At 60.0% G+C, this 57671-nt stretch carries 42 protein-coding genes and 4 pseudogenes (1 of these 46 only partly in view); 19 read left to right on the top strand and 27 right to left on the bottom strand.

Translation table 11 applies throughout. The features are described 5' to 3' along the window. Positions 1 to 1384, bottom strand: partial view of a glycoside hydrolase family 3 N-terminal domain-containing protein gene (locus AC1DJB_RS12560; RefSeq protein ID WP_476910355.1) — the 5' portion only. The gene continues 1028 nt to the left of window position 1, outside the view; only the first 1384 of its 2412 coding nucleotides appear in the window; its start codon is at positions 1382 to 1384; the stop codon falls past the left edge of the window. Between the two features lie 599 nt (positions 1385 to 1983). On the opposite strand from AC1DJB_RS12560, the gene AC1DJB_RS12555 reads away from it, so the two are divergent. Continuing rightward, positions 1984 to 3036 carry a LacI family DNA-binding transcriptional regulator gene (locus AC1DJB_RS12555; RefSeq protein WP_476910354.1) on the top strand — a complete coding sequence of 351 codons (1053 nt, stop codon included), beginning with the start codon at positions 1984 to 1986 and terminating at the stop codon, positions 3034 to 3036. Between the two features lie 185 nt (positions 3037 to 3221). Here the strand turns inward: AC1DJB_RS12555 and AC1DJB_RS12550 are convergent, their stop codons facing one another. Next, positions 3222 to 4079 carry a LacI family DNA-binding transcriptional regulator gene (locus AC1DJB_RS12550; RefSeq protein WP_476910391.1) on the bottom strand — a complete coding sequence of 286 codons (858 nt, stop codon included), beginning with the start codon at positions 4077 to 4079 and terminating at the stop codon, positions 3222 to 3224. A 60-nt stretch (positions 4080 to 4139) separates the two neighbouring features. Then, positions 4140 to 4307: pseudogene (locus AC1DJB_RS12545) on the bottom strand (LacI family DNA-binding transcriptional regulator); the annotation flags it as partial. Between the two features lie 370 nt (positions 4308 to 4677). On the opposite strand from AC1DJB_RS12545, the gene AC1DJB_RS12540 reads away from it, so the two are divergent. From AC1DJB_RS12540 to AC1DJB_RS12515, 6 genes are all read left to right on the top strand, one after another. Beyond that, complete coding sequence (locus tag AC1DJB_RS12540) at positions 4678 to 5544, top strand: carbohydrate ABC transporter permease (RefSeq protein ID WP_476910353.1); 867 nt, start codon at positions 4678 to 4680, stop codon at positions 5542 to 5544. After that, a complete protein-coding gene (locus AC1DJB_RS12535; RefSeq protein ID WP_476910352.1) occupies positions 5541 to 6365 on the top strand; it encodes a carbohydrate ABC transporter permease in 825 nt (274 codons plus the stop codon). Before AC1DJB_RS12540 ends, AC1DJB_RS12535 begins: the two co-directional genes overlap by 4 nt. 76 nt (positions 6366 to 6441) lie before the next feature. Then, a complete protein-coding gene (locus AC1DJB_RS12530; RefSeq protein WP_476910351.1) occupies positions 6442 to 7707 on the top strand; it encodes an ABC transporter substrate-binding protein in 1266 nt (421 codons plus the stop codon). An 82-nt stretch (positions 7708 to 7789) separates the two neighbouring features. Beyond that, the gene (locus tag AC1DJB_RS12525) at positions 7790 to 10471 is read left to right on the top strand and encodes an alpha-L-rhamnosidase (RefSeq protein ID WP_476910350.1); all 2682 of its coding nucleotides are present in this window, start codon (positions 7790 to 7792) and stop codon (positions 10469 to 10471) included. A gap of 307 nt (positions 10472 to 10778) precedes the next feature. After that, positions 10779 to 12800 carry a beta-galactosidase gene (locus tag AC1DJB_RS12520; RefSeq protein WP_476910349.1) on the top strand — a complete coding sequence of 674 codons (2022 nt, stop codon included), beginning with the start codon at positions 10779 to 10781 and terminating at the stop codon, positions 12798 to 12800. Positions 12801 to 12961: 161 nt separating this feature from the next. After that, positions 12962 to 14242 carry an MFS transporter gene (locus tag AC1DJB_RS12515; protein WP_476910348.1) on the top strand — a complete coding sequence of 427 codons (1281 nt, stop codon included), beginning with the start codon at positions 12962 to 12964 and terminating at the stop codon, positions 14240 to 14242. Between the two features lie 410 nt (positions 14243 to 14652). Here the strand turns inward: AC1DJB_RS12515 and AC1DJB_RS12510 are convergent, their stop codons facing one another. Beyond that, positions 14653 to 14889, bottom strand: a complete 237-nt coding sequence (locus AC1DJB_RS12510; RefSeq protein ID WP_476910390.1) for a hypothetical protein — start codon at positions 14887 to 14889, stop codon at positions 14653 to 14655. A gap of 563 nt (positions 14890 to 15452) precedes the next feature. Here AC1DJB_RS12510 and AC1DJB_RS12505 point away from each other — a divergent pair. Next, the gene (locus tag AC1DJB_RS12505) at positions 15453 to 15749 is read left to right on the top strand and encodes a hypothetical protein (protein WP_476910347.1); all 297 of its coding nucleotides are present in this window, start codon (positions 15453 to 15455) and stop codon (positions 15747 to 15749) included. Here AC1DJB_RS12505 and AC1DJB_RS12500 read toward each other — a convergent pair. Continuing rightward, positions 15737 to 16780 carry an SDR family NAD(P)-dependent oxidoreductase gene (locus AC1DJB_RS12500; protein WP_476910346.1) on the bottom strand — a complete coding sequence of 348 codons (1044 nt, stop codon included), beginning with the start codon at positions 16778 to 16780 and terminating at the stop codon, positions 15737 to 15739. The genes AC1DJB_RS12505 and AC1DJB_RS12500 overlap by 13 nt on opposite strands. 230 nt (positions 16781 to 17010) lie before the next feature. Further along, on the bottom strand, positions 17011 to 19395 hold the full coding sequence (locus AC1DJB_RS12495) for a glycoside hydrolase family 3 protein (protein ID WP_476910345.1): 2385 nt from the start codon (positions 19393 to 19395) through the stop codon (positions 17011 to 17013). Between the two features lie 216 nt (positions 19396 to 19611). On the opposite strand from AC1DJB_RS12495, the gene AC1DJB_RS12490 reads away from it, so the two are divergent. From AC1DJB_RS12490 to AC1DJB_RS12460, 7 genes and pseudogenes are all read left to right on the top strand, one after another. Next, a complete protein-coding gene (locus AC1DJB_RS12490; protein ID WP_476910344.1) occupies positions 19612 to 20847 on the top strand; it encodes a family 1 glycosylhydrolase in 1236 nt (411 codons plus the stop codon). Then, positions 20844 to 21881 (top strand): Gfo/Idh/MocA family protein, encoded by a 1038-nt coding sequence (locus AC1DJB_RS12485; protein WP_476910343.1) that lies wholly within the window; start codon positions 20844 to 20846, stop codon positions 21879 to 21881. Before AC1DJB_RS12490 ends, AC1DJB_RS12485 begins: the two co-directional genes overlap by 4 nt. Then, positions 21878 to 24922: a glycoside hydrolase family 2 TIM barrel-domain containing protein gene (locus AC1DJB_RS12480; RefSeq protein WP_476910342.1), complete on the top strand. Its 3045-nt coding sequence runs from the start codon at positions 21878 to 21880 to the stop codon at positions 24920 to 24922. The genes AC1DJB_RS12485 and AC1DJB_RS12480 overlap by 4 nt, the downstream gene beginning before the upstream one ends. Before the next feature lie 24 nt (positions 24923 to 24946). Continuing rightward, positions 24947 to 26740 (top strand): beta-glucuronidase, encoded by a 1794-nt coding sequence (gene uidA / locus AC1DJB_RS12475; protein WP_476910341.1) that lies wholly within the window; start codon positions 24947 to 24949, stop codon positions 26738 to 26740. A 171-nt stretch (positions 26741 to 26911) separates the two neighbouring features. Further along, a complete protein-coding gene (locus tag AC1DJB_RS12470; protein WP_476910340.1) occupies positions 26912 to 27106 on the top strand; it encodes a hypothetical protein in 195 nt (64 codons plus the stop codon). Further along, positions 27087 to 27155, top strand: a pseudogene (locus AC1DJB_RS12465) (hypothetical protein); the annotation flags it as partial. The gene AC1DJB_RS12470 and the pseudogene AC1DJB_RS12465, both read left to right, overlap by 20 nt. Before the next feature lie 50 nt (positions 27156 to 27205). Then, positions 27206 to 28003, top strand: a complete 798-nt coding sequence (locus tag AC1DJB_RS12460) for an MFS transporter (protein ID WP_476910339.1) — start codon at positions 27206 to 27208, stop codon at positions 28001 to 28003. A gap of 153 nt (positions 28004 to 28156) precedes the next feature. Here the strand turns inward: AC1DJB_RS12460 and AC1DJB_RS12455 are convergent, their stop codons facing one another. Continuing rightward, positions 28157 to 29149, bottom strand: coding sequence for a LacI family DNA-binding transcriptional regulator (locus tag AC1DJB_RS12455; protein WP_476910338.1), 993 nt, complete (start codon positions 29147 to 29149; stop codon positions 28157 to 28159). Positions 29150 to 29620: 471 nt separating this feature from the next. Here AC1DJB_RS12455 and AC1DJB_RS12450 point away from each other — a divergent pair, with 471 nt between their 5' ends. Beyond that, a complete protein-coding gene (locus AC1DJB_RS12450; protein WP_476910337.1) occupies positions 29621 to 30247 on the top strand; it encodes a TetR/AcrR family transcriptional regulator in 627 nt (208 codons plus the stop codon). A gap of 39 nt (positions 30248 to 30286) precedes the next feature. Here AC1DJB_RS12450 and AC1DJB_RS12445 read toward each other — a convergent pair whose 3' ends face one another. From AC1DJB_RS12445 to AC1DJB_RS12365, 17 genes are all read right to left on the bottom strand, one after another. Beyond that, a complete protein-coding gene (locus AC1DJB_RS12445; RefSeq protein ID WP_476910336.1) occupies positions 30287 to 31153 on the bottom strand; it encodes an ATP-binding cassette domain-containing protein in 867 nt (288 codons plus the stop codon). Between the two features lie 3 nt (positions 31154 to 31156). Further along, a complete protein-coding gene (locus tag AC1DJB_RS12440; protein WP_476910335.1) occupies positions 31157 to 32929 on the bottom strand; it encodes a dipeptide/oligopeptide/nickel ABC transporter permease/ATP-binding protein in 1773 nt (590 codons plus the stop codon). 2 nt (positions 32930 to 32931) lie between these two features. Further along, on the bottom strand, positions 32932 to 33873 hold the full coding sequence (locus AC1DJB_RS12435) for an ABC transporter permease (protein WP_476910334.1): 942 nt from the start codon (positions 33871 to 33873) through the stop codon (positions 32932 to 32934). A gap of 69 nt (positions 33874 to 33942) precedes the next feature. After that, positions 33943 to 35514: an ABC transporter substrate-binding protein gene (locus AC1DJB_RS12430; protein WP_476910333.1), complete on the bottom strand. Its 1572-nt coding sequence runs from the start codon at positions 35512 to 35514 to the stop codon at positions 33943 to 33945. Positions 35515 to 36675: 1161 nt separating this feature from the next. Beyond that, positions 36676 to 36876 carry a ferredoxin gene (locus AC1DJB_RS12425; RefSeq protein WP_476910332.1) on the bottom strand — a complete coding sequence of 67 codons (201 nt, stop codon included), beginning with the start codon at positions 36874 to 36876 and terminating at the stop codon, positions 36676 to 36678. A 47-nt stretch (positions 36877 to 36923) separates the two neighbouring features. Beyond that, positions 36924 to 38132, bottom strand: coding sequence for a cytochrome P450 (locus tag AC1DJB_RS12420; protein ID WP_476910331.1), 1209 nt, complete (start codon positions 38130 to 38132; stop codon positions 36924 to 36926). Between the two features lie 127 nt (positions 38133 to 38259). Beyond that, a complete protein-coding gene (locus tag AC1DJB_RS12415; RefSeq protein WP_476910330.1) occupies positions 38260 to 39444 on the bottom strand; it encodes an NAD(P)/FAD-dependent oxidoreductase in 1185 nt (394 codons plus the stop codon). Then, positions 39441 to 40106 (bottom strand): TetR/AcrR family transcriptional regulator, encoded by a 666-nt coding sequence (locus tag AC1DJB_RS12410; RefSeq protein WP_476910329.1) that lies wholly within the window; start codon positions 40104 to 40106, stop codon positions 39441 to 39443. The genes AC1DJB_RS12415 and AC1DJB_RS12410 overlap by 4 nt, the downstream gene beginning before the upstream one ends. Before the next feature lie 698 nt (positions 40107 to 40804). Next, complete coding sequence (locus AC1DJB_RS12405; RefSeq protein WP_476910328.1) at positions 40805 to 41149, bottom strand: DUF202 domain-containing protein; 345 nt, start codon at positions 41147 to 41149, stop codon at positions 40805 to 40807. Between the two features lie 4 nt (positions 41150 to 41153). Beyond that, positions 41154 to 41558, bottom strand: a complete 405-nt coding sequence (locus AC1DJB_RS12400) for a YidH family protein (RefSeq protein WP_476910327.1) — start codon at positions 41556 to 41558, stop codon at positions 41154 to 41156. Next, positions 41558 to 42541 (bottom strand): formylglycine-generating enzyme family protein, encoded by a 984-nt coding sequence (locus AC1DJB_RS12395; RefSeq protein WP_476910326.1) that lies wholly within the window; start codon positions 42539 to 42541, stop codon positions 41558 to 41560. The genes AC1DJB_RS12400 and AC1DJB_RS12395 overlap by 1 nt, the downstream gene beginning before the upstream one ends. A 13-nt stretch (positions 42542 to 42554) precedes the next feature. Next, positions 42555 to 42758 (bottom strand): hypothetical protein, encoded by a 204-nt coding sequence (locus AC1DJB_RS12390; RefSeq protein WP_476910325.1) that lies wholly within the window; start codon positions 42756 to 42758, stop codon positions 42555 to 42557. An 18-nt stretch (positions 42759 to 42776) separates the two neighbouring features. Beyond that, entirely contained in the window at positions 42777 to 44243 is a 1467-nt protein-coding gene (locus AC1DJB_RS12385) for an arylsulfatase (protein WP_476910324.1), read from the bottom strand. A gap of 50 nt (positions 44244 to 44293) precedes the next feature. Then, the gene (locus AC1DJB_RS12380; protein WP_476910323.1) at positions 44294 to 46729 is read right to left on the bottom strand and encodes a glycoside hydrolase family 2 TIM barrel-domain containing protein; all 2436 of its coding nucleotides are present in this window, start codon (positions 46727 to 46729) and stop codon (positions 44294 to 44296) included. Positions 46730 to 46780: 51 nt separating this feature from the next. Then, positions 46781 to 47695, bottom strand: a complete 915-nt coding sequence (locus AC1DJB_RS12375; protein ID WP_476910322.1) for a carbohydrate ABC transporter permease — start codon at positions 47693 to 47695, stop codon at positions 46781 to 46783. Continuing rightward, positions 47692 to 48651, bottom strand: coding sequence for a carbohydrate ABC transporter permease (locus tag AC1DJB_RS12370; RefSeq protein WP_476910321.1), 960 nt, complete (start codon positions 48649 to 48651; stop codon positions 47692 to 47694). Before AC1DJB_RS12370 ends, AC1DJB_RS12375 begins: the two co-directional genes overlap by 4 nt. A gap of 79 nt (positions 48652 to 48730) precedes the next feature. After that, positions 48731 to 49924, bottom strand: coding sequence for an ABC transporter substrate-binding protein (locus AC1DJB_RS12365; protein ID WP_476910320.1), 1194 nt, complete (start codon positions 49922 to 49924; stop codon positions 48731 to 48733). Between the two features lie 1157 nt (positions 49925 to 51081). On the opposite strand from AC1DJB_RS12365, the gene AC1DJB_RS12360 reads away from it, so the two are divergent. Beyond that, the gene (locus AC1DJB_RS12360; protein WP_476910319.1) at positions 51082 to 52257 is read left to right on the top strand and encodes a pyridoxal phosphate-dependent aminotransferase; all 1176 of its coding nucleotides are present in this window, start codon (positions 51082 to 51084) and stop codon (positions 52255 to 52257) included. Between the two features lie 180 nt (positions 52258 to 52437). Beyond that, positions 52438 to 52566 (top strand): annotated as a pseudogene (locus tag AC1DJB_RS12355) (TetR family transcriptional regulator); the annotation flags it as partial. Positions 52567 to 52795: 229 nt separating this feature from the next. Here AC1DJB_RS12355 and AC1DJB_RS12350 read toward each other — a convergent pair. Further along, positions 52796 to 54027: pseudogene (locus tag AC1DJB_RS12350) on the bottom strand (IS110 family RNA-guided transposase). Positions 54028 to 54111: 84 nt separating this feature from the next. Here AC1DJB_RS12350 and AC1DJB_RS12345 point away from each other — a divergent pair. Continuing rightward, on the top strand, positions 54112 to 55158 hold the full coding sequence (locus tag AC1DJB_RS12345; RefSeq protein ID WP_476910318.1) for a transposase: 1047 nt from the start codon (positions 54112 to 54114) through the stop codon (positions 55156 to 55158). Here AC1DJB_RS12345 and AC1DJB_RS12340 read toward each other — a convergent pair. Further along, on the bottom strand, positions 55155 to 55490 hold the full coding sequence (locus AC1DJB_RS12340; protein WP_476910317.1) for a hypothetical protein: 336 nt from the start codon (positions 55488 to 55490) through the stop codon (positions 55155 to 55157). The genes AC1DJB_RS12345 and AC1DJB_RS12340 overlap by 4 nt on opposite strands. A gap of 559 nt (positions 55491 to 56049) precedes the next feature. Continuing rightward, positions 56050 to 56583, bottom strand: coding sequence for a TetR/AcrR family transcriptional regulator (locus AC1DJB_RS12335; protein WP_476910316.1), 534 nt, complete (start codon positions 56581 to 56583; stop codon positions 56050 to 56052). Positions 56584 to 57671 lie beyond the last annotated feature (1088 nt).

Here is a 57671-nt window from a genome sequence, read left to right as displayed (position 1 = left end):
CCTCAATCGTGGTGCCAGGAACGGTGTTCGTGACGGTCTGAAGAGCGTCGCTGCGGGTGGCGAGACCTGCCATCGAGGAGTTTGCTGCAAGTTTTCCCTCTGCCATGGAGTAGTGCGTGTAGCCGCCGAAAAAGTACCTCGCGGTCGCTGCATGGCAGCCGATGATAGCGACTTTGCGCAGGTTCCTCTGCAACGGGAGGATGCCGTCGTTGTGCAGCAGGACCAGCGATTCCCGGGCCGACGAAGCAGCCACCGTCCGGTCGCTGGAGAGCCGGAACGAAGTGTCCCGATCAGCAGGGTCCGGAGCGAACGGATGCTCGAACAGCCCCATGCGAAACTTGGTGGTCAGCATCTGGTGTACCGCCCGGTCAAGGAGCGCAACATCGGCACGGCCCTCAGCGAACCAATTGCGAAGTTCAGGGCCAAAACCCTGCGGCACGTGAAGCTCTACATCCATTCCCGCGCCCAAGGCGGCGATGCCGGCGTGCGCTGGGGAGGGTGCGACGCGCTGAACGGTGTTGAGGTTCCCCACGGCCCCATAGTCGGAGACGATGAGGCCTTTGAAGCCCATTTGTTCCCGCAGCAACCCAGTGAGCAGCCGCACGGAGGCCGAGACAGGCTCACCCGCCACGGAGTTGTAGGAAGGCATCACTCCTAGCAACCCGGCGAGGGTGATGGCGGCCTGGAACGGTTTACCGTACGTCTCAACCAGCAGACGGTCAGGGACGTTGCAATGGGCTCCGTGGATACCGCCTTCGGTATGGTGCGATCCAATGAAGTGCTTGGCAACTGCCTCTGTGCGCCGGCCGAATTTGTCTTCAGTCTGGAGCCCACGTGTGTAGGCGACGCCGAGGGCAGCGGCAAGAGTGGGGTCTTCACCGTACGTTTCACCCTGCCGCCCCATCCGCGGATCCCGGGACACGTCAAGGACCGGAGCCAGCGTGTGGGTGATGCCAACCGCCCGTTCCTGCCGACCCACGACGTGACCTACCTCGCGCTCGAGGTCTACGTCCCAGCTAGCCGCGCGTCCTAGGCCGGAGGGGAAGCTCGTTGCTCCGGGAAGGTATGCTCCGCAGAGCCCCTCCATGTGGAAAATCGCGGGGATTGCATGCCCAGAACCTTCCATGGCTTCCATTTGCACTCCGTGCTGGAAGGCGGTGACCTCATCCAGTGTGAGGGCGGACCGTGCTTCGAGGCACGAGACCTCCCCGATCCCGTTCGGAAAACGCTCCCTGAAGTCGGAAGTCTGCGTGATGTCGGTAGGGAAGTAGCAGGAAACCTGGGCCATCTTCTCATCGAGGCTCAGCTCTCTGATAAGGAGGCTGGCCCGTTCCTCAGAAGCCAGTCGCTCGTCCATCCATGGGTTCATCGTGCGGGCGCTCATGGGTAATCCCCGTTCTACGAGTCGTTGACCCGGCCGAGGTAGCTGCTCGTACCGGACAGCGGGAAAGACCGCCGCGCCGGACGACAGGGCGCCGGACTTCGAAAAACGTCGCACCATAGTGGCGTGCAACGTTCTACGCCACCTTAGCCTGTATGGTGCCGTGGCGGCAAGAGGCGTCCGCTGGGGACCGGCGGGCGAAAGGCGCGGTTCCTTTCGGGGGAGCAGCTCTCGGGCTGATCGCAAAAGTATTGGCCCCATATCGTGCTACCCGTAACCTCACTGAAACGTTCCATGGAGAACGTTCTTAGCGCCGACGTAGACGGGTAGCACCTTTAGATTCGGAGGACAGGCGAACTTCGAAAAGCCTGGCACCTACCTGGTCGCATTTCGCCTGTCCTCCGAACGTAAGGTGACTCCACCGCCCGGTTCGAACTTGCACAAGACCTGGACAGGGTAAAGGAGTCGTCACACCCGCTGGCTGAACCGCACGGAATTTACCGCAATCACGAGGGCCGCCGCGAACCGGTGGCCCTCTTGATTCCGCGAGACCGACAGGCGTTATGCAGGCGTATCCTTGGACCGGAATGAAAAGGGGAAGGATGAGCGGGAGGAGTAAGGGCGCGGACGGACGCCGTATTACCATCGTCGATGTCGCCAGGCACGCAGGAGTTTCCACTGCGTCCGCCTCCAAAGTGCTTCGCAACGCATATGGCGCCAGCGAGTCGATGCGGGCCAGAGTACAAGCCTCCATCGACGAGCTGGGCTACCGGCCGTACGGTCCTGCCCGCGGTATGCGCGGGCGAACATTCACCATAGGTGTTGTCCTCTCCGACCTGGATAACCCATTTTTCAGTCTTATTATCGAGGGCCTTTCACGCGCGGTCCGTTCTCGCTCCTACGAACTCTTCGTATCGCCTTGCGGCTACAAAGGTTCCCCGCAACAGTTGGGTATTGAGGCGTTGATTGACCACCAAGTGGACGGTCTCGTGCTCGTTGCACCGCTGGTAACCGCCGCCCAGCTCGAAGTCATTGCGGCTCGGATCCCGCTCTTGGTTGTGGGTAATCACAGCTGCAGCCAGGCCTTTGACAGCGTTGCCGCAGACGACGAGCGCGGGGCACAACTTGCTGTGGACCATCTCGTGATGCTGAAACACCGGCGGATCGCCTACGTCATGCATCCAGGGGGTCGGGACGACGAGACGAGGCCCGAGTCGCACCGTTTGACCGGCTTCAAGCGCGCAATGCTAAGGCATGGGCTGGGCGGCAGCTCGATGGTCCTGCACGCTCCGTGGAACCTGGAAGGCGGCCGGGAGACGGCCCGTCAAATTGATGGCCTGGTGTCCCCGCCGACGGCGGTCTTTGCCGGAGCAGACATTGTTGCGCTGGGAATGATCAATGAATTGTGGGACCGCGGCTTATCTGTCCCCGAAACTTATTCACTGGTTGGCTACGACAACTCCCGGTCAGCTTCCCTAGGTCCCGTCTCGCTGACCTCGGTTGATCAATCTGGTGTGGAGATGGGCGAAAGAGCCGGGCAACTGCTGATCGAGCGTATTGAAGGTAGATTCCGGGCGTGCCATGACATGTTCGCCCCTCGATTGGTGGAACGAAACTCCACGGCTGCGCCAGCTCAATTTGGCAGTATAGGCTGACACCCACGAGGGGCCCTCAAATGAGCATAAAGGGTTGGGTTCCGAGTGTTTTTCGCTGCTCATGACGGTTCCCTCAAGGGTCTAGACTCCGCCTTTGACCCTGCTGGAGGCAGCACTGAACCGCTCCTCAAGAAGGGCATCCAACCTGCAGGGGGAAACAGGAGCCGGCGCTTCCCCGGTGGGCCCTACTGCTGATGAAGTGAATGGCTTCTGCGGCCGCTGTTTTGGTCCTCACTGGCCACCGGTCCACTCGTGTGCCGCGTAACCAGATGAGGTGCCAGCACATAATGCGCCGGTTGAGTACGCCCTTCGATGCGCTCCAAAAGAAGCCGGGCACTGTTCGCCCCGGTAAGCTGACCCGACTGGTCGACCGTTGTCAGTGCAACTCTCCCGATCGCTGAGACGTAAATGTTGTCGTACCCCACGACCGTGAGGTCCTCGGGAACTCTAAGCCCATGTTCTTCAGCAGCACGCAATACACCGAGAGCGGCTATGTCTGCTCCAGCGAAGATTGCTGTGGGGCGGTCCATGGCCGAAAACGCCTGCAGGGCCGCCTCATAACCGCCCGCCTCAGAGTATGAGGTGTCAATAACGTCCGGTGTCAGCCCGTGCCGCAACATCGCCTGTTCGTAGCCGTAACGTCGAGCTGTATGCGAAAGCACGAAAGGTTCCAGGCCGCCCGAAGGCATGCTTGTGTGCACAATGCGTTTGTGACCTAGTTCGACAAGGTGATCGACCATCAGTCGGGCGCCTTGGTACTCATCGTCGACGACGGTATCAAATGCGGTGGCCGTGCCATGGCGGGCCACGACCACGGTCGGAATCTTGGCGCCCAATTCCTCCAGCCATTCTGCTTCCATCCACGGCGCCACTACGATCAACCCGTCCACTTGTCGATCCATCAGCGCCTCGATACTGCGCTTCTGGCGTTCGGGAGGGATGCCACCGACTATAACGACCTCTTGATAGGGCGTCGTCTGCAGCGCCTCTGTAATCCCCAGAACAACTTCCGGCTGGAACGGGGATTCCATCTGAACGATCATCACGCCTATCGTGTATGACTTTCCACGCATAGCACGGGCTCCGGCATGCGGACGGTATCCGAGCTTCTCGATGGCCGCGGTTACACGTTCGCGCATCTGGGGGCTTACCCCTGATGCGCCCCTGATTACTTTGGAGACAGCGGAGAAGGACACACCTGCTTCGCTGGCAACATCCTGAAGTGTGGCCCTGCGCGGTTTGTCGCTGGTGATGGTATGTCTGGGTGTCACCGCCGAGCCCTTCTCATTAGTTCTTCACTAAGAGGCAAGTGTACCCACAGCGGGCAACGTTGCACCAGAAAGTCGGTCCGCACAAGAAGGCGTGTCGCTGAACTTTTCGTTGGCGGTTAGGGTCGCGTGCTGGCCGTGGGCGAGATACGCGCATGCCGGGAGGAACTTTAAGTGGGGGAGGCTTGTGCTGTGAGCCGTTTCACGTATATCGTTGCACGCAGCAACCCGCCGTATAACGTTGCACTTATCCGTTCGCAGCGAATTAATTGGTCAAAGGAGTCCGATGTCCCTTCCCAGTACATCGACCGGCATCGCCTCCGAGCCGGTGCCGACGAGAGAAGAACCCCGCCCTCGAAGGCGAAGAAGCGCCATGTCCGTTGGTGGCAGTCTGTGGTGGCTTGTCCTGCCCGGCGCGCTTGTGTTCGCATACGTCGTTCTCCTGCCTACTGTGCAGGGCGGCTACTATGCGTTCACCAATTGGAACCTTTTGACACGCAACCCGAAGTTTATAGGCTGGGACAATTTCGTCGACAACTTCCGCGGTGACGCCGGGCCGGCCGCTCTTCGCACACTGTTCATTGCGCTCGTGGTTGTTGTCGCCCAGAACGCGCTGGGCCTTCTGCTCGCTCTATTGTTGAATGGCCGAATTATCGGCCGGGGTGTGCTCCGTACGATTATTTTTGCGCCGATGGTCATATCGGCACTCGTGGTCGGGTACCTGTTTAAGTACATTTTTGGAGCCCCCGATCAGGGCGCGGTCAACACGGCGCTGAAAGCATTCGGCTTTCCGCAGGTCGATTTTCTCGGCAACCCGACATGGGCCCTGTGGATTATCGTCATAGCTATCATCTGGCAGTTTACCGGCTCTTCCATGGTCATCTACCTGGCCGGACTTCAGGGCGTTCCCGCCGAGCTCGAGGAAGCAGCATCCCTCGACGGTGCGGGCTACTGGCAACGATTTTGGTACGTCGTCCGGCCACTACTGGCTCCCGCCATCACTATTAACCTCATGCTGGGTCTCATCGGAGGGCTGAAGATTTTCGATCAGATTTTTGCTATTACCGGTGGCGGCCCGGGAGGCCAGACCGAGACCATCACCACCCAGCTCTACGTTCTGTTTTCCAAATTCGGCTACTACGGCCGTGCTGCCGCGCTCGCTCTTGTCCTGGCCGTCGCCATCGGAATCCTCTCTTACATCCAGTTCCGCGTTCTGCGCCGTCAGGAGCTTAACTCATGAAATCCCCACTGGCTCTCCGGGTGGGTGGGAATGTTCTTGCCTATGGGGCAACCATCGTTTTCCTGATCCCGGTGTACATCCTTTTCAACCTGGCGATACGGCCTATCGGGGACCTCACCCCGGCTATCGTCCCCAGCGCAAACCCCACATTCGACCATTTCATCACGGCCTGGACAGCATCAAGGCTTCCAGGATCGATCATCACCAGCGTGGTTGTAACCGCCCTTAGCTGCCTTGTGGTGCTCGTCTTGGCGACGATGGCTGCTTACCCGTTGGCAAGGTCGACAGCGCGGCTGTCGACTGCGACTTTTTACCTGTTTATGATCGGTCTTTTGCTTCCTTTCCAGCTGGCACTATTGCCCCTTTACTTCCAAATGCGCGATCTGCATCTTTTGGGGACCGTATGGTCGCTGGTTATCGTTTATACCGGGGTGCAGATGCCCTTCTCAGTCTTCCTGATTACGACTTTCCTCCGCGCGAGCATTCCCCTTGATTTTGAGGAAGCGGCCCGCATCGATGGTTGCAGTAATCTTCAGGCGTTTTGGCATGTTGTGGTGCCTCTCCTACGGCCGGCGCTGGGTACGTGCGTCATTCTCAATGGCGTAGGAATCTGGAACGACTTTTTCACGCCCCTCATCTACCTCTCCGGCAGCAAGCAGATAACTGTACCCATGGCCTTGTACCAGTTCGTAGGACAGTACGTGAGCAATTGGCCCGTCATCTTCGCGTCGCTGATCATTTCCATAACGCCAATCCTTGCGCTGTACCTGATTTTCCAGCGCTACGTGATCCAGGGCTTTGCGGGCGGCCTGAAGGGCTGATCCTGCCGCACACAAGTGTCCGTCCTCGGACGGCAAATGCACTACATCCCCAACTACAGAGATAGGACCAAGATCGATGAAGATCAAGCATCGAGCCGTTGCGATAGGCGCCGTCGGCGCCATGGCTCTCGGGCTTGCCGCGTGCAGCGGCGGCGGAGAAAGCGCCCCTTCAGGGAGCGCGGGTGAAATCACCGGCACAGTCACGGGTATTTTCGACTCACAGTACAAGGGTGCCCTGGACCCGATCATTGCAGACTTCGAGAAAAAGTACCCAGGCGTCCAGGTTCAGATTGACTACCAAGGCGGTGACCTGGGCCAAGTTGTCCTCACCCAGCTGCAGGCCGGAACCGCACCTGACGTCTTGCTCGCTTTCCCTGGCGGGAAGCCCAACGATATTTCCTCCAACGTGGTGCCGCTTGCGAAATCCGGACTGATCGCGCCCTTCGAGGCCGACTGGAGCAGCAAGATTCCTGACATCTGGAAGTCGGATGTCTCGTACGAGGACAAGCTGTATGCCTTCCCCGGAGCGTTGCAGCCGCTCTCGGCCATTTACAACCAGACTGCGCTTGACAAGCACGGTCTGAAGGCACCCACAACGCTCGATGAGGTCTACAAGCTGTGCACCGATGCAAAGGCCAAGGGGGTCTATGCGTACGCTCAAGGTCTCGGTGACACCGCTGGCCCTCAGATGCTTTCCTTCGGTCAAGCCGCGTCCCTGGTCTACGGTGCAGACCCGAAGTGGGATGAAGGCCTCGCGAGCGGTAAGTCGACCTACCCCGGGTCTGGTTGGCAAACCCAGCTCGAAATTTACAAGAAGATGTCCGACCAAGGCTGCTTTGGCGAGGGCGCCTTGGGCCGCACCCGCCAGCAGGGGGCTGATGCTGTTGCACAGGGACAGGCTCTCGGCATTGTCGACGTAGGCGCCGTCCTCACCGGCATTCAGGCCGCAGCGCCCAACGATAAATTTGTTGTTGCACCGATCCCAGCGACCAACGAAAGCGCTTCGGTTACGGCATTGCCGGGTTACGTCCTGGCCTTGAATGCCCAGGCGAAGAATCCTTCTGCAGCCGCGGCCTTCCTAAAGTTCGCCGGTAGCCCGGAAGAGGCAACAAAGTACGCAAAGGGGTTCAATTCGGTGCCCGTCGTACCCAACGACGGCTTCACACCCTCGCCACAGCTATCCGAGTTCAACAAACTGGTGCAGTCAGGAAAGACCGCCCGCATAGCGACCCTGCAGCCCGAAGTTCAAACCACCCTTAACACTGGAATCCAATCGATGCTGCTCGGCAAAGAAACACCCGAGAGCATCGCGCAAAAGCTGCAAAACGCCTACAAGAAGTAGCCCGAATCGCTCCGGGGCGTCGTCACACGACGCCCCGGAGTTGCGCTGCTATCTGCTTTATCAACCGTTCCCTAGGAGTACCATGCCACCCATCGTCACTGCTGCACCAGGACGGCCTAAATTTGACCATCGTATGTTGGCTTTGGGTGTCCCCTCACCCTCCCCTCGCGTTAGTTGGGCTGCAGCGCCACACGCAATCGGATATGAAGTGGAGTCGACAGCAGCAGAGGGCGACGTTTGGACGGTACGGGTAGCTAAAGAGTCCTATCTCGGTACCGACTGGGTAGGACCGGCACTCCAATCCAGAACCAGGCGTACTCTCCGGGTCCGAGCAATTCTGGAATCTGGATACTCCGCTTGGTCAAAGCCAGCCGAAGTGGAAGCCGCACTGCTCGAAGCGAAAGATTGGACTGCATCCTTCGTCGAGGCACCCAGAACTCAAGCTGGGCGACCAGTCTTTCGGCACCGCTTTCAAAGTCCTGGTCATCTTGATAGTGCACGGCTGTACATCTCCTTCCACGGAATCGGCGTCACGCGGATCAATGGTGAAAGGGTGGGAGAAGACGTCCTCGCGCCAGGGTGGCAGCATTATCCCTCGCGATTGGCTGTGTGTGTCTACGACGTCGCCGAGCACCTGAGCCAGGGGGAGAACCTGATAGAAGTTGAACTTGGCGATGGCTGGTGGTCCGGCCACCTCGGGTTCAACGGTTTGCAGGGCATTTACGGTGACAAGCTTGGACTGATTGCTCAGCTCGAGATCAGAAGAGGGACTCAGTTGGAGACCGTGCTGGCCACTGACAAGGAATGGGTGTGGACGCCAGGGCCGACTCTCGCTGCGGACTTGTACAACGGCGAAACGTTCGATGCGCGGCAGGTCCTGCGACGCGACTCTGACAACAGCGATGAAGGGCGCTGGTTTCCCGTCAAAGTGGTTTCCGGCAAGGACGCCCACATGCCGCTCCGGTCCATTGATGCCCCCGCCGTCCGCAAGGTCGAAGAATTGTCACCGCGGCAGATCTTCCTGTCACCAAATGGCAGATTGCTCGTCGACTTTGGCCAGAACCTGGTCGGCTGGGTACGTCTGACGGCCGAAGGCCCCGCAGGTACGGAGATCATCATTCGACATGCGGAGGTCCTGGAGCACGGGGAGCTCGGCGCCAGGCCCCTCCGCGCAGCGGAAGCAACTGACCGGTGGTTGCTCGCCGGAAACGGCAGGGAAACCTGGGAACCATCCTTCACCTATCATGGCTTCCGCTATGCGGAGATCAGCGGCCTACCGTCCGGCCGCCTGCAGCCCGAAGACATCCGCGCTATTGTCGTTAGCTCTGATCTTGAGCGTGCGGGCTGGTTTGACTGTGACCATGGGGGGCTGAAGCGGTTGCATGAGAACGTCGTTTGGAGCATGCGGGGAAATTTCGTGTCAATTCCCACCGATTGTCCCCAACGGGACGAGCGGCTCGGCTGGACGGGCGACATAGCTGTCTTTGCCCCCACGGCCTCCTATCTATTTGACAGCACCGCGTTCCTCAGTTCCTGGTATGAGGACCTCGTGGCCGAGCAGCAGGAGGATGGGCTCATCCCGTACTTTGTACCTTCGCTGCCCTTCCCGCGAGAACTCGCGGACAACCCGGTCTTCAACCACACTCATACAGCGGTCTGGGGTGATGCGGCCACGCTCGTGCCCTTCGCCCTGTATAACGCAACGGGTGATGTCCATATCCTTCGCCGAGCATTTCCCACAATGAAACGGTGGGTGGACGGCGTCGCCGCCCTGGCCGGTCCTGCCAAAGTCTGGGATCAAGGATTCCAGTACGGGGATTGGCTCGATCCGACCGCCCCCCCGGAGGAGCCCGCCCATGGCGCGACAGACCCGGCGCTTGTGGCGACGGCGTACTTCGCGCACTCGGCCAGGCTCGCCGCACGCGCTGCCGAACTGATCGGCTCAGAAGAGGAACGTGAGCGGCTCCAAGCGCTGCACGAGGAGATTCTCGCAGCGTTCAGGCAGCGGTTCGTGACAGGATCCGGTCGCTTGACCAGCGACTCACAGACTGCGTACGCAATTGCAATCCAGCTGGATCTCTTGGATGGGAAACCTTTCCGCGACGCCGCGGCCGCCCGACTGGTCGAGCTCGTCCGAGAAGGCGGACACAAAATCGGCACCGGGTTCGTCGGAACCCCGCTCATTCTCGATGCACTCACTTCGGCCGGTGCGCTGGAAGACGCTTACAAGCTGCTGATGCAGACTGAGCTCCCATCATGGCTGTACGCCGTCGAGATGGGGGCGACCACTATCTGGGAACGGTGGGACAGTATGCTCCCTGATGGTTCCATAAACCCTGGCGGGATGACGTCTTTCAACCACTATGCCTTGGGAGCTGTGGCCTCCTGGCTGCACTCGACGGTGGGCGGTCTGTCGGCGCTGACCCCCGGATGGACACGACTCCGTGTGGCGCCCCGGCCACATCCTGCTATCTCACAGGCCTCCACAGCGCACATCACGCCAGCGGGCCGCGCAGCGGTGTCGTGGAACGTTGAAGCAGGCGTCATGACACTGAAGGTCACGGTTCCGCCCGGTACATGTGCTGACATTGACCTCGAAGGGTACCCCCTTCAAGAGCTTCCAGCCGGTGACCATGTCATTCAGAGGCCATGGCCAGCGACGCAGGCTAAGGACACCACGGGACGTCCGCCCCGAGAGATACCCCTAAGCCCTTCGGCGTCCCGAAAAGGGAACGGCGCCGTTGCCCTTCTCAGGCAGATTTAGCTCTCGGCATCTTTCCGGAGCCTGACTGACTCCCCTCTGGACGGGAACTCTGGCGCTCCAAGTCTCCATCGTCGTCACTTCCACTGGCGCGACTGCCTGGTACGCCGAGCCGCACCTTCGAGGTAGCCGGAAGTTGCGCCCCTTGGCAGCTCAACATGACCTCTTCACCACCGCAACAGGCATCGATCAAAGGCGCGACGCCGGCTGAGCCCTGTAAGGGCTCCCTCGAGTACCCGGGCCCCAAGTCTCCTCAGAGAGAAGTCCGGTTCCGAGCAGGCCCGGAATCCCTAGTAAAAGGACACCTTCTATGTATTACGGCGGAGACTACAACCCTGAACAGTGGCCGGAGGAAGCCTGGAAAGAAGACGTTCGACTCATGGGCGAAGCTGGAGTGACGATTGTCAGTCTGGGTATTTTCGCATGGTCGCGGATTCAAGCGGACGAAGGGGTCTTTGACTGGGAATGGCTTGATCGCATTATTGATTTGCTCCACGAGAACGGCATCCAGGTCAACATGGGAACTGCCACAGCGTCGCCGCCGCCCTGGGCGACCACCAAGTACCCTGAGATGCTGCCTCAGGACGCGGACGGTTCCACATTCGGCCCCGGGAGCCGTCAGCATTATGCTCCCACTTCCCCGGTGTACCGGCGACTGGCAGCGGATCTGGTGCGCGAGTTGGCCTCCCGATATGCCCATCACCCAGCCGTGGTGATGTGGCACGTCAACAATGAATATGCCTGCCACTTGCACTACGACTACTCCGGTAACGCCCGAGATGCTTTCCGGATCTGGTTGAAGCGCAAATACGGCACAATCCATGCCTTGAATGAGGCCTGGGGGACAGCCTTCTGGTCACAGATCTACACCTCGTTCGATCAGGTCCTTCCACCGCGGAAAGCGCCCTACAGTCTCAACCCGGGTGGAGCGCTCGACTTCAAAAGGTTCACGTCCGACGCGGTGCTTGAGCTGTACGTCATGGAACGGGACATCATCCGCGCCGCCGGGGCAGCCCAGCCCATTTCCACCAACTTCATGGGAGCTTTTTATCCCCTGGACTATTGGCGATGGGCAGAGGAAATCGACATCATCACCAACGACAATTACCCCGATCCTAACGATCCGCAATCATTTCGATTCTCTGCGTTCACCCTGGACCTCATGCGCTCACTCAAACCCGGTGTGCCGTGGCTGATAATGGAGCAGTCGACGGGGGCGCTCAACTGGCGCTCGTCCAACGCGCCTAAAGCTCCAGGTCAGATGGAAGCACTCTCCGCCCAAGCGATCGGCCACGGTGCTGACGGAGTCCTCCTTTTTCAATGGCGGCAGTCGCGGCGCGGCAGTGAGAAGTTTCATTCCGCCATGCTGCCTCAGGCGGGGACACAGACGCGGACCTGGCGCGAGGTGACGAGGTTGGGCGGGACCTTAAAGAACTTTCCTCAGGTGGCTCCGGAAAGCCACGCCAAGGTCGCCGTCGTCTTCGACTGGGAGAACTGGTGGGCTCTGACGCATTCTGACCATCCCGTTGAGTTGGATTATTGCCGCTTAGTGCAGCGGTGGTATGCAGCGCTGCAGGCGCAGCACGTATCGATAGACATTGTGAAGCCGACAGGTGATCTATCAGCCTATTCTCTTGTCATTGCCCCGCAGCTCTACCTGCTCACCGACGCCGGAGCCGATAATCTTTCGTCCTTCGTCCGGCGTGGCGGGCACTTGCTCGTCTCAGCATTCACCGATGTTGTGGACCAGGACGATGCTTTTAGGGAAGGGGGCTATCAAGTCGGCCTGCGGGAAGTGCTTGGAGTGACAGTGGAGGACTTTGGGGCGCTTATCGGCCCTTCCAGCGAAAATGGGCCGTGGTCAGTTGGAGACTCCGCCGCAGGAGGTTCAGGTACCGGCCCTGGACAATCGCATGCCTCGGTAAACGGGCCATTCGGTAGTATCCGTGGAGAGTACTTCTGTGAAGAGGTACGCGTCCTTGGCGCGGACGTCCTCGGCACATTTACAGATGGCCGTCTCAAAGGAGCCCCAGCCCTGACCCAGCAGACACACGGGACCGGGCGGGGAATATATCTGGCAACCATCCCGGATGATGCCGGGATCCGGCGGATAATTGCGTGGTCCTTGGCGGAAGCCGGAGTGCAACCAGAATTGAACGGATTATCTCCCTGGGTCGAGGTGGCGAGACGAGGTGACGTGCTCACCGTGATAAACCATGGAGTCGATCCCGAGATCGTCCCTATAAGTGGGCTTGATGTTATTTCCGGAGAGTCCGTAGACGGTGTCGAGCTTGGACCATATGACTGGCGCATGGTCCGCGTCACGAAATAACTCCCTTCGGCCCTTTTTGGCATTGAACGCCCGGGCTCAATCCGTTGAAAATCCGTGGATGTGAATCCACCGTTCACCAACCGGCCACACATCAGATCGTGGCCGCTGATCCGCATATCGTCGCGGCAGGAATCTCGATCCGACTGTTGTGAGGAATCAGAATGACATTTTATAAGAAAGTGGACCAGGGCAAAGGCTACTCAAAAGAGGACAGCACAGGGGAGCGGGTTCCGTTGGTGGGTTTGCTTCTGCTTTCCACGGCAATCTTCATCTCGATGTCAACAGAGTTTTTGCCGGGAGGTCTTATACCGCAAATTGCTGAAACCTTCGAGCGCTCCCCGGGCGATGCCGGCAACTTGATCACGGTTTTCGCGTTGACGGTCATACTGACCGCTGCGCCCTTAGCCGCGGTCACCCGCCGGATCCCCCGTAAAGCGATGGTCCTAGGTGCATTTGCCGCCATTGGGGCTGCGAACGCAGCGACAGCCCTCTCGACGACATTCGAGATGCTACTTGCGGCGCGAATACTCGGCGCAGTGGCCCACGGGGCCTTCTGGTCGGTCGTCGCGGCATACCCCGCCTCTCTTGTCCGTCCGTCACAGTTAGGGAAGGCTACTGCTGTGACGGCGGCAGGCGGTTCTGTCGCAGGGGTTCTGGGAATCCCTTTGGGAAATGCGCTCGGGCAAATGTTTGGGTGGCGAATGTCATTCGCCGCGTTGGCCGGCCTTACCGTACTGGTCTTCCTACTGACGGTCAAATACCTTCCGCCCATCACAAACTTCGTCCCAAGGCCAGAGACAGATGACCTAGACAAGGGGACCCAAGACGCCACCTTGCCTGCCGTCCTGATGATCTGCTTTTTGATTCTTTTCGTTGTCGCCGCGCAGAACTCCTTTGGCACCTATGGCGTCGTATGGTTGCTTGACGTGGTTAGAGTAGGCCCGGAGGCCATTCCCATCGTTCTCTTGGCGGGGGGAATCGCAGGTGCCGTTGGAGTCGCGCTAACCGGCACCTTGTACAATCGTGCTCCGATTCGACTTTTCGTCGGCGCGTTGGCCTGCATGGTTGTCATTCTGTCCGCTCTCCCTACGGCTGCCGATTCCGGTTACCAAGCTGTCGTTTGGATTCTCTTCATCCTCATGGGCGCCGTGTTTGGGGGAATCCCAATAATGCTCCAAACGCGAATGATGTGGACGGCTTCCCCCCGTGCTCGGAGTCTTGCTGCCTCGCTTCAGACCACCGCGTTCAACGTCGGCATAGGGGGCGGAGCCTTTATGGGAGGTGTAGTCCTGGAACGAACAAGTGTGGAGGCGTTGCCGTTTTTTGCAGCCATAGTCATGTTTTTGGCACTCTTAACGGCTGTTTCCTGGGAGCTTATACGCCAGCGGAACCCCAAGGAGACGGCAGTTCGCCAATCAGACAAGGCGCGAGCCAGCAAGTAGTTCCTAACTGTGCTTTGCATCACCGTGCAGCGCCCGGGCGCGAAACCCACGGACCTTGAGGAACTAAACGCCGCAGCGAGCCAACGCCCCCGCTCAGTACGTAGGTGCCTGAAGAACATCAATCAAGAAGGGCCCTTCAGGACGGTGATCTAGTTGCTTTGATTCGGCTGGTCCTGCCACTATTTTTCGGCGCTAGAGGCGAGCTTCTCGCCACTATTAGGAGTCCTACTCGAACGCCGATAACGGATGCCAGTAATGGCGACTGACACCAAGGGGATACTTGGTCGCTCCTCGACGTCAGCCCGAGCATTGCAAAGGCGTCGCGGATGGCGTCGCTCTCGTGATGGATTTCCTCAGACCTGACTTCCCGGAGCTTCGGGCTAACGGGTGGGTCACCGGGCCGTTCCGTTTCACTTCACGAGCCAGGCTTCTTTCCGATCAACGCTTTGGGGAAAAGCGGAGCGCGCGCCTGTGGGTTGGTAGCCGATTCGCGAGTACCACTGGAGAAGGGGTTCGTGATGCTCCATCACATCGATTTCCCTGCGCGACACCCCGAAGTGAGACCGGGCGAGGGACTCGGCGTACTCCATTGTCTGCCGGCCAGGCCCGCCGCTCTGCTTGTTTTGTTCGACCGCGAACAAGCCCAGGTAGGCTGTGTACGCGCTGCAACGAGTGACCGATCAGCACGAATTCAAAAGGCCATCTCGTCGACCGACGATCAGCACACATGCCGCAGAGGCAATGAGCTTCTGCACCTCTAACGCGTCGGTCCGATCTCCTGGTTGGAAAGATCGCTCACCGGCCCAACCTGAAGCATCCGGAGCAGTCGGGTATGCCCGATTAACCATACTCACCACCCCTGGCACATCCGCCAAAGTCGCTTAGGAAAAAGTAAGCACCTAACTAGCTTCCCAGATCGTGCCGCCGTCGTCCGCGTTCCCCGAGTTCCGTCTGCTCCGAGAGGCACCGTCGCGACGAACCACACGGGCTGCTCCTCGATCCACGCTTTCAACCTGTCGTCAATCAACCCAATGTCCGGTGATGGCATCGACCAGGCCGGCGGCGGTGCCGGACCACGAGTCCCGTGGCGTGGGTCCTCCTTCAGCCAGAGCATATTACCGCTCTGCGCAGGTGTGCATCAGGAGTTGCCTGACCATGTCCTCGCGCTCTGCCCGGACCTCTGCGGGTAGCTCAGGCCGACTCGCGGCGCATGCTGTTAGTCAGTCTGGACTTGCTGGTTGCCGGCTCGGTCGTTGGTGCACTGAGTTCCGCTCTGTTCCCGATGATCGTTGCCCGGGCGCTCCAAGGGCTGGCAAGCGCAGCCGCCCTGATGAGCGCCTCACTTGGCGTCGGAGGTGCCTTGGGACTGCCGGTCGCGGCCGTAGTCGCAGAGAAGGCGGACTGGCATGTTTTGTTCTGGGTATCCACCGCCCTTGGTGCCGCGGCTCTGGTTCTGGTCGTGAAGCTGGTGCGCCTCATCGGAGTAGTCAGGGCCTACTGGGAGTGAGTTCGATTAGGGCAATGGTGGGCCGCCAAGGCCGAGTAGGTCCGATTGTGTGGTCGGTTTCCTCGCTGAACGATTGGACGATAACCTGTCGCTGCGTCGTTCCAAAACTCGCTTCGCTCGCCAACGGGCCTGTAGTCGACGAGAAGTTCTTGGTGTAAGCACTTCCGGAGCTCTTCGACGGTCCAAGGTTCGCCATCTTTGGCGATAGCTGCGGTGTGGTGGGGATCTGCGTAAAGGGCGACGTCACCGCCTCCAGTCACGGAGAACACCGAGCCACTGATGTGGGCGGCCTCATCAGAGGCAAGGTATGCCAGAAAGGTCATGTTCTCGGCCGGGCCGTGGGCCTCTTCAGAGCGGCGTGTTCGATCCTCGTCGACCTTGAGCTGGATGCCCTGCTGCTGAAGCAAGGTCCGGAAGGTGGCGCTGAAACTGACGTGGCCGGGCGATGCAGCCTGCGGGCAGTATGCGTTGATCGTGATGCCGTGCCCGGCGACCTCCTTCGCAGTTGATTTAGTGAGCGCGACCACGGCTGCGTAGGCGCTGACCATCGGAATACCAGTCCACGCGTCCGATGATGCGTTCAGGATAAGCCCATACCGTTGCTTGACCATAAGTGGTAAGGCATGGCTCATGCAGTTGTATGTTCCCGTCAGCTTCGCTTCAACCTGGAAGTGCCAGTCGTCGGGGATGAGGGACAAAAAGGGGCCGAAGCCCATTCCGGCTGCGTTGTTGACGAGGATATCGAGCCGGCCAAACTCCTCGGCGGCGACTTCGATGAGGCCGCCGGTCGCTTCGTGGTCGGTGACGTCGGCGTAGTAGTGGACAGCTTCTCCTCCCTCAGCCAAGATTTGTGCCGCGACGCTCTCAGCGTCCCCGGCAGTCGCTTCGAAGCGCTCCGCCTCCTCTTGGGTCAACTCCGGCGGTGTGCCACCCAGCGCGCTAGAACGGAAGGGTGCAGCCACCGCTCCGGTGGGTCGCCTGGGGCCGAGGTCATTGGTGATGACGCGGGCTCCGCACCGGGCGAGCTGCAATGCGATTCCACGCCGACGCCCTGCCCGGAGTCGTGACGATAGCGACCTTGCCGTCGAGGAGCTTAGACATGTGATGTATTCCTTAAAATAACTTTGGGTTTGAGCGCCAACGTCTGTGGCGATGGGGCCTTGCCGGGGTGGTGATGCCGTGCAAGAGAGCCCACGGTTTGAACTGCTTGGTAAATGGCGGCATCCGCGAATGGGTTTTAAGTCAAGGTTCGCAGTTGCACCTATGTTCCGGCAGGCATCACGTGATGGACTCGGACCTCCGGGAGATAGCTCCTTGTGGCTGCGATATCCACGGGGGGACCTGTGACGGTGAAGGACCCATGCGTCCGGAGATCGTTGGAGGCTGAACCTATCCACACTGAGACCTCGCCCGGCTCTGCGATGAACCGTCCGTCTATTCCGGTATGCCCTAACTGCGAGCCCTGGACAACGAAACTTACTTCTGCGGCTTCCGCCTTCCCAAGTTCCACCCGGGCGAAACCGGCCAACTGCTGGGCGGGGCGGGTGATGCCTCTACCCGGAAGGCCGACATAAAGCTGCGCGATTTCTGTACTGCGGATTGCCCCTGTGTTGCGAAGGGGAACCATTATGGTGACCTCGTCGTTTGCACCGATCGCGGCGGGTTCAATGCGGAGTTCACCGTATTCGAAGCTTGCGTAACTCAGCCCGTGCCCGAATGCGTACTGAGGGGTGCTTGGCATGTCCGCATAGGCCTTTGCCATGTCGATGCTTTCGCGCCGGTAGCCGCTGCCCCTTTTCTGCGCCTGGTACACCGGCACTTGGCCGGAATGCCGGGGGATGGAGAAGGGAAGTTTGCCGGAGGGAGCCGAATGCCCGAAGAGCACGCTGGCCAGTGCCGGTGCGCCTTCCGGCCCGGGGTAGTATGCGGTGATCAGGGCCGGGAGGATTTCGTCCACGCCGGAGAGGCCGTACGGGCGGCCCATGTAGAGGACGGCGGCTGTTGGTTTTCCTAAGGCGCTGACCGCTTGGACGAGCTCAACCTGACGGGAGGGCAGGTCGATGTTCGCGGAATCGGTTCCTTCACCTTCTGTCGTAGTTCCCGAAAAAGCGCCGGCCTTGCCGCCGATGGCGAGGATGACGATATCGGCCGACGCGGCGGCAGCGACGGCTGACTCAATATCATGAGGTTCCGTGTCGAGGAGACCTGTGCCAGGAACGGATACGACGTCTGCGTCCGGCATGAGTTGACGTATTGCCTCGGCCAGGCTTTGGCATCCATATTGTTCCCGGACAGCTTGCTCAAGGTCGAGGTTCTCCAGTGCGCTGATGCGCTCCGCGGCGGCTTTTTTCATGTCCTCCGGCATGCCATCCATCGCGTTTTCCATTCCCACCATCCGCGACCGGCCGCTCATCATGCCCTTGATCATTTCCAGGGTGGTGGGATAGGTGTAGTTGGCGAAGTTGACCATGACGGAGTCCGCGTGCGGTCCTACGACGGCGATACGGTGGACATCCCGGCGGAAGGGCAGCACGCCGGCCTCATTCTTGAGCAAGGTCACTGATTGAAGGGCCAACTCCTTGGAAAGCTCCCTTCCCTCCTGCGCCAGATCCTTCAGCCGGACTGGATCCTCGCTCACGTAAGGGTTCTCGAACAGACCCAGCTCGAACTTGTGGGTCAGGACCCGGAGGACGGCCCGGTCGACCACCGCTTCGGCAACGATGCCCTTGTTGACGGCGTCGGCCAGGGCCGGCCCGAATCCATAGGCGCTGGGCAGTTCGACGTCGAGCCCGGCCGACACAGCCATGGCTCCCGCTTCCTGGGCGGTACCGGCCACGCGCTGACGCTCGACGAGGTACTGGATCGTCCGGTAGTCGGACACTACTGTCCCTTGAAAGCCCATTTTGTCCCTCAACAGGTCAGAAAGGACAGCCGAGGACGTCGCTACCGGTTCGCCGTCGATCTCTGAATAGCTGTTCATGACGCTGCGCAGTCCGGCAAGGCGGATTGCAGCTTCGAAGGGGGTTGCGTAAACGTCATAAAGCTCACGGCTTCCAAGCTGGGTAGCGGCAAGGTTCTGCCCCGCTTCGGTCATCGAGTAACCGAGAAAGTGCTTCGCCGTGGCCAACACACCTTCGCGCAGATCATCTCCCTGCAGTCCCTGGACGAAAGCGACGCCCATGGCCGAGACGAGAAGGACTTCCTCCCCATACGTTTCATGAACACGGCCCCAGCGGGCGTCGCGAGCCACGTCGAGTACCGGCGCCAGCCCTTGGCGGATACCTATCGAGAGCATCTGCCGCCGTGTCAGGTCGGCCATCTCGCGCACTCCGGCGGGGTTCCATGTTGCCGCCAGGCCGATCGCCGTGGGGAACGAGGTGTATCCCTCGGCCAAAAGCCCGTTCAGAGCCTCGTTGTGGAGAATTGCTGGAATTCCCAGTCGGGTCGACTCAAGGAGATATTTTTGAATGTCGTTGTTGAGCCGTGCAAGGCGCACCGGGTCACTAACTGCGATTCCGACTCCGGCGATATGCCCGATTCCTTGAGCCAGGTGCCGGTCCAGCTGGGATTGGGTCACACCGTCGGCTCCAAGAAGCGGCTGCGGAAGGATTCCGACGAGTTGGCTGGTCTTCTCTGCCAGAGTCATGTGCGCGAGTAAATCCAGCGCGCGTTCTTCGATGGGCAGAGAGGGGTTGCGGTAAAGCATCGGTCACCTTCCGTTCGCACCCGGATGTTCCCGGCACGGTCGTCCTTGACAACTCACTGACGCGAATTTAGTTACGCGTTTCGAATTTGCATGTTAGCATCTTTCATGGCAATCGGTTTCCGCTGGAACCGAAATATTGAGAGATCGGTGCGTACGATGACGAACCTTCCGAAAGGCTTCCTCTGGGGAGCATCAACAGCCCCTCATCAGATCGAGGGGAACAATGTCAACAGTGACTTCTGGGCCCGGGAGCAGAACAGGGCAGGGATGGAACGCAGTGGCGATGCCATCGACAGCTACCATCGCTATGCGGAAGATATGCAACTGCTTGCCGACGCGGGTCTCAACGCCTATCGGTTTGGCATTGAATGGGCGCGTGTCGAGCCCTCTCCGGGCCACATTTCCAAGGCCGAACTGGCGCATTACCGCCGCATGATTGATACCGCGCTCGGCTTGGGACTGAAGCCGGTCATCACGCTCCACCACTTCACGAGCCCGCGTTGGTTTGCCGAAGAAGGTGGATGGATGGGGGACCGCGCCGTCGAGCGGTTCACCGCTTATGTCGATGCTGTGATCGGCATCCTGGACGGCGTCGAGTGGATCTGCACCATGAACGAACCGAACATGCTTGCACTCATGACCACCATGGGTCGGATGGCCGAGCAGCAGAAGGACAAAAAGTGGCTCAGCCCCACTGTTGAGGGTGAAGCGAGGCCTGTCTTGCCTAACCCCGATATCGACATCAGCCGGCGGCTGGTGGAGGCGCATCACGCTGTCCGCGGGTTTTTGCGGGAGCGGACGGGGGCTGCCGTTGGCTGGACGGTAGCAAACCAGGCGCTCGTGGCCTTGCCGGGCGGGGAAGAAAAGCTTCGCGAGGTGCAGTACGTCAGGGAGAACATCTTCCTGGAAGCGGCACGCGGGGATGACTTCATCGGTGTCCAGTCGTACTCAAGCCAGAACGTAACCGGTGAGGGAATCGTGCCTCACCCCGTTCACCCGGACAACACCATCGTCGGCAACGCCTACCGCCCCGACGCCATTGGCATCGCCGTCCGCCACGCCTGGAACGTCACCCAGGGCGTACCGGTGCTCATCACGGAAAACGGCATCGCCACAGCCGATGACGATCGGCGGATCGCCTACACAACCAGCGCCTTGGAGCACCTCTTCGAGACCATGGCCGAAGGCATCGATGTCCGCGGCTACCTGCACTGGAGCGCGCTCGATAACTATGAGTGGGGCCACTGGGAACCTACATTCGGACTGATAGCAGTAGACCGGGAAACCTTCGAACGCCACCCCAAACCCAGCCTTGCCTGGCTGGGAAACGTCGCCAGGACCGGCTCCCTGTCTCTGACCGAAGAAGCCACTGCAGAAGTCGCAGTCTCATGAAATCCCTTCAAGCGACCGAACCGCAGCAAGCCACTCTCCAGTGGGGAATCGTCGGGACAGGACCAATTTCGGACAGCGTGGTGGCTGACCTTTCCACCTGTAGCGGCGCGGTCATCAGGGGCGTGCACAGCAGGAACGCAGGAAAGGCCTCCGCTTTCGCTGAAAAAGTCGGAGGAGCCTTCTCCACGGACAACTACGAGGAGCTGCTGGCGGACGGCGGAATTGACGTCGTCTACATCGCGACGCCCTTCGCCTCGCATTATCCGCTGACCCGCCAGGCCCTTCTCGCCGGCAAACACGTCCTCGTAGAGAAACCAATGGCAATGACGGCCGCTGAAGTCGCTGAGCTGTTCCAGCTGGCGGGCCAACGGAACCTCTTCCTCATGGAGGGCATGTGGATGAAGTTCAACCCTGCATTTGTCCGCTTGAAGGAAGAGATCGCCGCCGGCCGGATCGGTGAGCCCCGGAGCGTGCGGGCAATGTTCGGGATGCCGTTTCCGCAGGACGACGGCAGCCGGTGGGACGTGAAACGCAGCGGAAGCACCCTGCTGGACCAGGGCATCTACCCGGTCACGTTGGCGCATTCCATCTTCGGCGAACCGGAATCAATTTACGCGGCAGGTACCGTGCGCAGCGACGGCCTGGATCTCGCAGAGCACTTCACTCTCGAGTACAGTGACGGCCGCTTTGCGCACGGCGCCGCCTCCACTCAGGAGTTCGCCGATACCTCGGGCTCGGTCAGCGGAACCAAGGGCTGGATTGTCCTCCCGGGCCCCTTCTGGGCCAGCACGAACCTACGGATACATGCCGACGCATGGCAAACCATCGTTCACAACCCTGAGCCTGTAGATCTGTTGCGTGAGGGCAACGGATACGTACCGATGCTACGCGCCGTCAGCGAAGCCATCACGGCAGGACTCACAGAGCATCCTGTGCATACGGCGGCCGACACGCTCGCCGTCTTCCGCACACTGGACTGGATCCGCTCCGCCGTCGAAACCGGCGAAGTCATTCGAACCAAGGACAAGAAATGACCGGAGCTGGCTTTACGGTTACTCCCGCCGATATCACAGGCCTCCACCCGATCGGCCGCCTGCCCATGACCTCTCTGCGCCGCCCAGCCGACGTAGACCTGAACGGTGTCTGGGACTTTCAGTTGCTGGAACGGCCCGACACCCCGCTCAGCGATGACTGGAGGACAACGACAGTGCCGGGGCTGTGGACGATGTCGGATCCAACAGATCCACCGCACTACACCAACGTGCCGATGCCCTTCGATGAGATTCCGCCAACGCTTCCCAAGCGCAATCCCACGGGGGTGTACAGGCGGATAGCCGATCTTTCACCGACGCCGGGCCGCCGGATCATCCTCCACGTTGGTGCAGCGGAATCACTATTGCGTGTAATGGTGAACGGCGTGCCGGTGGGACTGAGCAACGACTCCCACCTCGCCGCTGAATTCGACGTCACCGATGTCATCACTCAAGGCCCTAACGAGATCGTTCTCGTCGTCACCAAATATTCGGCCGAAAGCTACCTTGAGGACCAGGACCAGTGGTGGCACGGCGGCATCACCCGACCGGTTTTTATCTATACCGTGCCCGAGGTTCATATTGAGGACGTGGTGGTCGTTGCCGACTACGATGCCCACGCCCGTACGGGATCCTTGAACGTCGAAGTGGTTTCCGCTGGTCTCGCCCACCTCACTACGGTCGACTGTCATACCGAAGTGACCGCTCTTGGAACGACGGAAACGCAGCCCATCGGTCCACGGCGGGCAGCGCAGACGCTTCCCAAACCCTCCGATGAACGCGGCAGCAAGCCGGCCACCCGCTTCCCCGCCGATTTCATGGACCTGCTAAGCATCAGGGCCGCGGGAGCAGCGGTACCTGAACGCTTCGCTGCCATTGCCGGGGCCTTTGCCCAGACGGTCACCCATGAAACGTCTGCCGGCAAGGCCAGGTTTGAACGGGCCGGGCTGGACGTTACTCCCTGGACGGCCGAAACTCCGCACTTGGAAGACCTGACCGTCAGGCTCCGCGACGCCGACGGAGAAATTCTCGATGAGGTAGTCCTGCGCATAGGATTCCGCAGGGTTGAAATCCGGGGGAGTGACCTGCTGGTCAACGGCCAGCGAATCCTCGTACAAGGCGTCAACCGGCACGACTTCGATCCTCTCACCGGACGGGTGATAACCAGGGGATCTTTGCTGGAAGAGCTTTCCTTGATGAAACGCAACAACATCAACGCAGTTCGCACATCGCACTACCCCAACGATCCCGTCTTCCTGGACCTCTGCGACGAAATGGGTCTCTATGTCGTAAACGAGGCCAACATCGAGGGGCACGCGTTCGCAGGGATACTCGCAGACGATCCCTTGTATCTGCCAAGCTTCATGCGCAGGCTCTCCCGGATGGTTCTCCGGGACAGGAATCATCCCAGCATCATCATGTGGTCCCTGGGAAACGAAACCGGCTACGGAGCAGCCCATGACGCGATGGCGGCGTGGACCCGCAACGTCGACCCCACCAGACCAGTGCATTATGAAGGGGCCATATCGAACGACTGGCACGGCGGACACGCTGCTACCGATGTTGTCTGCCCCATGTACGCCTCCTTCGCCTCGCTCGAGGCCTACGCTCAGGATGAACGCGCCGACCGGCCACTGATCCTTTGCGAGTACGCCTATTCTCTAGGAAATTCGACGGGGGGCCTCTCCGAGTACTGGCGCCTCTTCGAGTCCCTTCCCGGGCTCCAGGGCGGTTTCATCTGGGAATGGCGGGATCATGCGCTTGACCCCGACGGGGACGGACGCTATCGGTACGGCGGAGACTTCGGTGACGAACCCAACAGCGGGACGAGTCTGAACAACGGAATTGTCTTCCCGGACCTCAGGCCCAAACCGGCCCTGTTCGAGGCGCGTGGCATCTTCGCTCCGGTCCGGATCATCACGGACGCGGCCCGGGCCCGCGAAGGACAGATCGACATCCGTAACCGCCAGTCCTTCGCCGACCTCAGCGGCCTGAAGGCGCTGATCCAGGTCGAAACTGCCACCGGCGCCGTCGGCGCAACCGAGGTCGCCCTGCCGGCCCTGGGCCCGGGCGCCACAGGTTCGCTGGAACTACCAGAGCAGATACGGGCCGCCACAAGGGAACCGGGAGCGCTGGCCGTAACGCTGACCCTGCACACCCGTCAGGAAACGCTCTGGGCCCCGGCAGACACCGAAATCGCGGCACTCCAGGTCATCCTTGATGCCATCCCGGAGCAACTGCCGGCAGGTTCGGGCGACGTCCCCGCACTGGTCCTTGCCGGGGACGGCTCCATTGTCCACCCTCTGCTGCGGCGCGCGCCCGAGCTGTCACTGTGGCGGGCGCTCACCGAAAACGACGCCTGCTTCGCACTGGACAGCCGGTTCGTCCGGACAGGATTCTTTCACCTCAACCTGGTCAACTCCGACATCGAGCACTCCGGGCACACTGCCGTGGTCACGAGCACCTACAACACGGCGTTCGGAGATGGGAAGGTGACACACCGCCGCAACATCACCTCGGTGGGACCCGGTGATTGGGTCATCGAAGAGCAGGTTGTTCTGCCCGAGGGCACCCACGATGGTCTACGGGTCGGTATCGAGTTCGAACTGGTCGACGGCTTTGAAGACGCCAATTGGGTGGGGCTCGGCCCGTGGGAGAACTACCCGGACCGCCGGCAGGCGGCCCTTCTGGGCACGTGGGAGAGCAGCATCGAATCCCTCGCCGTTCCCTATACCGTCCCGCAAACCAACGGCACCCGCGGCGGCGTAACAAAAATGCGGCTGGGCGGTCCCGCCGGCACCGTGACGACCGAGCACGCCACCCCGCTGCACATGACCATCTCCCGCTACTCAACCCACGAGCTGGAAGCCGCCACGCACTGGTGGCAGCTTCCGGAGTCCTCCAAGACCGTAGTCAACCTCGACATCGCCCACAGAGGCGTCGGGACCGTCGTGCTAGGCCCGGACACCTTGCCACAACACCGGCTCGACGGCCAGGACTACTCCTGGCAATGGCGACTCACCCTCAACAGCCGGCCCCTCTAATCAGCAATACCAAAGGACTCAGACATGCTCAAACCGAAGATGACTCCCACCCGCGAACTCGTCTCCCTGGACGGACTCTGGGCGTTCGACATCGACCGCGGATCACCAACCAAAGTCTGGACCAGCCCTCTCGACAGCGGGCTCGAGGCAGCTGTCCCGGCAAGTTACAACGACCTCTTCGTGGACTCCTGCATCCGCGACCACGTCGGGTGGGCCTGGTACCAACGTCAGGTTCGCGTGCCCCGCAGCTGGCAAACCGACAGCATGTACATTCGCGTGGACGCCGCAACTCACGAAGGACGCGTCTACGTCAATGACACCCTCGTAGGCCAACACACCGGGGGTTACACACCCTTCGAACTGGACATCACGAACCTGGTCGTACCGGGGGAGGAGTTCCGCCTCACCATCGGCGTGAACAACGAGCTGACGAACGTCACTATCCCGCCGGGGTCCATCACCGTGACTCAGGATGGGCGCCGCCAGCAGAAATACCTCCATGACTTCTACAATTACACCGGCCTGTCCCGCTCCGTCTGGCTCTACTCCTCCCCAAAGCTCCGGATCGAAGACATCAAGGTCGTCACAGACATCGAGGGAACAACCGGCCTCGTGAACTACGACATCGAAACCACACACCCCGCCGCCGTCCGGGTCCGCGCACTGGACGCCTCCGGCGCCGAAGTAGCGGCAGCCCAAGGAACAACCGGCACTCTCCGGCTGGATGCGGTACATCTGTGGAACCCCGGCGCCGCGTACCTCTACACCCTGGTTGCAGAAATTGTGAACCAAGACGAAGTGATCGACAGCTACACCCAGCCCTTCGGCGTCCGGACCGTCAAGGTCAGCGGCACCGAATTCCTCATCAACGGTGAACCGTTCTACTTCACCGGTTTCGGCAAACACGAGGACTCACCGGTGCGCGGCAAGGGACACGACGACGCCTACCTCGTGCACGATTTCCAGCTGCTGGAGTGGGTCGGCGCGAACTCGTTCCGCACCTCCCACTACCCCTACGCCGAGGAAGTCATGGACTTCGCTGACCGGCACGGCATCGTCGTGATCGACGAAACAGCCGCCGTCGGGCTCAACCTGGCGGTCCAGGGAGGACTTACCGGGGCACCGACAACGCCCACCTTCTCACCCGAGACATTCAACGATGAGACGCAAGCCGCCCACGCCCAGGCCATCCGGGAGCTGATAGCCCGTGATAAGAACCATCCCAGCGTCGTAATGTGGTGCATCGCCAACGAACCGTCCTCGAACGAGGATGGTGCCCGGGAGTACTTTGAACCCCTCGTTGAGCTGACCCGCAGCCTCGACCCCACCCGACCCGTTACCTATGCCGCAGTCATGTTCGCCACCTTCAAAAACGACAAGATCGCCGACCTGTTCGATGTCATGTGCCTCAACCGGTACTACGGCTGGTACGTAGCCACCGGAGACCTGAAGACGGCTGAGACGTACCTCCAAGGCGAGCTTCAGGGCTGGGTCGAAAAATTCGGAAAACCGATCATGATGTCCGAATACGGCGCCGACACCCTGCCCGGCCTCCATTCGGTATGGGATATCCCGTGGTCCGAAGAATATCAAGCAGCCTACCTGGACATGAACCATCGCGTGTTCGACAGCATTCCATCCTTCGTCGGAGAGCAAGTCTGGAATTTCGCGGATTTCCAGACCTCAAACGGCATCCACCGAGTGGACGGCAACAGGAAGGGCGTCTTCACCCGCGACCGGAAACCTAAGGCCGCAGCCCATGCGCTCCGGAAACGCTGGCGCGGACTCGCAAACCAAAAGCCCGGAGCCGGCAACTGAGCCGATCGCGTCAGGACCCGGAGGTCTTCCAATGGTTATAAATGACATCCCGGGACATCCGAAAGAACCTGCTGGCGGTGCAACCCGCGACCCTAACGCGAACGTAGCGTTGCCGTCACCGCCGGCAGGCGGGACGCCGCCCACCGGCGGCCTCAGGAACCTCAACAGCGCGTGACACGGACAACCGTCTGGCTGCCGGTGATGGCAACCTTCGGCGGTAGCATGGCGACGATCGTACCCATGGCCTTCACGCTGGCACTCAAACTGAACCAGCTTGCCCCCGGCCGCGAGGAAGCCCTGGGCTACATCCTCGGGGCAGGCACTGTGCTCCCTGCTTGCAGCTCCCGTGACGGGAATCTTGAGTGACAGGACACGGTCCCGGTGGGGCAGGCGGCGTCCCTATACGGTCATTGGTGCAGCCGTCGGACAGGCAGCCGTCCCGCTCATGGCATTCGCCCCAATGTCTTGGTCCTCGGCTTGGGATGGGGCCTCTCCACCATCGGATGGGGTACGGCTGTTGGTTCCATCGGGAACTTTCAAGGGGACAACCTGGCGGAAGCCCAATGCGGGAAGGTCTCCGGCCTCACGGGCCTGAAGATGCAGGTGGCGCCCGTCATCGGGATCATGCTGGCCGGCACCGTGGCTGAGGACGCCCTATGGGTCTTCCTGCTCCCCGCCGTTGTCGGAATTTCGCTGGTTGCTGCCTTCGTCGTCTTTGCCCCGGAAAGGGACTCCCGGAGGCAGAGGTTGTCCACTCCCCTCTCGGTCGGAACGGTATTCAGGAGCTTTGGCTTCAATCCGCGGAAGCATCCGGCTTTCGCGTGGGTCTGGGTAGGACGGTTCCTGTTCTTTCTGGGCTTGTCGCTGACGACAAGCTATGCAACGTTCTTCTACGCGCAGCGCCTTCAGATCGATGTCGCTGATCTAACCACAGTTATTGCTGTCATCTCCGGTGCGGGCATCATCAGCGCGAGTGCCGGTGCTGTGGGTGGCGGCTGGCTCTCCGATCATATTGGCCGCCGCCGTCTCTTTATCATGGTTGGGACAGTCCTCTACGCTGCCCGCGCCGCCGTGACAGCCTTTTCCCACGACCTGGTCCAGCTCCTCGCAGGCTCGCTTATTTCCTCAACGGGCCTCGCAGTCTTTACTTCCGTAGGGCAGGCGCTCGTCCTCGATGTGCTCCCCCACTCTGACACGCAGGCGTGCAGGTTCATGGCCATCACAAGCTTCCCCAGAAGATTCCGAGTTCGTTGGCCCCGTTGATCGCGCCTCTCTTGTTTTCCGTATCTGCCGCGGGGACCGAGAAGAACTACTCAGGGCTTTGCTTGGCAGCCGGGGCACTTGCCGTTTCGGGCGGCTTCATCACCTTGCCCCACGCCCGTGGTGAATGCCGTTGAACTTCCAGCGGCTTGATGACTAGCCGCCACTTTCGCTCCGGGCGACGCGTGCCGTTGATCCGCGGGATACCAGTTGCGTTGCCAGTTCTACCGAAACCTGCTCCTCGTGGCCCCTGACAAAATCAATAATGCGCCGGACGGCATCTTCTCCGGCAAGGTCAACCGGAGTGCGGATGGTTGTCAGGGGAGGAGACGTGAAGGCCGAACCGAAGATGTCGTCAAAGCCGACAATGCTCAGCTCACCCGGCACAGATACGTTCGCTTCCTGACATGCCGTGAGCAGCCCGATAGCCATTAGGTCGTTGTAGGCAATCACCGCCGTCACGCCGGAAGCGCGAACGCGGTGCAGACCCGAGTGGCCGCCCTCGAGGGTGGGCAGGAGTCCCGGGCCGATTTCGACGACCGACATGCCCCTCCTTAGGGCTTCCCGAGAAATAGTGTCGCAACGAATAGTGTTTATCCAAGAATTGTTGGGGCCTGAGAGGTACGCGATTGAGCTGTGACCGAGGTTCTTCAGCTGGTCCAAAGCATCGCGAATTCCGGGTAAAACTCCGGGGACAACGCTGGGAATCCCAGGGACTATTCTATTGACCAGCAAGACGGGTTTGATTTCAGCGAAGGCGTGGATATCGCCTTCCACGAGGCGGGTTCCAACCAGGACGAGCCCGTCCACTGACGCGAGCAGCCGTTGGGCCGTCTGTGCTTCCAGTTCCGGGGACTCCTGCGATTCAGCCAGAACCAAGGTGTAACCTTTATCCGCAGCAGCCCTCCCCGCCCCCCGTACAAGGCCGAAATAGACGGGGTTAGTTATGTCAGACATAACTAGACCAACAGTGTTTGTGAGTCCCGTTGGCAACGCTCTCGCCATCGGATTTATTCTGAAATTCAGGGCCGCTGCCGCCTCACGGATGCGTTGCTCGGTCTTGGCATTCACGCGACCTGGTTTGTTGAGCGCCCTGGAGACCGTAGAAGCATTGACGCCGGCCTCCCGCGCGACATCGTAAATCGTCACGGCCGCCCTCCGCGCCGCTTGTGCAGGATGTCCATTCTCTGTGGTGGGTTCGGTCAACGTGGTATCTCCGCCCCTTCTAGGACGCGGACGAGAATGCAGGAGTGCTTCTCGACCAAGCGCCGATTAACTGCGCCATCCAGAGCAAGCCAAAAAATGGAGCCGTCCGCCGATACGCAGTCGACCCAGCCGTTGTCATGGAAGGTGCCGTTTAGGTAGATTTCCACGTACCTGCCTTTGAGCTGTTTCCAATCGTCCGTGGATGGCCATGCAGCACCCTGCTCTGGCTCCATGGATTCTCCACCTAGGTGCATGTTTTCCTCATCTAAGGCCGGGGAGAGGGTGAAAGCTGCAGGGCGCAGCCCAAAACCTCAACTTCGAATTTCATTACTATTTTAGAGCTTGACAGCGCCTGAACTTCTTAGCGCGGTGCTAATTTGGTGTGTAGATATACGTCGACGTTAGGATTCCTGCATGCCCCCCGTAGTGACCAAACAGCGTGGACCCTACGCCAAGACGGCAGCGCTTCGGATAAAGATTTTGGAAACGTGTATCGACATGTTCGGGCAAACGGGATTCCACAACATGACGATGAAAGACGTCGCCCAGCGCGTGGGCATCAGCAACACGGGACTACTTCATCACTTTGCTAGCAAAGAGGATCTGCTTTTCGGTGTGCTGGGTTTGGATGACGAGCGAAGAAAGCAGTTTTTCCTGAGCCGCGGCTTGGGTGTAATGATGGTTCCCGAGGATGTCGACGAGATCAAGGCGCTGCTGCTGACACTCGTAACGAGCGAACTTCGGCCGGGTTTGATCGAGTTGCACAGCACCCTGGCCGCCGAGGCGACAGCCCCAGATCACCCCGCTCATGAAAGCTATCGGGGTCGATACGAAAATCTGGTGACGTTCTACACGAAGGCATTCAGCGGTTTGGCTCGAGCTGGGGAGCTGAAGACCGATATGGAGCCCGAGGCGTTGGCATCGATGTTCGTCGCATTGACCGATGGTCTCCAAATTCAATGGCTGTATGAGAGGGACACCGCGCGCCTCGAGAGGCATACCAGGCTGTTCCTCAGTTCCTTCATCAAGAGAATCGACTGAGCGGCCAGGCACCCGGGCGAGGTACTCGGCCGCTGAGTCTCAAGCGCGTGCCGCTCCTGCCTGCAGGTCCTGCTCGCGGTGCCGTTCCATCAGCCGGTGACGTTCTGCGCGCCGCTTCTCCTGTTCCAGAGGGTCGGCAATCGGAGCGGCCAGCAATAGCCGCTGGGTGTAGGGATGCTCCGGATCCGAGGTCACCTGCCCGGCTGATCCTGTCTCTACGATGTCACCCTTATATACGACACTTACCCGGTGGCTGACGTGCCGGACCACGGCGAGGTCATGAGACACAAAAAGGTATGCGACTCCTGTCTGCCGCTGAATATCTACGAACAGGTCGAGCACCCGCGCCTGCGTAGAAAGGTCAAGAGCAGACACCGGTTCATCACACACGATCAGTTTCGGCCTAGGTGCCAGGGCACGGGCGATGGCCACGCGCTGGCGCTGACCACCACTGAACTCCCGGGGAAGCCGCTCGATGGCGTCGACCGGGAGTCCGACCTGGTCCAGGAGCATTCCGACGCGGGCACGGGCGTCCTTGTCGGACTGGCCCTGCACCACTAGCGGCTCACTCAGGATGTCCCCGACGGTCATGGATGGATTGAGGGACGTGTAGGGGTCCTGAAAAACCACCTGAATATCCTTAGCCAGCTCCCGTCGCTGCTTCGGGCTGACATGAGTGATGTCTTTATCCCTGAACACAACCCTTCCACCGCTGGGTTTCACCAAGCCTAGGACCGCCCGACCAATAGTGGTCTTTCCCGAGCCCGACTCGCCGACGACGCCCAGGGTCTCTCCCTCGGCGATTGTCAGGGACACTCCATGCAGGACCTCGTGCGACTTGGCGCGGAAACCGCGGCCCGGGTAGGTGACCCGCAGTCCATCTACGTTGAGCAGGGTGCTCATCATCAGCTACTTTCGTACCGTGTCGTGAGCCGCCATGGGGGCATCCGAACGCACGGTGGTCTCGTCGAGGATTGAGTTCAACAACATCGCGGTGTAGGGGTGCCCTGGGTTCCTGAAAATGTCCAAAGCAATTCCCGTTTCTACGATCTCTCCGTTCTGCATAACGGCGATGCGGTCACAGATATCTGCGACGACGCCAAAGTTGTGCGTCACGAGTAGCACAGCCATGTTTAGTTCGGCTTGCAGTTCACGCAGCAGGTCGAGGATTTCCGCCTGAACGGTGACGTCGAGGGCTGTGGTGGGCTCGTCAGCAATCAGGAGCCTGGGTCGACTTGCGACCGCGCCGGCGATGAGGACGCGCTGGGCCATTCCTCCCGAGATTTGGTGCGGGTAGGAGTGGTATGTGCGCTGCGGATCCTGAATTCCAACACGTTTCAGGAGGGCGAGCACCCGATCTTTCGCCTCTTTGGCCGTCATGTTGGCAGATGCCCTAATTCCTTCTACCAGCTGATCCCCGACGGAGAAGGAGGGATCCAGGTTGGACATGGGTTCCTGCGGAATGTAAGCGATAGAGCGCCCACGTATGGCCCGAAGCTCCTTCTCGCCCAGTCCCAGTAGTTCTTCGCCATCCAGGGTGATGGAGCCGCGGGTGATAACTGCTTCCGGAGGCAGGACCCCCAAGATCGCGAACGCTGTCTGTGTTTTTCCCGACCCCGACTCGCCGACCAAGCCGAGGATCTGGCCGCCGTCGAGAGTCAGGTTTACTCCTCTGACAACCTCCTTCAGGTCTCCCGACGGGGTAGGGTACGCGATGGCCAGGTCCTCGACCCTGAGCAGTGGTTGGGCGCCGGTAGACTTTCGTGCATACGTCTGCGCCACTTGCTTTTTCACGGCTGGGCGTTTAACCGGTTTAGGCCTAACGCCTTCGAAAGCGTCCCGCAGCGAGTTCCCCAGCAGAACCAACGATGCTGTGATCACGCCAAGAAGCATGCTTGGCCAGAGGAACTGTGTCGGTTCTTGGTAGAGATTTAGGAATCCGTCTCCGATCATTACGCCGAAGCTGGGAATAGTGGTTGATCCAACGCCGAGGAAGGCCAGTCCTGATTGGAGGCCAATCGCTGAACCGGCAAGAAAGGCGGCGGCGATGATGATGGGTCCACGGACAACGAAGAGGACGTGACGGGCCAGAATTCGCAGATCAGAGAGGCCCGAAACTTTCGCGGCGTCCACAAACAACTCGTTCTTCACCCCAACAACCTGGTTCCGGACGATACGGTAAATCCCTGGAGAGAGCAGCACGCCATAGATGAGCATGGTGAAGCGATAGTCACCTTTGGTTACCGGCATGAGGATGATCAGCAGGAGGATGCCGGGGAAGGTCATGATGAGGCTGAAGACCCACTCAGTGACTCCTTGAAGCCGCCTTCCGTAATATCCACCAATAAGGCCAAAAGTCACCCCGATGGCCAGGGCAACGCTGGCACCGATCAGCCCGGCAATCATGCTGGTGTTGATGGAGTGGAGCAGACGGGTGAAAATGTCCTGCCCGTTCTGGTCACCGCCCAGGGGGTATCCTGCAGTTCCCATCGGGGCATTGATTGCGTCCAGAGATGCCTCGTTGGGTCCGTGTTGGGCCAAAAGAGGAGTCATTATCCCCAGCAGGGCAATGACCAGCAGCACTGATGCGGTGACAACTGCCTGGGGATCCTTCAGCAGCTTCCGCCACGCCGACTTTCGAGGCGCCGCCTTCGGTGCCGGGTCGACGATGAGTTCTTCCACGCTCAAAAGATTCTCGCTTTCGGGTTGAGCCAGCCGTTCACGAGGTCGACTACGAGGTTGATGCTGACCACCAGCAGGACGCTGAACAGCGTGACCCCCATGATGACCGTGATATCGCCCTGCAAGGAGGAATTGAAGGCAAACATCCCGAACCCGGGGAGCGCGAAGACCTTCTCAATGATGAGGGCTCCACCGAGCATGGTAATGAATTCAAAGGAAAGCACGGTGAGTGCCGGCCCGGCAGCATTCCGCAGCGCGTGCTTCAGCACAATGGAGCGTGTTGAAATGCCCCGGGTGCGCAGTGTGCGGACGTAGTCTTTGCGCAGTTCGTCAATCATGGTGCCACGTACTTGGGCCGTGATGTTGGCAGCGCCCCCGATGACCAGAACGATCACCGGAATGGTAATGGTGGCCGCCCACTTTGAGGGGTTCACGTTAAATGGCGTGTAGCCCGTTGCCGGCAGGAGGCGAAGATTGATGGCGAAAACCACAACCAGGACTATCGCGATCAACAAGCCAGGAACCACGTAGCCGAAAAGCGACGCTGCCTGCGCCAGGCGATCCGCCACCCCGCCACGGGTCGCGGCGACAACGCCCAAAGCAACACTGATGACGACTGTGATTGCCAGAGCAACGAGGACCACTGACAGCGTGACGGCCAGTCTTGACGCCACTGCCGGGCCTACCGGTTCACTCGTGAACAACGAGGTACCGAAGTCACCGCGGAAGACACCACCGAGCCAGTCAAGGTACTGGATCAGGACGGGACGGTCGAAGCCAAGAGCCGATGTCATCGCTGTGACGGCCTCCGGCGTCGCGGCGCTCCCCAGCCGCGCCCGGACGACGGCGTCAAAGGAAGAGCTAAGAAGCGTAAAGGTAATCAGCGTCACCAATAACGCGAGCACAATGCCTGCGCCCAATCGACGCAGAATGTAGGGAATCATTGGATGTCCTTAAAGAGCCGTGTGTGGAAGGGAGAGCCTTGGATTGACGTAATCCAAGGCTCGCCCTTTTCACTTCGTGGCGTTGAATGCCCGGATGGTGCTCAAGGTGTTTGAACCGTCACCGAGATACTCGACGCCGGCTTTTGTGGCCCAAATTGTGCCACTGTAGAATAGGGGCGCGTCCAACGCCTTGGCGACAACGAAGGCATTGATCTTCTTGTACAGCTCCGCAGCCTTAGCTTCGTCAGTCTCAACTCCCACCCTCGTCATGAGGTCCGTCAGCTCGGGGTACTTTGAACCAAAGGGGTTAAGGAACGCGGTGTCACTGAAGTTGTTCTGCAATTCCCGCTGGGTCACGTTAAGTCCATCGAGGAAGAAGATCATCGGGTATTTCTTGGACGAAACTGCCGCGGCAGCGTTCTGCGGGGGTACGGGTTCCCAGGTCACCCTGACGCCGATGTCGCCCAATGCCTGGGTGATCAGGGGCTCGAAGGACTTGGAAAGTACTGTCGATGGCATCGTCACGTCAAAACCGTTGGCATATCCGGCGTCAGCAAGCAGCTTCCTGGCCGCGGTCGGATCGAACTTGTACGATCCTTCCAACGCCGGGTCATAGGCTGCGCCCTTCGGGTTGAAAATCTGTACGGTGGCCTTGCCACCGCCTCGCAATACCTGCTGAACCAGCTTTTCACGGTCAAATGCCATGTTGATCGCCTTCCGGACCCGTTCGTCGGCAAGTGGCTTCAGAATTGTGCCGTTTCGGTCAGCAAGCACGAGGTTTGCCACAGCCTGAGCTTCCACCTTTGTCGTCTTGAACCCCGCGCCCTCAATCTGCTTGACCTGCGCGGCTTCGACATTGCCAGCGTCCAGTTCTCCTGCCTGCAGAGCATTGAAAACCGCCGTACGGTCTTGGATGACGCGAACAGTCACCTTTTTGAATGGATACGATTTCGCGTTCCAGTAGTCGTCCCTGCGATTAAGGACATAAGTCGTTCCGGCCACTGTTGCTGCCTTGTCCAAGATGTAAGGACCAGACGTTTTCGGGTCGAGGGCAGTCGTTTTGTCATTCAGGGTAGCCGGGTCGCCAATGACACCGACAGCAAGCGCCAGGTTCGTCAGCAACGCAGGCTCGGGCTGCTTCAGCTTAAGAACAACTGTTCTGTCGTCCGGAGCCTCGATCGAGGCCACAGCCGCGAGCTTGCTCTGCTGCTGGCCCGGGGTTGTCCTGGTTCGGTCAAGGGTCCCGGCAACATCCTTGGCGGTAACTGCATCGCCATTGCTGAAGGTCATGCCGGCACGAAGAGTGAGGGACAAGCTAAGGCCGTCATCCGAGAACTTCCAGCTTTCCGCAGCGTTCGGCTGGAGCTTTCCGGCGTTGTCGACGTATAGGAGCGTGTCGAAGACGGATCCCCAGACGTATGCTTGCTGGCCTTCCTGGAGCTGGGCGGGATCCAGGGATGCCGGCGCGGCCGTCACAGCAAGAGCGAGCGTGGCGTTTGAGGTCGCGCCGTTTGCGTTACCTGCCTCTTGCTGCTGTGTGCCCCCACCGCAGGCAGTCGACGTGAAAAGAACTGCGGCCGTAAGGGCCGTTGCTAGCCCGGAACGGAATCGCGATCGGGTCATGCGGGTGCGGGTGTCCATAAGAACTCCTTTGGTCCAGGGATTTGACGTCTTCAAGCGAGCAGTTAGCCAGATGGACGATCGCTCAAATTAGTGACGCACTGCTAATTTCACGCTGAGTAAAGTGAACCACCCTAGAGGTCGCTTGACAACCGATTGCCCGAACATTTTTCACCCCCGTCGCAGCGCCACGCGGATTATCGCCTTCCGACAGCCCCCTCGTTACGTGGCTGAGAAACACTTAGCTGCCGGTAGCTGGCAAGCTGCCAGCTTCCCTATACCGGCTACGAGCCAGCAGGCTGGAGTGTCTCCTGTTGCTCAATGCCCCACACTTGTCCGGCTGCGCCCCCAGATCCGGGAGCGCCTTCCGATTACTGGCGCCAGTTGATAGCGCGGCCCTCACACAAGCCCACCGACCCAAGGGGGCTGATCGGACTCATAGAAGGCGTTGGCTTTTTCCAGGAACCATGTTCCATGCGCGATAGCTGTGCTCGACAGGTGATTATCGCCGCTGTGATTCTGGACCGCCGGCCACGAAAGCGCCTATCGACCGCTTCTGATTTCTTTCGGATGCACCGAGGTTGATGCAGCCGGCAATGGAGAGCGCGGGCTTCGAAGTCCCCAAAATGAGCCGACGAGAATAAGTCTTGCAGTGCGAGGTGTTACGGCCCGGCGTTGAACCTCATGGCCCTACGGTTCCGGCGGGTGTGCCGGCAAGATTAGATCGCTAAATTGTCCCGCAACCACAGAGGCATCAATGCTGGGGTCAAAGAGCCACTGCAGCCGTAGCCCATCGACGATAGCAATGGATCGAACATGCCAACTCTATGTGTCCGTGGGGTGTGAGAACTCCTGCACAACGCGCCGCAGGCCGTCCTGCCTCCGTTTGAAGAATCCATGAGCAGGATGGGCGGGATCACTGGAAGTAGCGGCTAGTGCAGGCCAGTTTCTTGCCTGTTGGACATCCCTGGTATGAATGTTCGGGAGCAGTTCAAAGGCTTCCCTGCCGCTGGCCCCGCCAGAGATGGCCGCCTCAAGTTCGCGATGCTCCCTGAGCTCCTGATCTTCCAGAGCGGTAATAAGAAGTTCCTGCTTGCCGGAGAAATGAGAAGAAATTGCCGCAAACGGGCGAGGCAACCGTTGGGTCTCGCCCGTTTGCTGTTCATGTGCTGCTTGTGGTCCTCAATTGTGGACGTGGATGGCGAGGACCGGGCAGACGGCTGCGGCCTGGCGGACCTCGTCTTCGAGTTCGGCTGCGGGTTGTGGATCCAGAAGGACGGCGATGCCGTCTTCGTCCCTCTGGTCGAATACGCTGCCTGCGGCTGTGACGCATTGACCTGAGGCGACGCATTTGTCTTGTTCGAGGGTTACTCTAATTGCCATTTTTCAGTCCTACATTCTTGTTGTGTGTCGATGCTGTTGACGTGGTGCTACCAGGTGACAGGTAGTTCATACACCCCGTAAACGGAGCCGTCGTGTTTGAAGGGCACCTCGTCCAGGGGGACGGCGAGTTTCAGGCCGGGGATCCGCCGGAACAGTGTGCTGTAGGCGGCCTGGAGTTCCATCCTCGCCAGCGGCTGTCCGAGGCATTGGTGGACGCCGAAGCCGAAGGCGATGTGGTGGCGAGCGTCCCTACCCAGGTCCAGGGTGTCCGGTTCGGGGAAGGCTCGGGGGTCGCGGTTGCCCAGGTCAGTGGCCATGATTACTCCCTCGCCTGCACGGATCACTTGACCGGCGATTTCGACGTCTTCCAAGGCGACGCGCTTGCGGCCATCGTGGACGATGGTGAGGTAGCGCAGCAATTCCTCGACCGCAGAGGTGACCAAGGCCGGATCATTGTCTTCACGCAGGCGCTGGAGTTGGTCGGGGTGTTCCAAGAGCGCCAGGGTTCCCAGTGCGATCATATTGGCTGTCGTTTCGTGTCCGGCGACCAGCAGGAGGACTCCCATCATGGCGGCGTCGTCACTGCCCAATTCACCGGCTTCAACCCGCCGCGCAAGATCGGTGAACACGTCCTCGGCCGGCTCTTCTGACTTGAGCCGCAATAGCGCGTGCAGGTATTCAACGAGCGCCCCGACGGCCTGTCGCTGTTGATCCTTGCTAGCTTCACGGTTGATCAGGATCTTGCTGTTGGACTGGAAGAGGTCATGATCCGAGAACGGCACCCCGAGCAGCCGGCAGATGACGAGCGAGGGCATCGGGAGCGCGAATGCTTCAACAAGGTCCACCGGGGCGTCTGCCTCAAGCATGTCATCGAGCAGGTCATCGACGATCTGCTGCACCGCGGGCCGCATGGCCTCGACGCGCTTCACCATAAACGGCGCGGTGACCATCCTTCGCAGCCGGGCGTGCTCAGGGTCATCCATCAGGATGAAACTGAAGGCCGAGCCTGCTCCATCTCCGCCGCCGGGAATCGGATAGCCAGGGCGGGTGATGTCCGCGCTCATCCGCGGGTCACTGAGCAAGGCCCTCTGCTCGGCGTACCGGGTCGCGAGCCAGGGAGTGCTGCCGTCCGATAATTCCACGCGGGTTAGGGGAGCGGCTTGCTGGGCTGCAATACCTGCCGGGGGCGGATCGAAGGGGCACCGGGCTTCTCGCGTCATGGGAAACGGCTCAACGGCGCCTACGGCTTCTTGCATGGTTTGACTGCGGTCTTTAAACATGGTGTTCCTCCGGGTTGAGGCCGGGCGCATGGTTCGCCTGGCTCGGATTAACTTCTGGATTAGGAGTCTGCGGGGGATGTACAGAAATGGCTGTTGCGATTCGTTAGCTCACCGGCGCCATCGCTGCGTCGAGTTCTGCCCGCCGCAGACGTGTCTGTTTTGGCATGCCCCAGCCGAGAACACCGACTGGACGCTCCTCGTCAGGGGTCAGTGCGACTGCGACGAAGCGTTCGGACAGCTGGTCGCCGTCGGTGATGCGTAGCCGCGCGGTGGAAGGAATGGTGCCGTGGACCTGGATCCTGATGCCGTGCTGGTCGGTCCAGAAGTATGGGATGGGAGCGTACGGCTCTCCGGAGCCCAGGATGTCGGCGGCCACGGCGATTGCCTGCTCTGCGGCGTTGGTGCGGTTTTCCAGGCGGACGCTGCCAATGCCGGGGTGGTCCCAACGGGCAACGTCCCCGACGGCCCAGATTCCCGGCGCGGCACGGCAGAAAGCGTCGCAGACGACGCCGTCTTCGAGGTCCAGTCCGCTATGGGCAAGCCAGCCGGTGTTCGGTTCTGAGCCGATGGCGACGACAACCTCGTCAGCTGGTAAGTCTTCCCCGGACGACAGGGCGACTCCAGTGACGCGGCCCCCGAGGCTGCGGAAGGCTTCGACACGGCGCCCACCAAGCAGCCGTACACCAGCAGCTTCATGTTTGGCGGCAAGCAGTGAGGCGCCGAAGTGGCCTAACTGTGGGGCCATGGGAGCCAACGAATGGCCCACAAGACTGACGTCGACACCCAGGGTGGATGCGGTCGCGGCGATCTCGGATCCGAGGACGCCGTTGCCGACCACGACCAGTCGCCGTCGCGGTAGAAGCCGCTGTTGAAGCCGGAGGGCATCATCAATGCTGCGCAAAACGTGCACCCCGTCGAGGTCCTCCTGGCCGGGGAGCCGCCTGGGCGAAACGCCTGTAGCCAGGACTATCGCGTTTGCCGTCAGCAACCGGCCGGAATCCGTTCGGGCGGATCGGACTGCGGTCTCAAGGTGGTCAGCCCGTTCGCCCAACAACAACTCCGCGTCGAGCGCTCCGAGCGCCTCGTCAGAGCGCAGAACAGCCTTTGACGGCTGCCACTGTCCGGAGAGTAACTGCTTGGACAGGGGAGGGCGGTCGTAAGGGCGGTGAGGCTCGCCGTCCAGCAGCGTGAGTCGCCCGCGGTGCCCGCGCCGTCGGAGTGCCTCTGCCGTTGACAAACCGGCGGCCGAGGCGCCGACGATCAGCACGTCCTGATCAAGATTATTCATGGGGTTGGTCCTGTCGCGGTGAAGGGCGCAAGCCAGAGACCGGTGATGGCATCGACGAGTCCGGTGGCGGCGTCGGACCATGATGCACGGGGCGTGGGGCGGCCTTCGGCCAGGGCACGTTCCCGTTCTGCACAGGTGTGCATCAGGAGTTGCCTGACCATATCCTCACGTTCCGCCCGTACCTCGGCCGGCAGGTCTGGCCGGCTTGTTTCCAGGCCTTCCAGAACTTTGCGCAGTGTGTGATCCTCGAGGGCTTCCTGTTTCACCGCCGGCAGGAATTGGGGATCGGTCAGCATCTGGGCGCTGAAGCGGGCGAACCAAGTGGGCGTGCCCAGGAATTCAAGGTGCTCGGTGAGGGGATGGACAAGGCATGCAACCCAGTCCCTGACATGTGCGGAGCCAACGGTCTCAGCCAACATTTTGCTGCGGAGCCCTTCAATCGGGGCTTGGTGTCGCCTGGTCACCGCCAGGACGAGATCCTTTTTGGTGCCGAAGTGGTAGCCCACAGCTGAGTTGTTGCCCTGCCGCGCGGCGTCGCTGATCTGACGGTTCGAAACGGCGGTAATGCCGTGCTCGGCGAAGAGCCGCTCGGCCGCGAGGAGTATTGATTCCCGGCTGGCGTTCGCCCGATTGGCGCGAACCCCGTGTGCGTGAAGTGCCATGGTGCAGCTCCTATCGTGGGTTGACTAAATCCAACCGGTGGTCCTGACTTAAGTCAAGCAACTGACTTAAGTAACGCATTCCCCATGTTACCTGTATCCCCGCCGATTACGTCGCCGCCGACCTCGGCTGCTGCCCAGTCGGTGAAGTTGCGGCCGCTATCTGCGCGGACGGCATGATTCGGCGCGCGGGAATCGCATGCGTGGCCCCCCACCCAGCGCAAGCGCGGGCCACATTAGCCGAGCAATGAAGGCGCCTACTCATGCCACAAATGAAAGGGGATCCCGCGAGCATTTAACTGGCAACCTGCCTCGGCCGCAGCAAAGCCGTGCTTCGGATCACGGGGCCGGAAGTGGGGGCGACTTTCAGGTTATCCACAGCTTGGAGTCGGGAACCGTTGGGGTAGCTCCCTGGCAGCGGTAGCGGTGGCTAACCTATGGGAATTGTCCCCGGCTGTGGGCGGCGTCAGCACACCACTTCACGGTAGCGCGGAGACGTAATTCCCCCTGCTTCTGCAGCCCGCGGCAAGGAGACGCGTCAGGTTGGGGTGTACTTCACATTGGATTGATTGCTCTGCATTTTCTCGGCTATCCCACGAAGCGTCTCTCCCTAAAGGCGCGGGGACCTCCTACAGCGAGGCCCGGTGTTGTAAGGGCAGCCAGCGGACTCGCCGTCCCTCCCGGGGGAAGGACGCAAGAAGCTAACCGGCGAGGACGACGAGGATTCCAAGCGCTCCCAACGCGACTCCGGCGGAGGCTGTCCATAGTACCGACGGGATTTCTGCAACAACCTTCTCTTGAGAAATGCCACAGGAGCTGGCGTTGTAGCGTCGGCGTTGTGTGAGGTAGACGGCTGCGGCTGCGGCTGCGGCGACCGCGAAGGCGAACAGCGTGAGGATGGGGAACCCGTGGTGGGGGAGCCATCGAAGGAAGATGGCACTGACCGTGACCAAGGCCATCATTGTCCTGCCCCAGGCCAAAGATGTCCGTTCCGGCTGCAGACCCGGATCTCCATGGCTGCCGGCGGGGTGTCGGGATGTCGACATGGGTTCAGCGCCAGAGGATAAAGACCAGAACAGCTCCGGCGGCCAGCGCTCCAGCTCCGGCCAGGAGGGGAACAATAAGCGGTATCGGAAGGGGTGCCTTGTTGCGCATACTGCGCTCCACGCGGATCCATCGCACAGCGGATCCGGCACTCAGCAGCATCCCGAGCAGGAGCAGGACGACGGCCAGGCCTTTGCGGACGGGCTCGAAGAAAATGCCCGAGGTAAACGCTTCGATGGCGATGCCACCCGCCAGCAGAGCAAGGGAGGTACGGGTCCAGGCCAGGAAGGTCCGTTCATTGGCCAGCGTGAAGCGGGGATCTGGTTCGGTTCCCCCTGGAAGCAGCAGTTCGGCGATCTTCCCCCTCCTTGGGGGACCGGAATCCGCAGCGCTGATCTTGTCGTCGATCATTAACCAGTGGCCGTTCGGAAGCCGCAGTTGCTGCTGGAGGAGTCTGGCGTATTGGAAGTTCTGGCTGCTACCCGGTAGCGGTTGCAGTAGGAGTCGTGGCAGAGATACGAACCGCCACGCATGATACGGCCCTTGCCGATTGTGGGCCCTTGCGGATTTGCCGCTGGCGAATTTCGGTAGTACTTAGGCAGAAACCAGTCGGCACACCATTCCCAGACGTTCCCGCTGACCTCGTAGAGTCCATATCCATTTGGGGGGAAGCTCCGGACTGGGGCCGTGCCCAGGTAACCGTCGGATTGGGTGTTCACTTCTGGGAAGGTGCCTTGCCAGATATTGCAGTTGTGGGCCCCGTCAGCCCTAAGCAGTTCATTGCCCCACGGGTAGCGCTGTTGCTGCAGGCCCCCGCGTGCGGCGTATTCCCATTCAGCCTCGGTTGGCAGCCGCCGTCCGGCCCACCGGCAATAGGCCACAGCATCATCATGGGAAACCTGAACGACGGGGTGTTCGGGGATATCGGACCAGTGATGTCCAGGACCCGTCGGGTGTGCCCAGTCGGCTCCTCGGACCGTGAGCCACCACGGTGATCCGGATGCAGTTCCAAGGATGTCCTTCGTGCCTGCTTGGACGACCAAGTGGAAAACGGCTGAGGTGCGGTATTTCTCAGCTTCAGTCTTATAGCCGGTCGCATCGACAAAGGCTGCAAATTGCCGGTTTGTCACCGCCGTTGCATCCATCCGGAATGCTCCCAGCTCCACCTCATGGACCGGTAGTTCCCCATCAGCGATATAGCCCTCATCGAAGGCATCTCCCATGAGGAACACTCCGGCCGGGATCTCGACGTCGAAATGCCCAGTCGCTGCGTCGCCATGTAACGTTGCGGGCCACCCGGGTTCCTCGCGGCTCGGGCGATCCGTTCGTGGCGGTGAACAGCAGCTTGCCACAGGAAGCAGTGGCGTTTTATCCAGAGAAGTCTTGTCAGTCATATGGCCTGCTCAATTAGTAGTACGTCGGCGGCAGCGGTCGAACCAGGTGCTGCGGTATCAGGTGCTGCGGCGAGAGAGCCTTCAACCGGTCATACGGGAGCCCGTCAGTGAGGGCGGCTATGTCGACGACGATGCTTTCGGCTGCATTGGTTATCAGGAAGTCCGCAACCGGTCCGAGGTTATCGCGGGCGCCGCCGCGGCTATAACCGTGCTCCACTCACACACCCACCCTTGCCTACGATTCTTTTGGAAGCAGCGTAACGACGGCCTGTCCAGGTATTAGCTGCCCCGACTGCACGAACTCCTCCGGACGACCGGAGAGTTCGGCGATGAGGCTAGCTCGAAGTTTAAGGAGCTGAGTCCGGCAACCGGGATCTTCACTGAGATTCCGGGTCTCCTCGGGGTCGTTGTGGAGGTCGAAAAGTTGCTCGTTTCCATTCTTCGAGAACCAGATGTATTTCCAGCTGCCTGCTCGCACCCACTGGATGGACTGGCCTAGGAGTACGTGCTCACCATGTAGGTACGGCCGCAATTCAACATTACTGCCCTGCTCGTCAGCTTGCGTAAGGCCGAAAAGGCTGATGCCGTCGATGCTTCCCGGCACCGGAAGATGTGCCGCGTCAAGCAGAGTAGGCATCAAGTCACGAAGTTCAACCAGGGCATCGACCCGCTGGCCGCCACGTATGCCCGGGCCGGATATCAGCAACGGCACGCGAGATGACCCCTCGTACGGATATCCCTTACGCCAGAGGTCGTGATCACCCAGCATCTCACCGTGATCGGACGTAAAGACGATGTACGTGTCTTCCTTCAACCCGAACTCGCGTAGTACGTCCATAAAGCGGGCAATCTGATGATCGATATGCGTGATGTTGCCGTAATATCCGGCACGGGCTCGGTTCAAAGTCTGCTGATCGTATGTAGCTACGTGGGCGTCTGGCCGATAATCCGTTCTGTAGTCCTCAAGGTCAGCAACCCAGTCGCCCACAGGTGGTTCATGATCAGGAAGGTTCAAATACTGTTCGAAGGCCCATGCTGGCGGATTGTATGGCGGGTGCGGGCGGTGGAAGGAAAGGTATAGGAAGAATGGAACGGTAGGGTCTCGGCGGTATAACCACGAGGTTGCTTCTGTCACGACCCAGTTGGTTGGGTGAAGGGATTCCGAGCGGGACCAGGGACGTGCGACAACAGAGTTGCAATTTATGCCGTCGTCAAAATAGTCCGAAACTGCGCTTTCGCCTGCTTGACCTCGCAGCCAAACCAAATAGTCGTCGTACCAATCGACTTCGCGGCCGCGTTTCCTGGCAAAATTTAGGTATCCGTCATGCAGAATAACGTTGTTAAACCCAACGCGTCCGCGTTCAGGGTAGTAATGCATTTTCCCGATCGCCTGTGTTTGATATCCAGCCTTCGTGAACTCTCCCGGGAGTGTTACTGAAAGGTCGAAGTCAATGCCGTCGGTATAGCCAACCCTCCTGTGGGAGCGGGCGGTAAGACCGGTCATCAGCGCCATGCGGGCAGGCACACAGGTGGGCGTGGATGAATAAGCATTCGAGAAATTTGCGCCCTCTGTGGCAATTGCGTCGAGATAAGGTGTCCTGACAATTGGATGACCGTTGATGGAGAGACAGTCTCCTCTCCATTGATCGGTGCAGATGAGGACTACATTAGGAGTGCGCGCCGTTGAACTCTCGTGTGTCATCTAATTTCACCTATGCATTCCGCGCTTCGGGTCATCAAAACTCGTACCATCTATGTCTCCTGCGGGATTACTAACGTTGAGTCCGGATAACCGTCAGCTCTGACTGTGATCGTCACGGGCCCTGGCTCGGCTCCGGCACGAACGACCGCGAGGGCTTGGCCGCGGTAGGTGAATGAGACATTTCCAAGGTAGTCGCAGGGGGCTGCAGGATTGGCCGATCCTAGTCCCTGCAGTGTCGCCGGCCCTAGGACGGTCACGGATACTTCCACGTCTGTGCTCGGATTGGGGCGGTTTTCCTCGTCCACCAGCGTGATCTCCAGGTGCACGAGGTCGACAGTGTTGGCGGTGATCGAGGCCCGGTCGGCCGAGAGTCTCAGTTTCGCCGACTCGCTGGCTGTTCGTAGCTCCCGGCGGCCCAGTTCGGCGCCGTTACGGTACGAAACGGCTTCCAGGACCCCGGGTTCGAATGGGAGAGTCGCCTGTGCAAGGTAGTCGCGGTTTACTCCGACCTTTTCGGTGGCGACGACTGCTCCGTTCAGGACGAACTGCACTTCATCACCTGAGGTATAGGCTTCGACATGGATGGGAGTTCCTGGATCGACATCCCAGGTCCAGGACGGTACAACATCTGACCAGGTCCAGGCTTTGGGTTCGATCACATATCCGTCATCGCGGGGTGTTCGTACGGCGATGTAGGGGACATCGGTCAGTCCAAAGACGATTTCCCGGTAGTAGGAGATGGGCTTGCGGTGGCCGATGAGGTCGATGTCTCCGCACACGGCGGCGATCCATGGGTACGGGGCGCGATGTTCCTGGGAATCTTCGGGGTACACGTGCCGGCCCGTACCGACCTCACCCAGGAAGTCCCACCCGGTCCAGGTGAAATCGCCGAGGACGTTGTTTCTCTCCAGAATCATCTTCCACAGCCGGTCAATGTGTGTCGGAAATGATTCGGAGTTGAAGTAAATTCGATTGGGGAATTCGTCTTGGTCGATTTCGTAGCGCGCGTCTCCGTAATTTAGACCAACGACATCGAGCACGGATGCCGGCTCCAGCAGCCGCTCTCCGAGAAGCTCCGAGGCCATGACCCGATTCATGAGGTGTGTTACCTGGCCCAGGTAGTCGTTGAGGCCGCGAATGGTGGAGCTGTCCTGGTCGACCTCGGCGCGGAGTTCCGGGACCTTGTCCCTTGCCATGTACATGCCCTGCAGGGCGTGGGTCACGATCCGGGTCGGGTCCTGCTCACGGGTGCGCTCTGCAAGCAACCGCCCCCACCGGGCGCCATGCCGGGTTCCCGCTTCAATAATTTCGTTTCCGATGGAGTACATGATGACGCTCGGATGATTGAAATCCTTCGCCACCATGGCGTCGATATCACGCTCCCACCACTGGGGGAACGATCGGGAGTAGTCATCCGTGGATTTGGACACCGACCACATGTCGAACGCCTCGTCGAACACCAGCATGCCCAGCCGATCACAGGCGTCGAGCATCGCCACACTGATCGGGTTGTGTGCCGAGCGTATGGCGTTGAAGCCCGCATCCTTCATCCGCTGAACCCGCCGCACAGCGGCGTCAGCGAATTCCGCTGCTCCGAGCACCCCATGATCGTGATGGACCGCCGCGCCCCGGAGTTTGATGGTCTCTCCGTTCAGGCGGAGCCCGCGGATGGGGTCGACTGCGAGGCTCCGGATGCCAAACGTCGTCGATTCACGGTCGATGGGTCCGTTCTCGTCCTGAAGGCTTACGGTGGCGCGGTAAAGAGCGGGATTATCCGGGCTCCACAGGGACGGGTGCGGCACGTACGTCCGCTGATGGGAAGTCACGGTTTCGTAGGGCAGGAGCGTGACCCGGGATTTTTCCGAGACCACTTCCGCACCTGTGCCGTCACAAAGTTCGAGCACAACATCGACGGTACGTGTAGTTGCCCCCTTATTGGCGATTGTTGATCTGACCACGACAGTGGCAAGCTCCCCATCAACGTCCGGGGTGGACAGCCGCAATCCCATGGGGGTGATATGGACAAGTTCACCGATAAGAACATGCACCGGGCGGTAGAGCCCTCCGCCCGGGTACCAGCGTGAATCTTCATGGGAACGTGCGTCAACACGGATGGTGTTGGTCTCACCGTAGTTCAGGAAGGGGTCTGCCTCAATGTGGAACGAGGAGTACCCGTTGCTCCACTGGCCAGCGAAAGCTCCATTGAGGTAGACCATGGCGTCCCGGTAAACGCCCTCGAATTCAAAAGTGATGCGTTTGGTCGCCCAATCAGCGGGGACATCGAATAGTTTTTCGTATGTCCAGGAACCGCCGTCGAAGTAACCGTTAGGTGCACCGCCTGTCCCGTCCGCCGTGCGGCCGCTGGTAAGCATTGCATCGTGGGGCAGGTCGACGAGGTTGTCACTTGGCGGGGCTACCCGGATCGCTTCATGGACCGAGACGAGTGGGCCGAATTGCCAGTCTCGGTTGAACGGAATGCGCTTCATCTACAATTCCTTGAATTTTTGTTGTGTGCTGACCCGGGCCGCCGATGGCGGTTACTTCACGCCGCCGGCGGTCAGGTCGGAGCGCCAGTAGCGCTGAAGGACGGAGAAAGCGATCAGCAATGGAATAACGGCCAGGAGCGACCCTGCGATCGTAACGGTGTAGGGAATGCCCTCGTTCAGACGCTCGCGCCAGTTGACCAGACCGACCGACAGTGGCTGCAGGGTGTCGTTATTGAGCATGAGCACAGGCAGAAGGTAGTTGCTCCAGATCGCGACAAACTGGTACAGGAATACTGTCACCAGGGCGGGCGTCATGATGGGGAAACCGATCCGCCAGAAAATACGCGCTTCACTCGCACCGTCGATACGAGCTGCTTCGAGGAGTTCGTTGGGGACGGCTTGTCTTGCGTAGGTGGAAGCGAGGAACACCCCGAAGGGGCTTACGAGGCTGGGAAGAAGAACTGACCAGTAGGTGTTGACCAGCTGAATCTCACTGAACATCAGATACAGGGGGAGCGCAAAGAGGACCGCTGGTACGAGAACGGCAGCCAGGATAATGTTGGACGCCAACTTTCGGCCTGGGAACTCATACTTGCCGAGGGCATAGCCAGCCATAGCTGCTAGCAAGGTGCTGATAGCCGCACCGCCGACGCAGTATATTACGGTGTTTCCGGCCCAAACGGCGAAGATACCGTTTTGCTGTGCGAAAACGTCCGCGATGTTCCCCCACAAATTGAAGTCAGAGAACAGCATGGGATTAGTGGTAAACATGTCCTCCCTGCTTTTCGTGGCGCTGACGAGAAGCCACCAGATAGGCACCAGGCTGTAAAGCGCGAACACGGCCATCACCACGAAGGAGAACGCCCGGGCCGAGAACGGGACACGTCGTTGGCGCCATGGCATCCGGCTGGTTCCGCGGGACTGCGTTCGGCGCCGGACAGTCGTGCGCGGGGGAGCGGTGGTCATGAGTCAGCATCCTTTCGCTGAGTGAATTTGAGGAATCCGAACGACAGGACCAAAGCAACTAGGGCCAGGATGACTGATTGCGCAGCGGCCAGGTTGTAGTTGTTGGCTGCAGCCTGTTGCTGTGCGACCATAATCGGGGTGAACGTTGAGGAGATTCCTGGCGCCACCTTCGAGAGGATAGCGGGGTCATTGTACAGCTGAACGGTTCCGATAATCGAAAACACAGCGGTGAGAATGATCGCCGGCCGCACTGCGGGGATTTTGATGTACCAAGCGGTGGCCCACCATCCGGCACCGTCCAGGCTCGCCGCTTCGGTCAACTCCTCAGGAACTGCCTGGAAGGCCGAGTAGATGACCAGCATTTGGAAGCCTGTAAAGCCCCAGGTCATCATGTTTCCGATCGAGAAGAAGACCGTGTTGTTGGCAAGGAAGTTAACGTCGATGCCGATGGCCCTCAGCCATGCGCTGAAAGGCCCGATGTCCGGTTGATAGAGGAACGACCACATGATCGCTGCGATGACGCCCGGGAAAGCGTACGGCAGGAAGTAGATCAGGCGGAAGCCGCGCCGGAAGGGGGAGAATGCAGAGTCCAAAAGAAGCGCAAGGACGAGGGCAATCGTTAGCATGAGAGGGACCTGCACGATCCCGATCAAAAATACGCGCGCGAAGGAGGCCATGAAGTCGCCGTTCTGAAGCGCCACGAGATAGTTCGCGAAGCCCGCGAAGATGCTCTCAGCACTCCCGACGCCAAGGCCGCTGCGTTGCGTTTTGAAAAAGCTCTGGTAAATCGCGTAGAAGATGGGAGCCACCTTCATGGATAAAAACATGATCGCGAACGGTATCAGGAAGAGCAGCGCAGCCAACCTGGTCTTCCGGCTCAACCGTGATTTGCGGGGCTTAGTGGTCGTCGCTTCTGTTTGCGCGGGCCGCTGTGCGGAGAGGGTGGGTGCCTTCATGGCTAATCCTTTGGTGATGATGTATTGAGTCGGCGGCGCCCAGAATAGTTCCTGACTGGGCGCCGCCGGTTTGGCTGAGTTACTCCTTGACGCTCAAACCCTGGCTTTTGATGTCCGCGATCGTGGATTTCTGGAGGTTGTCGAGCAGTTCAGAGATGGTTCCCCGTCCGGAGCCGATGACTTTCAGACCGTCATTCATCTTGGGCTGAAGGCTGTTCATGTTCGGACCCCATACCCACTGCTCCGGTATGTTGCTCGCGGCTGTGGAGAAAATTTCAGCGGTCTTGTCAGCATTGATGAAGAAGTTCGACCCTGCTGTGAGCGCAGGCAGTTTCTGGCCACTGATGGCAGCCGGGTAGATGCCCGTATCATTGATCAGGCTTGTCACGCTGTCCGCGTTGGTCGTCATCCATACCGCGGCCTCAGTGGCTTCCTTCGGGTTCTTACACCCCTTCAAAACAGAGATTGACCCGCCGCCGCGGTTGCCGGAAACCTTTTCGCCTTCCTTCCACTGGGGCATGGGGGCTACTGCCATCTTGCCTTTGAGTCCTGGAGCGTTCTGCTCCAGGAGGGCGCCGGTCCATGCAGCGCTGACATAGGAAAGTATCCGTCCGCTCTGGAGGTTGGTGTACCAGGCCTGGTCGAAGGCTGGCTCGGGGACAACGAGCTTCTTGTCAGCCAGACCCTGCCAGTAGTTTGCCGCCTTCTTTGACGGTTCATCGTTGAGGGACACCTTCCAGGCATTATCTGCGGTACTGAACCATTGGCCCCCGGCCTGTTGAGAAAGCGCGCCGAGGTCGTAGGTGTTCAGCGGGAAGGTGGCCAAGTAGGCCGCAGGATCCTTCGCCTTCACCTTTTCGGCAGCAGCTTGGAACTCGTCCCAGGTTTTCGGAACTTCAATACCGTACTGCTGGAACAAATCTGCCCGGTAGTAGAGGGCCATGGGTCCCAGGCCCACGGGAATGCCGTAGACGTTTCCGCCGAGGCTGGACAGCTGCCAGGCCACAGGTGAGTACTGGTCTTTGCTGCCTTCGGCATACTTGGTGATGTCCTCAAGCGAACCTGATGCCGCAAAGCTAGGAATGGTGTCGTAGCTGATCTGGCCAAGGCAGGGTGCGTTGCCGGCTTGGACAGCGTTTTGCATTTTGGCGTAGCCGCCGGCCGAACCCGCGGAAATCTGGGTGTACTTGATCTGAACATCTTTGTGTGCAGCGTTGAAGATCTTGACTGACTTCTCCTGGCCAATCGCAGCACCCCAGTACTCAATGGTCACTGGTCCACCGGCAGGACGGGTCTCGGCCGGGCTAGAGCTGCTTGAACAGCCGGTTAGAGCGGTTGCACTCAAAATGGCGACGGCTGCCGCCGTGCATGTAAACCAACGTGGTGCCATTGAAACTCCTACTATCTATGTGCCCTGTGGGATTGGTGAGTTATTGGTATAGCGGCGCATACCCGGATCTGGTGTCTGGCGGCCCCTAATCAGCCGTTCCATAGCTTCTTTGTTGTGGTTTCACTTCGTGGCCAACCGGCGAGCGGTCAGGTTCTGGCCGCCGGGGCGGTCCCAGAGGTTGGGAGCCGGAACGAGTTGAGATTCAACACCCGTCTCTTCATTAACGCGAGTATGAAGATGTCGACCGCTCCAAGCTACTAACCTCATCACCGCCATCAATTGTGAGATGAATCTCGTAATTGGGAAAACTATCTCACTCTGGGAATCCCTTGTCAATGCCTTAGGTCGCTCCTACGTTGCGATTGCTAGCGTCAGACGCTGGGGCTTTGTTTCACGGAAAGCAGTCCCGCCCGCGAGATGGCCCACCACCACGCCGCGACTGGCGAACCGCAATATTGGCGGGGCTGCGGCAATGACGGCAAGGAGGCTACCGAGGCCCTCCCGCTGCAATGTCAGCTAGCCTGGAGTCCGCGTCTCTACGGTCTCAATCGCTCGGTGGTCATCGACGAGGGCCCCGAAAGGTCCTCAGGGCCGCCCTCACCACGTCCATGTGCAAGTCGCTGGACCTCCTGGACGTAGCGAGCCCTGTTCCGGCAATGTCGCCGCGGAAAGCAACCCGCCTGCCCTAATCGACGTCGACTGCAGGCGGTATTCGAAACATTCCGCCTGACACTGGAAACCCTTCGGTCCTTGAGCCGGGAGAACCTGCACAGGTCTAGGAGGTTGTGCGGCGGAAAGGACTGCGCCGAAGTTCCTTCGGGCAAAATTCCGCTTTGCCGAAGGCGAACGAAGGGCCCATCCACTCAGAACGGCTTGGCGCTGGAAGCACGCAGTCTCGGAGCCCGGCCATACCGCCCCTCTCTGGAATTGAACTTATGCTGGACTTCCATATGGAAGTCTTGTACTAATTGGTAAAGATTTCCTATTTTTCCGGAACCCCCACTATCGATCTGCGACGCAGCAGGAATCAGGATGACGACATGACTTCCACAACGGCCCCAATTGACTATGGCTCTGATAGCTCGAACTCGGCCCAACGCATAGTCTTGGCCTCCCGGCGACCAGCATCCCTGGGATCGACACCCGCCGGCGCCATTGCACTGTCCATGGGCGAACCAGACGCAGGCACACCCAGTCCAATCGTCGAGGCCGCTGTCGAGGCCTTGCGTAACGGCAGGACACGCTACACAAATCTCAGTGGAGCACCAGAACTCCGCCGTTCCCTGGCCGAAAGGCTGACACGCGCGTCCGGTCAAAATCTCTCGCCGGAACAGATTGTTGTCACCCACGGAGGAAGCGCCGGCCTGGCAGCCACGGTACTTGCCCTGATCAATCCGGGAGACAAGGTTCTGATTCCGGAACCTACGTACTCTTTGTATGCGGATCACCTTGCCATGGTCGATGCCGAAGCAATCTGGGTTGCTAACCGTTCCGATGGAACGTTGGACCTCGACCGGCTGGCTCGCGAAGCGGCTGATACCCGCATGATTATCCTGTGCAATCCAGGTAACCCGACAGGTCGGGTTTACAGCGAGGCCGAACTGCGGGAACTGGCAGTAATTTTGGAGGCTCACCCTCATCTTCTGCTTCTTTCCGATGAGGCCTACGCCGACATCGTCTTTGATGGCATGAAGTTCCTATCTGCTTTGGAACTCCCGGCCGTTGCAGATCAGGTCATCTGCTGCAGCACATTTTCCAAGACATACGCTATGACAGGATGGCGGCTGGGCTACGTCGTCGCTTCCCGCAAACTGTCGGAGAAGATCAATCTTCTCCACCGAACAATTAACGGTTCCATCAATACATTCGTGCAGGACGCCGCCCTAGTCGCGTTGGAAACACCTGATGAACACCTCCACGCAATGGCTGACTCATACCAGGCACGACGCGACATCGTCGTCGCCAGGCTTGCAGGTGTCCCAGGAATTAGCATGCTCCCACCCCAAGGCGCGTTCTATGCGTTCGTCAAAATCGATTCAGATCTCACCTCCGATGAAATGACCGCCCGATTCGCAGCAGCCGGAGTAATCGTCCGATCCGGCAGCGAGTTCGGGCCATCAGGGGAAGGTCACGTGCGGCTCTCATTCGCAACCGACCCCGGAAATCTTGAACTCGGGTTGAACCGGTTCGTAGACGCCGCCCGGAACTTCATGTGACCGAGGAACTTCCCGGTTTTTAACCTCCGAGCACCAGCGTTGTATCTGCCGGGCGCCTCGGACCGTATTCGGAAGACCAAACTGTTGCGCCGTGATACAAAGAGGAACCTGGCCCGGTTGCTTCGCGCGGTCGCGGAGGAAGTACAGTAAGATCCCGGCAACTGGTCCTCGCAGGGCGTTGCGGCCAGGGCTGAAGTAGGTGTGGCCACCGTTTACCGCTATTTTCCATCGCTGGACGAGCTGCTTGAGGCCTACACCATAGCACCACCAAAGAACTCCGCGACTTCCCCCAGGAGTGCCCGCGCCTGAGCCCTCAGGCGCGCTTCACGAACATGCACGCTTTGCCGTTGACGCGCGGGAATGAGCACGCCGGCCGACTAGGTGGGCGGTTCTTTGGAAAGATCTTCACTGGAGAAGCTCTCGGGGTCCCGTTTTGCCGGCATTTCGTGGTTGGTGGGGAATTGATTCCGTGTCGTTGAAGACAAGAGGGCCCGTGGCCCTGTTGGGATGAATGTGTCTAACACGTAAATGTGGTGCGTCAGGCTGGAAGCTGGGTGACTGTCACCGCATATCCGAGCTGTTCGAGCTGATGGAGTGCGCGGTTCTTGGCTCTGGCGGGATCAAGGCGGAGGAAGTGATCCGGCCCAGGGTCGTTGTAGCACTCGCCGTTGGCGAGCATGTTCCAAACCGCTGTCAGAATCGAGTGTTCCACTGCCACGAGGGCTTTCATCAGGCCCCTTCGGGCGGAAATTCGCCGTGATTTGGCCGCTAGCTAGGTGCCCTTAGCGCGGGAAACTGCAAGTGCTGCGATGCCGAGTGCAGCTTTGAGGTATTTGTTGCCCGGGAGGATGTGCGACGACTTCACGCGTCCGGCGGATTCATTTGAGCCGGGGCAGACTCCCGCCCACGAGGCCAGGTGGGCTGCCGTCGGGAAGACGCTCATGTCCGCCCCGGTTTCAGCGATGATGACATCGGCAACCAGCTCGGAGACACCGGGGATGGTGCAGAGCACCTCGCGTGTCTGCCGGAAGGGATCCATCAGGAGCTCAACGGAGTCGGTGAGGGTTCGCACCCTGCGGGAGTAGGTATCGATCTGCTCGAGGTACAGCTTGGTCATCAGTGCGTGGTGGTCCCCGAAGCCGCCGTTGAGGGCAGCTGTCAATTCGGGGATCTTGCGCCTGAGCTTGTCTTTCGCATGGGCCGCCAATGCCTCCGGATCGCGTTGGCCGGCCACAAGATCTTCCAGAATTTGCCGGGAGGAGACTCCGGCAAGGTTCGAAACGACGGCGGAGAGCTTGATCCCCGAACTTTCCAGGAACTTTTCCAGCCTCTGGATCTCCCGTGTGCGGTCCCGGACGGTGATAGCGCGTGCCCGGGTCAGATCGCGGAGTTCCCGGATCCGTGGAGGTGGCACGAAGGATGGCCGTAATAAGCCGCATGCCCCGAGTTGGGCCAGCCATGCCGCGTCCGAGACGTCAGTCTTTCGTCCAGGGATGTTGCGGGCGTTCTTGGCATTGACCAGGAGAACCGGCAGGGTGTCCTCCAGAACGTAGTAGTGTTCCAGTAATCGCCTGTCGCTTCCATAACCACGGTCGAGACGTGTTGCCGCTCCAGAAAGGCACGCAGTTCCAGAATAGCGGCCGCAGTTGCAGCCCAAGTGCTGACCGAAGAGGTGAACTGGCCCGTGCGTTCTGCGGGCAGGCGCAGACAAACCTTAGCGTCGCGTTTGGAGATATCGATACCGACCGCCCGGTCGTGGATGATGTCCATGATGTTCCTCCCGGATTCTCTCTGATGGTGATAGAGGCGCCCGTCATGGGGAGGACAGGAAGATAAATCTGGAATCTAACACTCGTGCTCGCAGCAACAGTCCACGGTTCCCGTGGAGGTCCTCCGCGCCACGCTAAGCAGCGGGCCAAACTCGGCACCATTGACACATCGGCTTCAACCACGACGGACATTCCCATCATGCGCTCGGACCGCCGCTGGAACCAGAAGCCAAAGCAGCAGCCATGGGCATTTTCGGTCCCCACGGCGCGGCGTAGCCGCTGGTTCGCTAAGCATTCAACCTGTAACAAGACCACGAGCCTTGAACGAGCCTTGAACGAGCCTACCGGGGTGGCGGCTGACGCTGCCACCAGCATCTTCAATCTGCCCGACTACCGCGTCATTTCCGCCACCGTCCTGGCCGATGGCACCCGCCAGGTCATGGTCGAGACCGACCAACCGCCGGGCTGTCCTACCTGTGGCGTCGTGGCGTCCCGGCGGAAGGAACGCCGAGTCCAGCGGATCCGGGACATCTCCGTCGCCGGTGCCGTGGAGGTGCTGTGGTCCAAGTACCGGTGGTACTGCGAGGAGCCGGCCTGTGACCGGTTGTCGTTCTTCGAATCCACGGCCCAAGTCCCGGCCCGTGCCCGCTCGGCTGCGGGATCAGCTCGTGGACGCGGTGATCCGTTCGGGCCGGGCCGTGTCCGAGACGGCTGCAGCGTTCGCGGTGTTCTGGTGGATGGTCCGGGCTGCACTGACCGAAGCCTGCCTCCTGACGCTGCCTGCGTGGACGAGCTCAGCCCGCGGATGCTGGGCATCGATGAGCACCGCTTCCGCTCCGTCCGGTACTTCCAAGACCCGGAGTCAAGGACATGGACACGGTTCGAGCCGTGGATGACCACGGTCGTGGATCTGGACACCGGCAAGGTCCTGGGTGTGGTCGATCGCAGGGACCACAGGCGCGTCGGGGACTGGCTCTTCGCCCGTCCGTTGGCGTGGCGGCTCGGTGTTCAGGTCGTCGCGATCGACCCCTCCGCGGCGTTCCGGAAAGCGTGGAGGATGTGGCTTCCCCGCACTGCGGTGGCGGTCGATCATTTCCACCTGGTCTCCTTGGCCAACCAGGCGGTGATCTAGGCACGGCAGAACCTCTCGCAGCAGGTCAAGGGCCGGCGCGGGCGGGCCGTGGACAACGCCTGGGCCCACCAGATGATGCTCCTGCTGGCGATACGCTCACCGGCAGCGCCGGCCACCGGCTGGGAGAGGGCTTCGCCGCGGACGACCCGACCGGTCAGGCGCCGCGAGAGTCTCTCGAGCCCGGCGAGCGTCGGGTCGACGGCGAAACGGCTCAAATGTTCTGTTCCGTCGTCGAAAATCTCCCGGACCGCGATATGGTGCCGTGCCGTGATGGCCGCGTCGATATCAGCCACTGCCCGCACGATCCGCGCGAGTTTATCCTGATCCTGCATGATGGTTCTCCTCCTCGCATCGAATTCGTGCCGTTGCCGGTCCACCAGCCGCGTCACCTGGCCGGGTATCCCACCCTTGGGAGAACCGTCATGCGCTTAGTTCGACCGCCCCGCGGCGGCCTCCCTCACACGCCCGCATCTGCTGGGGAAGCGTCGGATACAGGTCCCGGGCTCGTAAGTCATCCGGTGCCCGCCCGGGCGAAACCCGGTGCTCCGCACCGTTCTCTTCTGGCCACCAATTCCCTCAATCGGGTCTGCTTGGAAGACAGGCCGGGGGCGACGATCTCTATCACGAGCCATGACGCCCAGCCGAAAACCGGAACCACCCCAGCCCCTCCCAAGGCCACCGTAAACGACGACCGCCCCACCTCAACAGAGGGTACTAGGGATACAAGCCGTTTTGCCGCGGTAGGAAAGGTCGTGCTTGGGTCAGCGCCTTAGCCGAGGTTCCTAGGAGCGGGTTTGGGCGGTTCTAGCCAGAGCACGCAACGACCGGCTGAAGTCTGATTCGATGGCTCGGAATCTTTGGCGTCGTCTGGCGTTCCGATAGCCCTGAACATTATTTACTGAACAGGTCTCTACCCGGTCCTTCACCCGTGGCCTCAGCCCATCCTTGGATAGACCCGGAAAGTGCTTCCAGAAGCTGGTTCGCGATCTGCTCCGGCTCCAAGTTCTCCGTTTCATTGAGGTCGAGGATTTCGCGAGGATCGGAGAGGGCGTTGTTCAGGAACAGTGCCTGCCTGAGCAGGGTGTCCGGGAGGCCGAGGTCTTGGAGAAGTCCCCTCAGAGGTTGTTCCCAGATGGCACGGGAGGTGGCGATGACCGGGTGGCCTTGATCCAGGCGATGGAGGTATCCGGAGCGGGACCGGAGCTGGACCATGACTTTGCCGTGTTCCAGTACCAGTGTGATCCAGCGGGACAGGACGGCCTTATACAGGTCGCTTCCCGTCAGCGGGCAGTCGTGGGCGAAGTCGCGGAGTTCCTCTGCAGTGTTGATGGTATATGCCTCTAGCAGCTCCTCCAGGGAAGAGAAATAGCGGTAAGCGGTGGCTGTCCCGATGCCCGCACGAGCCGCAGCACTTTGCATAGTCACGCTAGCTGGATTCTGAGCCATCTCTTCGCCCACAGCGCGCATGAGACTTCTCATATTTCGACGTGTGTCACTTCGCAACTGAGTGTCGCCTTTCTTTCATGGTCGCGGCCGTTCCACCGCGGCTTATCCAAGGAAACTTAACCGGGACGCTCAGCCTAGGGACGTTATCCAGGTCAACTCCGCAACATGATTCTCTAAGAGCTCCGTTGCATGGGAACGTCCCGTTGACCGACATAAGTAACTCTTCTCTCTCAGATCGAATGCATGGTCGTTTACTCATCTCAAGAAGCCTTGTCGGATCTTAGCCATGATCGGAGAAGCCAGGTCACCAGCGGCAGCACCCATATTGTCATGATCGGAGTAAGGATGGTTGTAGTTAAGAAGACCCTCGCAGTCGTCCACAGTCCGCTCCACGCCGGGTATAGGGCTTCAATCAGAAGAGCAAAAATCAGGCTGACAGGGAAGAAGGCAAGCCACACACTCATCGCTTGCTTCCATCGGGCAGGGCGGGGTGGGGGAGAGGAAAGAGCTTCACTGGTAGGGACGGAATCAAACCAGCCCTCGATCCCTGTATGTTTCTCTACGCGGCGTTCCTCGACTAGCCCGTCTCCTTGATCAAGCCATACTTTGCGCGAGCTTGAACTCTCCCAGGCGCTGAGAGATGAGGGGTCTGCGAACCGGTACAGCATGTACCATTCGTCGCTGCGTGTGGAGGACCGGATCCATCCGGATCCAAGGAAGCCCGGCCAGCCACTGGCAAGATTTACCCCCCACTGGATCCAAGCCGTCACGTCCTCGCTGCGCGAGGGGTCCACTTTTCTCGTGACAGACACCGTCACCGTAGAATCCTGAACATCTTTCGTTGAAGCCATGTTTTCTTGCATCCACCTATGACTCTCGCGTAATGCTGTCTTACCTTGCCTTACATATCGGCCATCACCTGGCTGTCGGCTCGCAGGGCCGGCCGGGGGCACGTTACCCAGAGTTAGGCTGGGTCAAACTCCCCAGTCAATAACCGGTAATGACTTCTCAAATAAGAATATGTTACCTTTGGAATAATTGCCAGCAGACAGGATCGGCATCGTTGC

It is taken from the genome of Arthrobacter sp. 01T428, from assembly GCF_056398685.1.
This window is presented reverse-complemented; position numbering and strand designations above follow the sequence as displayed.

Excerpts from the sequence above, each read along its gene's own strand:
- AC1DJB_RS12550 (WP_476910391.1), bottom strand. The coding sequence starts at position 4,079 with ATGATCGTTCAGATGGAATCCCCGTTCCAGCCGGAAGTTGTTCTGGGG.
- AC1DJB_RS12370 (WP_476910321.1), bottom strand. The coding sequence starts at position 48,651 with ATGAAGGCACCCACCCTCTCCGCACAGCGGCCCGCGCAAACAGAAGCG.
- AC1DJB_RS12505 (WP_476910347.1), top strand. The coding sequence starts at position 15,453 with ATGCTGTTAGTCAGTCTGGACTTGCTGGTTGCCGGCTCGGTCGTTGGT.
- AC1DJB_RS12395 (WP_476910326.1), bottom strand. The coding sequence starts at position 42,541 with ATGACTGACAAGACTTCTCTGGATAAAACGCCACTGCTTCCTGTGGCA.
- AC1DJB_RS12340 (WP_476910317.1), bottom strand. The coding sequence starts at position 55,490 with ATGCAGGATCAGGATAAACTCGCGCGGATCGTGCGGGCAGTGGCTGAT.
- AC1DJB_RS12535 (WP_476910352.1), top strand. The coding sequence starts at position 5,541 with ATGAAATCCCCACTGGCTCTCCGGGTGGGTGGGAATGTTCTTGCCTAT.
- AC1DJB_RS12375 (WP_476910322.1), bottom strand. The coding sequence starts at position 47,695 with ATGACCACCGCTCCCCCGCGCACGACTGTCCGGCGCCGAACGCAGTCC.
- AC1DJB_RS12405 (WP_476910328.1), bottom strand. The coding sequence starts at position 41,149 with ATGTCGACATCCCGACACCCCGCCGGCAGCCATGGAGATCCGGGTCTG.
- AC1DJB_RS12415 (WP_476910330.1), bottom strand. The coding sequence starts at position 39,444 with ATGAATAATCTTGATCAGGACGTGCTGATCGTCGGCGCCTCGGCCGCC.
- AC1DJB_RS12480 (WP_476910342.1), top strand. The coding sequence starts at position 21,878 with ATGACCGGAGCTGGCTTTACGGTTACTCCCGCCGATATCACAGGCCTC.
- AC1DJB_RS12485 (WP_476910343.1), top strand. The coding sequence starts at position 20,844 with ATGAAATCCCTTCAAGCGACCGAACCGCAGCAAGCCACTCTCCAGTGG.
- AC1DJB_RS12400 (WP_476910327.1), bottom strand. The coding sequence starts at position 41,558 with ATGATCGACGACAAGATCAGCGCTGCGGATTCCGGTCCCCCAAGGAGG.
- AC1DJB_RS12515 (WP_476910348.1), top strand. The coding sequence starts at position 12,962 with ATGACATTTTATAAGAAAGTGGACCAGGGCAAAGGCTACTCAAAAGAG.
- AC1DJB_RS12420 (WP_476910331.1), bottom strand. The coding sequence starts at position 38,132 with ATGCAAGAAGCCGTAGGCGCCGTTGAGCCGTTTCCCATGACGCGAGAA.
- AC1DJB_RS12495 (WP_476910345.1), bottom strand. The coding sequence starts at position 19,395 with ATGACTCTGGCAGAGAAGACCAGCCAACTCGTCGGAATCCTTCCGCAG.
- AC1DJB_RS12530 (WP_476910351.1), top strand. The coding sequence starts at position 6,442 with ATGAAGATCAAGCATCGAGCCGTTGCGATAGGCGCCGTCGGCGCCATG.
- AC1DJB_RS12410 (WP_476910329.1), bottom strand. The coding sequence starts at position 40,106 with ATGGCACTTCACGCACACGGGGTTCGCGCCAATCGGGCGAACGCCAGC.
- AC1DJB_RS12360 (WP_476910319.1), top strand. The coding sequence starts at position 51,082 with ATGACTTCCACAACGGCCCCAATTGACTATGGCTCTGATAGCTCGAAC.
- AC1DJB_RS12525 (WP_476910350.1), top strand. The coding sequence starts at position 7,790 with ATGCCACCCATCGTCACTGCTGCACCAGGACGGCCTAAATTTGACCAT.
- AC1DJB_RS12520 (WP_476910349.1), top strand. The coding sequence starts at position 10,779 with ATGTATTACGGCGGAGACTACAACCCTGAACAGTGGCCGGAGGAAGCC.
- AC1DJB_RS12430 (WP_476910333.1), bottom strand. The coding sequence starts at position 35,514 with ATGGACACCCGCACCCGCATGACCCGATCGCGATTCCGTTCCGGGCTA.
- AC1DJB_RS12380 (WP_476910323.1), bottom strand. The coding sequence starts at position 46,729 with ATGAAGCGCATTCCGTTCAACCGAGACTGGCAATTCGGCCCACTCGTC.
- AC1DJB_RS12490 (WP_476910344.1), top strand. The coding sequence starts at position 19,612 with ATGACGAACCTTCCGAAAGGCTTCCTCTGGGGAGCATCAACAGCCCCT.
- AC1DJB_RS12445 (WP_476910336.1), bottom strand. The coding sequence starts at position 31,153 with ATGATGAGCACCCTGCTCAACGTAGATGGACTGCGGGTCACCTACCCG.
- AC1DJB_RS12450 (WP_476910337.1), top strand. The coding sequence starts at position 29,621 with ATGCCCCCCGTAGTGACCAAACAGCGTGGACCCTACGCCAAGACGGCA.
- AC1DJB_RS12540 (WP_476910353.1), top strand. The coding sequence starts at position 4,678 with ATGTCCGTTGGTGGCAGTCTGTGGTGGCTTGTCCTGCCCGGCGCGCTT.
- uidA (WP_476910341.1), top strand. The coding sequence starts at position 24,947 with ATGCTCAAACCGAAGATGACTCCCACCCGCGAACTCGTCTCCCTGGAC.
- AC1DJB_RS12385 (WP_476910324.1), bottom strand. The coding sequence starts at position 44,243 with ATGACACACGAGAGTTCAACGGCGCGCACTCCTAATGTAGTCCTCATC.
- AC1DJB_RS12435 (WP_476910334.1), bottom strand. The coding sequence starts at position 33,873 with ATGATTCCCTACATTCTGCGTCGATTGGGCGCAGGCATTGTGCTCGCG.
- AC1DJB_RS12425 (WP_476910332.1), bottom strand. The coding sequence starts at position 36,876 with ATGGCAATTAGAGTAACCCTCGAACAAGACAAATGCGTCGCCTCAGGT.
- AC1DJB_RS12555 (WP_476910354.1), top strand. The coding sequence starts at position 1,984 with ATGAGCGGGAGGAGTAAGGGCGCGGACGGACGCCGTATTACCATCGTC.